At 70.0% G+C, this 54046-nt stretch carries 44 protein-coding genes, 2 tRNA genes and 2 pseudogenes (1 of these 48 cut by a window edge); 29 read left to right on the top strand and 19 right to left on the bottom strand.

Annotation, left to right across the window (positions count from 1 at the left end):
• Positions 1–330 precede the first annotated feature (330 nt).
• Positions 331–942: a histidine phosphatase family protein gene (locus ACFYZZ_RS13200; RefSeq protein WP_389174741.1), complete on the top strand. Its 612-nt coding sequence runs from the start codon at positions 331–333 to the stop codon at positions 940–942.
• 10 nt (positions 943–952) lie between these two features.
• On the opposite strand, the gene ACFYZZ_RS13195 is transcribed toward ACFYZZ_RS13200, so the two are convergent.
• From ACFYZZ_RS13195 to ACFYZZ_RS13145, 11 genes are all read right to left on the bottom strand, one after another.
• A complete protein-coding gene (locus ACFYZZ_RS13195) occupies positions 953–1588 on the bottom strand; it encodes a response regulator (RefSeq protein WP_389174738.1) in 636 nt (211 codons plus the stop codon).
• Positions 1585–2757 (bottom strand): sensor histidine kinase, encoded by a 1173-nt coding sequence (locus tag ACFYZZ_RS13190; RefSeq protein ID WP_389174735.1) that lies wholly within the window; start codon positions 2755–2757, stop codon positions 1585–1587. Before ACFYZZ_RS13190 ends, ACFYZZ_RS13195 begins: the two co-directional genes overlap by 4 nt.
• A 5-nt stretch (positions 2758–2762) precedes the next feature.
• A complete protein-coding gene (locus ACFYZZ_RS13185; protein ID WP_389174732.1) occupies positions 2763–4946 on the bottom strand; it encodes an MMPL family transporter in 2184 nt (727 codons plus the stop codon).
• Positions 4947–5125: 179 nt separating this feature from the next.
• The gene (locus ACFYZZ_RS13180) at positions 5126–5773 is read right to left on the bottom strand and encodes a superoxide dismutase (protein ID WP_389174729.1); all 648 of its coding nucleotides are present in this window, start codon (positions 5771–5773) and stop codon (positions 5126–5128) included.
• 121 nt (positions 5774–5894) lie between these two features.
• Positions 5895–7286, bottom strand: a complete 1392-nt coding sequence (locus ACFYZZ_RS13175) for an amino acid permease (protein ID WP_389174728.1) — start codon at positions 7284–7286, stop codon at positions 5895–5897.
• A gap of 121 nt (positions 7287–7407) precedes the next feature.
• Positions 7408–8298 (bottom strand): TauD/TfdA dioxygenase family protein, encoded by an 891-nt coding sequence (locus ACFYZZ_RS13170; RefSeq protein WP_389174725.1) that lies wholly within the window; start codon positions 8296–8298, stop codon positions 7408–7410.
• Positions 8299–8312: 14 nt separating this feature from the next.
• On the bottom strand, positions 8313–9647 hold the full coding sequence (locus ACFYZZ_RS13165) for an LLM class flavin-dependent oxidoreductase (protein ID WP_389174722.1): 1335 nt from the start codon (positions 9645–9647) through the stop codon (positions 8313–8315).
• Positions 9644–10378, bottom strand: coding sequence for an ABC transporter ATP-binding protein (locus tag ACFYZZ_RS13160; protein ID WP_389174720.1), 735 nt, complete (start codon positions 10376–10378; stop codon positions 9644–9646). Before ACFYZZ_RS13160 ends, ACFYZZ_RS13165 begins: the two co-directional genes overlap by 4 nt.
• Positions 10354–11202, bottom strand: a complete 849-nt coding sequence (locus tag ACFYZZ_RS13155) for an ABC transporter permease (protein ID WP_389174718.1) — start codon at positions 11200–11202, stop codon at positions 10354–10356. The genes ACFYZZ_RS13160 and ACFYZZ_RS13155 overlap by 25 nt, the downstream gene beginning before the upstream one ends.
• Positions 11199–12242 carry an ABC transporter substrate-binding protein gene (locus ACFYZZ_RS13150; protein WP_389174715.1) on the bottom strand — a complete coding sequence of 348 codons (1044 nt, stop codon included), beginning with the start codon at positions 12240–12242 and terminating at the stop codon, positions 11199–11201. Before ACFYZZ_RS13150 ends, ACFYZZ_RS13155 begins: the two co-directional genes overlap by 4 nt.
• Positions 12243–12451: 209 nt before the next feature.
• Complete coding sequence (locus ACFYZZ_RS13145) at positions 12452–13651, bottom strand: ROK family protein (protein WP_389174712.1); 1200 nt, start codon at positions 13649–13651, stop codon at positions 12452–12454.
• A 443-nt stretch (positions 13652–14094) separates the two neighbouring features.
• Between ACFYZZ_RS13145 and ACFYZZ_RS13140 the strand changes: the two genes are divergently transcribed.
• Positions 14095–14676: a biotin transporter BioY gene (locus tag ACFYZZ_RS13140; RefSeq protein WP_389174710.1), complete on the top strand. Its 582-nt coding sequence runs from the start codon at positions 14095–14097 to the stop codon at positions 14674–14676.
• Positions 14677–14782: 106 nt separating this feature from the next.
• On the opposite strand, the gene ACFYZZ_RS13135 is transcribed toward ACFYZZ_RS13140, so the two are convergent.
• Positions 14783–15499: an LPXTG cell wall anchor domain-containing protein gene (locus ACFYZZ_RS13135; RefSeq protein WP_389174708.1), complete on the bottom strand. Its 717-nt coding sequence runs from the start codon at positions 15497–15499 to the stop codon at positions 14783–14785.
• A gap of 159 nt (positions 15500–15658) precedes the next feature.
• Between ACFYZZ_RS13135 and ACFYZZ_RS13130 the strand changes: the two are divergent.
• Together ACFYZZ_RS13130 and ACFYZZ_RS13125 are read left to right on the top strand one after the other, a co-directional pair.
• Positions 15659–16420: pseudogene (locus ACFYZZ_RS13130) on the top strand (serine/threonine-protein kinase); the annotation flags it as partial.
• Positions 16421–18154: 1734 nt separating this feature from the next.
• Positions 18155–18508, top strand: coding sequence for a hypothetical protein (locus tag ACFYZZ_RS13125; protein ID WP_386572489.1), 354 nt, complete (start codon positions 18155–18157; stop codon positions 18506–18508).
• Between the two features lie 51 nt (positions 18509–18559).
• Here the strand turns inward: ACFYZZ_RS13125 and ACFYZZ_RS13120 are convergent, their stop codons facing one another.
• On the bottom strand, positions 18560–19987 hold the full coding sequence (locus ACFYZZ_RS13120) for an amino acid permease (protein WP_389174705.1): 1428 nt from the start codon (positions 19985–19987) through the stop codon (positions 18560–18562).
• A gap of 203 nt (positions 19988–20190) precedes the next feature.
• On the opposite strand from ACFYZZ_RS13120, the gene ACFYZZ_RS13115 reads away from it, so the two are divergent.
• Together ACFYZZ_RS13115 and ACFYZZ_RS13110 are read left to right on the top strand one after the other, a co-directional pair.
• Positions 20191–20676: a ribose-5-phosphate isomerase gene (locus ACFYZZ_RS13115; RefSeq protein ID WP_386571748.1), complete on the top strand. Its 486-nt coding sequence runs from the start codon at positions 20191–20193 to the stop codon at positions 20674–20676.
• Positions 20677–20866: 190 nt separating this feature from the next.
• Positions 20867–21676, top strand: coding sequence for an Fpg/Nei family DNA glycosylase (locus tag ACFYZZ_RS13110; RefSeq protein WP_389174702.1), 810 nt, complete (start codon positions 20867–20869; stop codon positions 21674–21676).
• A 13-nt stretch (positions 21677–21689) separates the two neighbouring features.
• On the opposite strand, the gene ACFYZZ_RS13105 is transcribed toward ACFYZZ_RS13110, so the two are convergent.
• On the bottom strand, positions 21690–22931 hold the full coding sequence (locus ACFYZZ_RS13105) for a GNAT family N-acetyltransferase (protein WP_389174699.1): 1242 nt from the start codon (positions 22929–22931) through the stop codon (positions 21690–21692).
• Positions 22932–23106: 175 nt separating this feature from the next.
• Here ACFYZZ_RS13105 and ACFYZZ_RS13100 point away from each other — a divergent pair, with 175 nt between their 5' ends.
• The 3 genes from ACFYZZ_RS13100 (at position 23107) to ACFYZZ_RS13090 (ending at position 26091) form a co-directional block, all read left to right on the top strand.
• Positions 23107–24282 (top strand): PP2C family protein-serine/threonine phosphatase, encoded by a 1176-nt coding sequence (locus ACFYZZ_RS13100; RefSeq protein WP_386571753.1) that lies wholly within the window; start codon positions 23107–23109, stop codon positions 24280–24282.
• A 146-nt stretch (positions 24283–24428) separates the two neighbouring features.
• Entirely contained in the window at positions 24429–25178 is a 750-nt protein-coding gene (locus tag ACFYZZ_RS13095; RefSeq protein ID WP_389174696.1) for an ABC transporter ATP-binding protein, read from the top strand.
• A 454-nt stretch (positions 25179–25632) separates the two neighbouring features.
• Positions 25633–26091, top strand: coding sequence for an HD domain-containing protein (locus ACFYZZ_RS13090; protein WP_389175743.1), 459 nt, complete (start codon positions 25633–25635; stop codon positions 26089–26091).
• Between the two features lie 67 nt (positions 26092–26158).
• Here the strand turns inward: ACFYZZ_RS13090 and ACFYZZ_RS13085 are convergent, their stop codons facing one another.
• On the bottom strand, positions 26159–27256 hold the full coding sequence (locus ACFYZZ_RS13085; protein WP_389174693.1) for an acyltransferase family protein: 1098 nt from the start codon (positions 27254–27256) through the stop codon (positions 26159–26161).
• A gap of 532 nt (positions 27257–27788) precedes the next feature.
• Here ACFYZZ_RS13085 and ACFYZZ_RS13080 point away from each other — a divergent pair.
• From ACFYZZ_RS13080 to ACFYZZ_RS13070, 3 genes and pseudogenes are all read left to right on the top strand, one after another.
• Positions 27789–27983 (top strand): hypothetical protein, encoded by a 195-nt coding sequence (locus ACFYZZ_RS13080; RefSeq protein WP_386571759.1) that lies wholly within the window; start codon positions 27789–27791, stop codon positions 27981–27983.
• Positions 27984–28016: 33 nt separating this feature from the next.
• Positions 28017–28424 (top strand): annotated as a pseudogene (locus tag ACFYZZ_RS13075) (hypothetical protein); the annotation flags it as partial.
• Between the two features lie 457 nt (positions 28425–28881).
• Complete coding sequence (locus ACFYZZ_RS13070) at positions 28882–29484, top strand: RICIN domain-containing protein (RefSeq protein ID WP_389174690.1); 603 nt, start codon at positions 28882–28884, stop codon at positions 29482–29484.
• Positions 29485–29549: 65 nt separating this feature from the next.
• Here the strand turns inward: ACFYZZ_RS13070 and ACFYZZ_RS13065 are convergent.
• Positions 29550–29620, bottom strand: a tRNA-Gly gene (locus tag ACFYZZ_RS13065).
• A gap of 163 nt (positions 29621–29783) precedes the next feature.
• Between ACFYZZ_RS13065 and ACFYZZ_RS13060 the strand changes: the two genes are divergently transcribed.
• From ACFYZZ_RS13060 to clpX, 5 genes are all read left to right on the top strand, one after another.
• Positions 29784–29860 (top strand) — tRNA-Pro (locus ACFYZZ_RS13060).
• Positions 29861–30039: 179 nt separating this feature from the next.
• Positions 30040–31431 (top strand): trigger factor, encoded by a 1392-nt coding sequence (tig, locus tag ACFYZZ_RS13055; RefSeq protein WP_389174687.1) that lies wholly within the window; start codon positions 30040–30042, stop codon positions 31429–31431.
• Between the two features lie 380 nt (positions 31432–31811).
• The gene (locus tag ACFYZZ_RS13050; protein ID WP_023550747.1) at positions 31812–32417 is read left to right on the top strand and encodes an ATP-dependent Clp protease proteolytic subunit; all 606 of its coding nucleotides are present in this window, start codon (positions 31812–31814) and stop codon (positions 32415–32417) included.
• 67 nt (positions 32418–32484) lie between these two features.
• The gene (locus ACFYZZ_RS13045) at positions 32485–33150 is read left to right on the top strand and encodes an ATP-dependent Clp protease proteolytic subunit (protein ID WP_389174684.1); all 666 of its coding nucleotides are present in this window, start codon (positions 32485–32487) and stop codon (positions 33148–33150) included.
• Between the two features lie 183 nt (positions 33151–33333).
• Positions 33334–34620: an ATP-dependent Clp protease ATP-binding subunit ClpX gene (gene clpX / locus ACFYZZ_RS13040; protein WP_094221200.1), complete on the top strand. Its 1287-nt coding sequence runs from the start codon at positions 33334–33336 to the stop codon at positions 34618–34620.
• A 73-nt stretch (positions 34621–34693) separates the two neighbouring features.
• Here clpX and ACFYZZ_RS13035 read toward each other — a convergent pair whose 3' ends face one another.
• On the bottom strand, positions 34694–35629 hold the full coding sequence (locus ACFYZZ_RS13035; RefSeq protein WP_389174681.1) for a hypothetical protein: 936 nt from the start codon (positions 35627–35629) through the stop codon (positions 34694–34696).
• A gap of 137 nt (positions 35630–35766) precedes the next feature.
• Here ACFYZZ_RS13035 and ACFYZZ_RS13030 point away from each other — a divergent pair, with 137 nt between their 5' ends.
• The 11 genes from ACFYZZ_RS13030 (at position 35767) to ACFYZZ_RS12980 (ending at position 51398) form a co-directional block, all read left to right on the top strand.
• Positions 35767–38391 (top strand): valine--tRNA ligase, encoded by a 2625-nt coding sequence (locus tag ACFYZZ_RS13030; protein ID WP_389174678.1) that lies wholly within the window; start codon positions 35767–35769, stop codon positions 38389–38391.
• A gap of 346 nt (positions 38392–38737) precedes the next feature.
• A complete protein-coding gene (locus ACFYZZ_RS13025; protein ID WP_389174675.1) occupies positions 38738–40252 on the top strand; it encodes a bifunctional folylpolyglutamate synthase/dihydrofolate synthase in 1515 nt (504 codons plus the stop codon).
• A gap of 9 nt (positions 40253–40261) precedes the next feature.
• The gene (locus ACFYZZ_RS13020) at positions 40262–40618 is read left to right on the top strand and encodes a DUF4233 domain-containing protein (protein WP_389174672.1); all 357 of its coding nucleotides are present in this window, start codon (positions 40262–40264) and stop codon (positions 40616–40618) included.
• Between the two features lie 62 nt (positions 40619–40680).
• Positions 40681–41094 (top strand): nucleoside-diphosphate kinase, encoded by a 414-nt coding sequence (gene ndk / locus ACFYZZ_RS13015; protein WP_389174669.1) that lies wholly within the window; start codon positions 40681–40683, stop codon positions 41092–41094.
• A 312-nt stretch (positions 41095–41406) separates the two neighbouring features.
• Positions 41407–42426: a rod shape-determining protein gene (locus tag ACFYZZ_RS13010; RefSeq protein WP_116151120.1), complete on the top strand. Its 1020-nt coding sequence runs from the start codon at positions 41407–41409 to the stop codon at positions 42424–42426.
• A gap of 163 nt (positions 42427–42589) precedes the next feature.
• A complete protein-coding gene (gene mreC / locus ACFYZZ_RS13005; RefSeq protein WP_386571771.1) occupies positions 42590–43531 on the top strand; it encodes a rod shape-determining protein MreC in 942 nt (313 codons plus the stop codon).
• A 13-nt stretch (positions 43532–43544) separates the two neighbouring features.
• On the top strand, positions 43545–44222 hold the full coding sequence (mreD, locus tag ACFYZZ_RS13000) for a rod shape-determining protein MreD (RefSeq protein WP_386571773.1): 678 nt from the start codon (positions 43545–43547) through the stop codon (positions 44220–44222).
• Between the two features lie 86 nt (positions 44223–44308).
• Positions 44309–46558 (top strand): penicillin-binding protein 2, encoded by a 2250-nt coding sequence (gene mrdA / locus ACFYZZ_RS12995; protein ID WP_389174665.1) that lies wholly within the window; start codon positions 44309–44311, stop codon positions 46556–46558.
• On the top strand, positions 46555–47751 hold the full coding sequence (gene rodA / locus ACFYZZ_RS12990; RefSeq protein ID WP_389174663.1) for a rod shape-determining protein RodA: 1197 nt from the start codon (positions 46555–46557) through the stop codon (positions 47749–47751). The genes mrdA and rodA overlap by 4 nt, the downstream gene beginning before the upstream one ends.
• A gap of 112 nt (positions 47752–47863) precedes the next feature.
• Positions 47864–49363, top strand: a complete 1500-nt coding sequence (locus ACFYZZ_RS12985; RefSeq protein ID WP_389174661.1) for a CHAD domain-containing protein — start codon at positions 47864–47866, stop codon at positions 49361–49363.
• Positions 49364–49436: 73 nt separating this feature from the next.
• A complete protein-coding gene (locus tag ACFYZZ_RS12980) occupies positions 49437–51398 on the top strand; it encodes a TIGR03960 family B12-binding radical SAM protein (RefSeq protein ID WP_386571779.1) in 1962 nt (653 codons plus the stop codon).
• 285 nt (positions 51399–51683) lie between these two features.
• On the opposite strand, the gene ACFYZZ_RS12975 is transcribed toward ACFYZZ_RS12980, so the two are convergent.
• Together ACFYZZ_RS12975 and ACFYZZ_RS12970 are read right to left on the bottom strand one after the other, a co-directional pair.
• Positions 51684–52142: an ArsI/CadI family heavy metal resistance metalloenzyme gene (locus ACFYZZ_RS12975; protein WP_389174658.1), complete on the bottom strand. Its 459-nt coding sequence runs from the start codon at positions 52140–52142 to the stop codon at positions 51684–51686.
• Positions 52143–52167: 25 nt separating this feature from the next.
• On the bottom strand, positions 52168–53544 hold the full coding sequence (locus ACFYZZ_RS12970; protein ID WP_389175741.1) for an FAD-dependent oxidoreductase: 1377 nt from the start codon (positions 53542–53544) through the stop codon (positions 52168–52170).
• 142 nt (positions 53545–53686) lie between these two features.
• Here ACFYZZ_RS12970 and ACFYZZ_RS12965 point away from each other — a divergent pair, with 142 nt between their 5' ends.
• Positions 53687–54046: the 5' portion of an ArsR/SmtB family transcription factor gene (locus ACFYZZ_RS12965; protein WP_381659492.1), read on the top strand. It continues 9 nt past the right edge of the window; only the first 360 of its 369 coding nucleotides appear in the window; its start codon is at positions 53687–53689; its stop codon lies beyond the right edge, outside the window.

Here is a 54046-nt window from a genome sequence, read left to right as displayed (position 1 = left end):
GACAGTGCGGGCTCTTGAGTATGAGCGTCCTCGCTTGCCGCGCCCGGACCTGTTCGGTCTGCTTCACCGAGCCGTACGCCCGGTTGGTGGGCGAGCTGGAGTTTCGGGGGTGGCTGTCGAAGGAGGTCGCCGCGCATGCGCGGGAGCGGCTGGCCCGGGACAGTGCGGGCTCTTGAGTATGAGCGTCCTCGCTTGCCGCGCCCGGACCTGTTCGGTCTGCTTCACCGAGCCGTACGCCCGGTTGGTGGGCGAGTTGGAGTTTCGGGGGTGGCTGCCGAAGGAGGTCGCCGCGCATGCGCGGGAGCGGCTGGCCCGGGATACTCCGGGCTCATGACTACGACCCTCCTCCTCGCCCGCCACGGCCAGACCGTCTGGCACGCCGAGAACCGGTACGCCGGGGTGAGCGACGTGGCCCTGACCGATACCGGGCGCGCCCAGGCCGAGGCGCTGGGGCGCTGGGCCGCCGCCCACCCCGTGGACGCGATCTGGACCTCACCCCTGTCCCGGGCGATCGCCACCGCCGAGCCGGCCTGCCGCGCCCTCGGTCTCACCCCGCACCGCGAAGTCGACCTGCGGGAATGCGACTTCGGGGTGATGGAGGGCCGTACGCTCGCCGAGTTCGAGGCCGAGAACCCACAGGCGGCGGAGGCGTTCAGGGCCGACCCGGTGGCGCATCCCTTCCCCGGCGCCGAGGATCCCCGCGCCGCCGCGGCCCGGGGCACGGCCGCCCTGCACCGGATCGCCGCCGCGCACCCCGACGAGCGGGTCCTCGTCGTCGCCCACAACACCCTGCTCCGACTGGTGCTGTGCTCGCTCCTGCACATCCCGGTGGCGGAGTACCGCCGCGTCCTGCCGAGGCTGCGCAACGCGGCGGTGAGCGAGATCCGGGTCACGGAGCACAGCGCGGCTCTGCTGTCGCTCAACATCCCCTGCGAGTCCTGAGAGTGACCGGTCACGGGCGTGGCAGCAGCCCTCGCTCCATCGCGACGACCACCGCCCGCGTGCGGTCGTTGACGTCCAGCTTGGCGAACAGGCGCAGCAGATGCGTCTTGACGGTGGCCTCGGAGATGACGAGCCGACGGCCGATCTCGGCATTGGTGAGCCCGTCGGCCACCGCGGTCAGCACATCGGTCTCGCGGGTGGTGAGCGGATCGTGGACGGGGCGCCGCATCCGGGCGACCAGCTTCTCCGCCACCCGGGGCGCGAGCACGGTCTCCCCGCGCGCGGCCGAGCGGATCGCGTCGACCAGCTGCTCGCGGGTGGTGTCCTTGAGCAGGTAGCCGATGGCGCCGGCCTCGACCCCGCGCTCGATGTCGGCGTCGGTGTCGTAGGTGGTGAGGATCAGCACGCGGGTGCGCGGGTGACGAGCGACGATCCCGGTGGTCGTCGCGACCCCGTCCAGCACCGGCATGCGCAGGTCGACCAGGGCCACGTCCGGGTCGTGGCGGGCGACCAGGTCGAGTGCGGCACGGCCGTCGCTCGCCTCGCCGACGACCTCGATGTCCGCCTCCCCGTCCAGCAGGGCGATCACCCCGGCCCGCATCACGGTGTGGTCGTCCACCACGACGATCCGGAGCCGGTCGGTCATGCCGCTCCCTCCACCGGGATCACCGCGAGGATCCTGGTTCCGTCCCCGACCGAGCTGGTCACCGTGAGCCGCCCGCCCAGTTCGGCGAGCCGCTTGCGCATCCCGTCTAGACCGAAGCCGGTGCAGGCCTCGACCACGAATCCGGTGCCGTCGTCCGTGACCTCCAGCTCCACCCCGTGGGGGCGCCGGGCCAGCACCACGCCGACCGTCGAGGCACGGGCGTGTTTGCGCACGTTGGCCAGGGACTCCTGGGTGCAGCGCAGCAGCGCGACCCGGGTCTGCTGGTCGCAGTCCAGGTCGGCCAGCTCGGCGGCCACGCTCAGCCCGGTGTCCTCGGCGAACCGGTCCACGATCCGCTGCAGGGTCTGCGCCACCGGCCCGGAGTGCGCGCCGCCGGGCGGCCGCCCCGAGCCGACCAGTTCCCTGGCCTCCGCCAGGTTCTCCCGGGCGGTCGACTCGATCGACACCAGCTGCCGGGCGGTGCGCCCGGGGTCGGTGGCGAGCCCGGCGCGGGCCGCCTCGGCCAGCACGACGATCGAGGCGAAGCCCTGCGCGAGCGTGTCGTGGATCTCCCGTGCCATCCGTTCCCGTTCCTCCGCCGCGCCCTGCCGCAGATGCGCCTCGGCCAGCTCCGCCTGGGTGCGCTCCAACTCCTCGATCAGCCGGGCGCGTTCGCTGCTCTGCTCGACCACCGCGCGGGCCCACAGCCCGATCAGGACGCCGACCGCGACCACGATCAGCGTGCCCACCACCGTCTCGCCGAAGAACTCGCCGGACCAGCCCTGCCGCACCCAGGCCCCCAGCAGCGTGGCGCCGGTGGCCAGCCCCAGGAAGGTCAGGGAGATCCTCGGGGTGCGGCCGAACATCCAGTAGTGCGGCAGCGTGACCATGAACAGGGCCGCGTAACTGGTGCGCAGATAGGCGAGTCCGGCGAGGGCGATCACCAGCACCGCGAGGTACCCGTGCGGCCGTACGACGGGATGGGCGGGGCGGCGGTCCAGCACGGCGAAGCACAGGGCCACACTGCCCAGCAGGCCGAGGGCCGCGTACCGGTCGGCGCCGTCGCTCAGGGCCGTGATGCCGACCGCCATCGCGGCGAACAGGACCCAGCACACGGCGTTCCAGCGGCGCAGCGAGGTCGCCCACAGGGCGTCGGCGGTGGTGGTCATGCCTGTCAACCTACGTCCAGCAGCGCGGGGTTCGGGCCGGGGACGGCGGTCTTCGACGGCCGCACGGGCCACCAGGTGCGCTCGCCGAGCAGCAGCAGGGCCGCCGGCAGGATCAGCACGCGCACCACGAAGGCGTCCAGCAGGACGGCCGCGGCGAGCACGAAACCGATCTGCTTCATCTCGATGATGTGCAGGAAGACGAAGCTCACGAAGACAGTCGTCATGATCACGGCCGCGCTGGTCACCACGCTCGCCGACCGCCGGATGCCCTCGACGACCGCCTGCCGGGTGGGCGTGCCGGCCAGCACCGCCTCCCGGATCCGGCTGACCACGAACACCTGGTAGTCCATCGACAGACCGAAGAGGATCACGAGGAGGAACAGCGGCACACGGGAACCGATCGACCCCGTGGAGCGGAAGCCCAGCAGCCCCTCGGCCCAGGTGTGCTGGAAGACCAGCACGAGCAGGCCGAGCGCGGCCGCCGCCGACAGCAGGTTCAGTACGACACCGAGCAGGCCGAGCACGACCGAGCGGAACGCGTACAGCGTCATCAGGAACGTCACCAGCAGCAACGCGCCGAGGACCAGGGGCAGTTTGCCGTTCTGATGGGCCGGATAGTCGGTGTAGCGGGCCACGTCGCCGCTCACGCCGTACCGTGCGCCGGTGACCTTGCCGACCGTGGCGGGCAGGTAGTCGTGGCGCAACTGCTCCAGCGAGTCGTGCGCCTGCGGGGAGTTGCCCAGGTACGGCACCCGGAGTTCCAGGGTGCTGGTCCGGTGGTCGGCGGCGGTGCGGATACGGGCGTAGTCGGTGAACAGCGGGTCGGCGGCGGCCCGGCGGGCCAGTGCCCGCAGCTCCCCGGTGACCTGGGCGGAGCGCTCGGCGGGAGCCTGTACGACGACCTGGTGGGCGACCCGCCGCTCCGGGAACTCTGCGTTGAGGCGGTCGTACACCCGCATGGCGGGGATCGCGCGGGAGTGGGTGTCCCGGCTCATCTCGGTGATCTTCAGGCCGGTCAGCGGGAGGACGAGGGCGAGCAGGGCGAGAAGCGAGCAGCACAGGGTGGCGAGCGGATGCCGGGCGGCGGGGCGCAGCAGCGCGGACCAGAACCGGCCGTCGTCCCCGCCGCGCAGGCGCCGGGCCGGCTTGCCGTGCTCCGCCCGCCGCCGAACCCTGCGCTCGGCCCGCTGGCCCAGCACGGTCAGCAGCGCCGGCAGTGCGGTCAGGGAGCTGGCCACCGCGACCAGTACGACCACGATCGTGCCGGTGGCGAGCGAGGAGAAGATCACGTCCGAGGCCAGGTACAGCGTGGCGGTGGAGGCGACGACCGCAAGACCGGAGACCACGACGGCCCGCCCGGACGTGGCGGCCGCCAGCTCCACCAGCGCCTCGGTGCCGAGCCGGCCACCGGAGCGGGCCCGCTCCTCGCGCTCCCGCTTGAGGTGGAAGAGCGTGTAGTCGACGCCGACCGCGAGGCCGATCATGAGGATGACGTTCTTGCCGACCCCGGCGTCGGGGGTGAGATGCGAGGCGGCCATCGCCAGCCCGATGGCCCCCGCGATCGACGACAGCGCGAGCAGCAGCGGTACGGCGGCCATGGTGAGCGAGCCGAACACGAGCAGCAGGGTGACGAGGGTGAGGGGCAGGCTGATCTTCTCGGAGAGGGCCAGGTCGTCGTCGCGCTGCTGGTCGACTCCCTTGCTGACGGAGGGGGATCCGGTCTCCTGCACGAGCAGCTCGGGGTGTGCCCGCTGTACGGCCCGGGTCTGCGCGACGAGGGCACCGACCTTGTGGTCGGCGTCCAGCTCCTCGCCCTTGAGGGACACCTCGACCAGGAGGACGCGTCCGTCGGACGACCGCTCCGGGGAGGCCACCTCGGCGACCTCGGGCAGCCGTCGCATGCGTGCGGTCAGCTCGCGCGCGACGGAAGCGGCGGACCCCTCGTCCAGGGCACCCGCTCGGGCGGAGATCAGGATCTGCTCGGTGGACGGGCGTTCCAGATGCCCTTCGGCGGCCATGGCCTCGGCCCGGCCGGCCTCGCCCACCCGGTAGTCGGCGGTCTTCGCGCTGTCGGTGCCGAGGGCGATGCCGACGCACAGGCACAGTGCCACGAACAACAGCCAGCCGACGAGCGCCCGCCAGGGGTGCCCGGCACTCCAGCGTGCCATGCGCACAGTCAGTGAGTTCATACCCAAAAGCCTTGCTGGGCAGGGCATTTGGCGGACACGGGTGTCCGGTGGAACTTCGGGTCAGCCGTTCGGTGGACCCTCGGGGTGGGGAAGACCCCCGCAAGTCACGTCCTCGCGGGGGTCTTCTCTCATCCGCCTGCCGACGTGAAGGTGAGAAGACGATCACGAGGCAGGACGTCTCAGGGGGTGAGCAGGAGCACGTCCGCGCGGGACTTCGCGGCCGCGTAACGCCTGGCCACGTCCTGCCAGTTCACGACCTGCCACATGGCCTCGATGAAGTCGACCTTCTGGTTCCTGTACTGGAGGTAGAAGGCGTGCTCCCAGGCGTCGAAGACGAGGATCGGCGTCGCGCCCTGGCCGACGTTGCCCTGGTGGTCGTAGACCTGCTCCACGATCAGCCGTCCGCTGAGCGGCTCGTACGCCAGCACGCCCCAGCCTGAACCCTGGGTGGTGGCCGCCGCCTTGGACAGCTGCGTCCTGAACGCCGCGAAGGACCCGAAGGACTCCTTGATCGCCTCCGCCAGCTCGCCCACCCCGTCCTGCGCCAGCGGCTCGCCGCCGCCGTCCTTCGGGCCGGTCATGTTCTGCCAGTAGATGCTGTGCAGGATGTGCCCGGAGAGGTGGAAGGCCAGGTTCTTCTCCAGACCGTTGATCGAGCCCCACGACTCCTTGTCCCGCGCCTCGGCGAGCTGCTCCAGCGTGTCGTTGGCGCCCTTCACGTAGGCGGCGTGGTGCTTGTCGTGGTGCAGCTCGATGATCTCGGGGCTGATCACGGGGGCGAGCGCGGAGTAGTCGTAGGGCAGGTCAGGCAGCGTGTAGACGGGCACGGGTCGTTCCCCTCCGAACCTCTTATTGCAAAGAGCTTGCAACTACACGCTAGCAACAAAAAGACCCCCGCGGGTGCACCGCGGGGGTCTTTCGGGAGGGGCTCGAAGAGGAGGGGCGAGGTCAGGACCTGGCCCGCACCCGCTGCCACACGTACCCCACGACCGCCAGGAACACCGTCATCCCACCGGTCGAGTACAGCTGAACCCGAGTCCCCTGCTCCCGGGCCATCAGTACGAAGATCGCCGCCATTCCCGCCAGCGCGATCCACGTCAGGAACGGGAACGCCCACATGCGGACGACCAGCTTCTCCGGTGCCTCCCGCTCCACGCGGCGCCGCAGCAGCAGCTGAGAGACGGCGATGAAGATCCAGACGACCAGGATGACCGCGCCGATCATGTTCAGCAGCCACGGGAAGACGTCGTTCGGCCGCCAGTAGCTGAGCAGCACGCACACGAAGCCGAAGACGGAGGAGGTGAGGACGGCGATGCGGGGCACCCCGCCGGAGACCTTCGCCAGGGCCTTCGGGCCCTGACCCCGCTCCACCAGCGAGTAGGCGATGCGCGAGGAGCCGTAGATGTTGGCGTTCATCGCGGAGAGCAGGGCGACCAGCACGACGACCTTCATCACCTGGCCGGCACCGGGAATGCCGAGATGGTCGAGGGCGGCGACGTACGGGCCCTTGTCCGGGTTCGCGATGTCCTTCGAGTCCCACGGGACCAGCGTGACCACGACCGCCATGGAGCCGACGTAGAACAGCGCGATGCGCCACATCGCCGTACGGACCGCGCCCGCCACGCCCTTGACCGGGTTCTCGGACTCGGCGGCCGCGATCGTGACCGTCTCCAGGCCGCCGTAGGCGAAGACGGAGGCGAGCAGACCGATGACCAGACCCTCGCCGCCGTGCGGGAAGAAGTCGGTGAGGTGGGAGGTGCCCGGGGCGCTCGTGCCGGGGAGCACGCCGGCGATGGCCAGCCCGCCCAGGACCAGGAACAGGCTGATCGCGCCGACCTTCAGCGCCGCGAACCAGAACTCGAACTCGCCGAAGTTCCTCACCGCGGCCAGGTTCGCCCCGCAGAACACCAGCATGAACAGGGCGACCCAGGCCCACTGCGGAGTGTCCGGCAGCCAGCTGGTGACGATGTTCGCGGCGGCGATGCCCTCCAGGCCGACGGCCGTGCACAGCAGCACCCAGAAGGACCAGCCCGCGGTGAAGCCCGCCCAGGGGCCCATCGCCCGCTCGGCGTGCGCGGAGAAGGAACCCGAGGACGGGTAGGCGGCGGACATCTCGCCGAGCATCCGCATCACCAGCATCACCAGGAGGCCGGAGAGCGCGAAGGCGATCACGATGGACGGTCCGGCCGCGGCGATACCCGCGCCGGAGCCGACGAACAGGCCCGCGCCGATCACACCGCCGAGGGCGATCATCGACAGGTGGCGCTGCTTGAGACCGTGGGAGAGGGAGACGCCGTCCTGCTGCTGCGGTGGCGTCTCGGTGGTGGTGCTGCTGGGCATGTGCGCGGCTCGTCCAGTCCTGAGGGTGGGCAAAAACGCCCACAGTCTGGGCGGCCCGTCCGCTCACACGGACAGGCCGCCCAGTATGCGGACGCCCACCTTACGCAGAGTGGGGCCGTGGTTACGCGGCCACGGGTGTGTAGTGCGAGGCGTCACCCTCGATCGAGTAGCTCTCCTTGCCCTCGATGCCGACCGGGATGTCACCGGCGACGGTCACCCGGTGCAGACGGCGCGGCCGGCCGTCGTAGTTGTCGATGGCGTAGTGCTGGGTGATGCGGTTGTCGAAGAGAACCAGCTGGTTCGGGGACCAGCGCCAGCGCAGGACGTTCTCCGGACGGGTGACGTACGACTGGAGGAGGTCCAGGAGCTTGCGGGACTCGCCGACCGACAGGCCGACGATCCGCTGCGCGAACCCGCCGATGAACAGGCCGCGTTCACCGGTCAGCGGGTGGACGCGGACCACCGGGTGCGCGGTGCGGTACGTGATGGACGTGAACTGGGCCCGCTGGGCGGCCTTCTCCTCGTCGATCTCCTCGGCCGGCACCGCGTAGTCGTAATCGTTGGTGTGCTCGGCCCACAGGGTGTCGGCGAGCCGGCGCAGTGGCTCGGGCAGGTCGCGGTAGGCGGCCGCCGCGTTGGCGATCAGGGTCTCGCCGCCGTACGGCGGGACGGTGATCGAGCGCAGGGTGCTGGCCTGCGGCGGGTTGAGGACGAAGGTGACGTCCGTGTGCCAGTGGTTGGCGCGGCCCCGCTCGCTGTCCACGGGCAGCACGTTCGGGGCACCCTCGACGGCGCCGACCGTCGGGTGGGCGGTGGTCAGGTCGCCGAAGTGGCGGGCGAACGCCTGCTGCCCCGCGTCGTCCAGGCCTTGGGCGTCGAAGACCAGCGCCTTGTGGACGTTCAGGGCTTCGCGGAGTTCGGCGACCTGCTCCGGGGCGAGGGGCCGGGTGATGTCGACACCGGACACCTGCGCGCCGATACGTGCCGTGACCTTCGTGATCTCGATGGACATGTTCGCTGGTCCTTTCAGACGAGGGCTGCGGTGTGCTGGTTGGCGGGGCGGGGCAGGCCGTAGCGCTCCCGCAGGGTCTGGCGGGGGCCGTAGGCGGTGCGGAGCAGGCCGCGGGTGCGCAGGATCGGTACGACGTGCTCGACGAACGCCTCCAGACCGGAGGGCAGCACGGCCGGCATGATGTTGAAGCCGTCGGCGGCGCCCTGCGTGAACCAGGTCTCGATCTGGTCGGCGACCTGCTCGGGCGTCCCGGCGAAGGTGAGGTGCCCGCGCCCGCCGCCGAGCCGCCCGATCAGCTGCCGTACGGTCAGCCGCTCGCGCCGGGCCAGCTCCACGATGAGCGTGTAGCGGCTCTTGGCGCCCTCGATGGCGGACTCGGGAGGGAGGTCCGCGGGGAGTTCTGCTTCCAACTCCAGGGTTCCGGAGGGCAGTTGCAGCAGGCTCTCCAGGCGGCCCACGCCGTGGTCGTACACGATGTGGTCCTCCAGCAGCTGCTCCGCGGCCCGCGCCTCGGCCTCCGTGGCGCCGATCACCGGGACGATGCCGGGCAGCACCTTGATGTGCTCGGGATCCCTTCCGGCCTGTGCGGTACGGGACTTGAGGTCGCCGTAGAAGGCCTGCGCGTCCTGCAGCGTCTGCTGCGCGGTGAACACCGCCTCCGCGTACCGGGCCGCGAACGCCTTGCCGTCCTCCGAGGAGCCCGCCTGCACCAGCAGCGGATAGCCCTGCGGGGAGCGTGGCACGTTGAGCGCGCCCTCGACGCTGAAGTACGTGCCCTGGTGCCGGGGCGGATGGATCTTGGCGTCGTCGCCCCAGACCCCGGCCGCCTTGTCGGCGACGATCGCATCGTCCTCCCAGCTGTCCCAGAGCTTGAGGGCCACGTCGAGGAACTCGGCGGCCCGGGCGTACCGCTCGGCGTGCGCGGGTTCCGCGGCCAGGCCGAAGTTGCGGGCGGCCTCGGCACCCGCCGTGGTGACGATGTTCCAGCCCGCCCGGCCGCCGCTGATGATGTCCAGCGAGGCGAACTTGCGGGCCAGGTTGTACGGGGAGTTGTAGGAGGTGGAGGCGGTGGCGATCAGGCCGATGTGCTCGGTGGCCGTCGCCAGGGCGGTGAGCAGGGTGAGCGGTTCCAGGGCACCGGCCGGGCGCTGGGCGACGCTGCCCCACAGGTGCGGGCCATCGGCCAGGAAGAGCGAGTCGAAGGTGCCGCGCTCGGCGATCCGGGCGAGCCGCACGTAGTGGTCCAGATCGACGTGCGCGTACGGGTCGCTCTCCGGCAGCCGCCACGATGCCTCGTGGTGGCCGGTGTTCATCAGGAACGCGTTGAGGTGGAGCCTTCTCTGTGTCACCGATGATCCTCCGTGACGCCCAGCGCGGCCAGCAGCCGCTCGCGGTATTCGCCCAGCACCGGCTCGCGGTAGGAGCGCGGGTGGGGACGGTCGATGGTCAGGTCGAGGCCGATCCGGCCCTGGTCCAGGACGAGGACGCGGTCGGCGAGCACGATCGCCTCGTCCACGTCGTGGGTGACGAGCAGCACCGAGGGCCGGTGGCGTTCCCACAGCTCGCGCAGCAGGTGGTGCATCCGGATCCGGGTGAGCGCGTCCAGCGCGCCGAACGGCTCGTCGGCCAGCAGGAGTTCGGGCTCGCGGACCAGGGAGCGGGCGAGCGCGGCCCGCTGTGCCTCGCCGCCGGACAGCTCGCCCGGCCAGGCCCGCTCCCGCCCTTCGAGGCCGACCTCCGCCAGTGCCGAGCGGCCGCGTTCGATGGCGTCCTTGCCTTCCAGGCCGAGCAGTACGTTGTCCAGCACCCGGCGCCAGGGCAGCAGCCGGGAGTCCTGGAAGACGACCGACACCCGCTCGGGCGCGGTGAGCTGCCCGCTGCCCGCGACCCCGTGGTCAAGACCCGCGACGGCCCTGAGCAGCGTGCTCTTGCCCGAGCCGCTGTGCCCCAGCAGGGCCGTGAACTGGCCGGCGGGCAGGTCGAGGTCGATGCCGTCGAGGACCGTACGTCCCTCGAACGACCGGATCAGGCCCCGCAGTTGGACTGCGGGCCGGGTCAGCTGTTCAGTGTGCGGCGCCACGACAGCACCCTCCGTTCGATCAGACGGACCACGCTGTCGGAGGCCAGGCCGAAGATGCCGTAGATCAGCAGGCCGACCAGGATGACGTCGGTCTGGCCGTAGTTCTGCGCCTGGAACATCAGGTAGCCGAGGCCGCTGGTGGCGTTGATCTGCTCCAGGACCACGAGACCCAGCCAGGAGCCGGTGACGGCGAGCCGGAGTCCCACGAAGAATCCGGGCAGCGCCCCCGGGATCACGATCTGCCGGATGAAGGCGAACCGCGACAGGCCCTGCACCTCGGCGAGTTCGACGTACCGGCTGTCGATGCCGGACAGTGCCGCGTGCGTGTTCAGGTAGAGCGGGATGTAGACGACGATCGCGATGATGGCGATCTTGAAGGTCTCGCCGATGCCCAGCCAGAGGATGAACAGCGGGATCAGACCGAGGGTCGGGATCGCCCGGTTGAGCTGCACGGTCCCGTCGATCAGCGCCTCTCCGGCCCGGCTGAGCCCGGAGGCCAGCGCGAGGGCGACCCCGGCGGTCAGGCCGATCACGAAGCCGTACCCGGCCCGCTCCAGCGAGGTCAGGATGTCGGTGGGCAGCGTGCCGTCGCTCCACAGGTGGGCGCCCGTCTTCACCACGGTCCAGGGCGCCGGGATGGCGCCCGGGTCCAGCCGTCCGGCGGCCGAGGCGGCGGCCCACAGGGCGAGCAGCAGCAGCGGGCCGGCCAGCCGGGCCGCGGGCAGGCGGCGGCCGGGGGAGAGGCGCCGGCGCCGGCGGACCTGGGGGAGTTCCCCGGCGGCCGTGGCCGGCACGGCGGTCGTCGTCGTGGTCACGGCGCTCACCTCCGGTACTCCGCCGGTACGGCCTTGGCGGCGATGGGCTCGAAGCGGTGGTCGAAGAGCGAGGAGACGTCGAACTTCTTCACGAAGCCGCCCTCCGCGAGCAGGTCGGCGGTCTCCTGCTCCCACTTGATCGCCTCGTCCCAACTGGGCGGGAACAGAGGCTTGTTGGCGAGCTTGCTGATGCCCCGGGCCTGGTCGAGGGTCAGGTTCTGCGTCTTCACGTAGAACTCCTCGTTCCACACGTCCGCGTGCTCGTGCTGCCACACCTGGCCCTTGGCCCACTCGGGGATGTAGGCGGCGATCGCCGCGGCCTTCGCCGGGTCGTTCAGCACGGACTGCGGCGCCCACAGCAGGTTGAGCAGGTCGACGACGTCGGTGGGGATGGTGTGGGCACCCTTGCCCTCGTACTGCTTGAGGTAGGCGGGTGCCTGGCTGTTGGCGAGCGGGGCGATGTCCACCTGCCCGGACTGCAGGGCGGTCAGGAACTGGTTGCTGGTCAGCGGGACCAGCTTCACCTCGTCGTACTTCAGGCCCGCCTGCTTGAGCGCCCGCAGTAGTACGACACCCTGCGCCTGCCCCTGGGAGAAGGCGAGCTTCTTGCCCTTGAAGTCCGCGACCGTGCGGATGTCGCTGCCCGGCTTGGTGGCGAAGAGGTAGTTGGGCTTGCGGGTGATGTTGATCGCGACGATCTTCGCGTCGAAACCCTGGTAGTGCGCCTGGATCGGCGGGATGCCCGCGTTGTTGGCGAGGTCCAGGGACTTGGCGCGGAACGCGTTGATGACGTCGGGACCGGCCCCGATGTTCACCCAGCTGGACACCGTGAACGGCAGCGGGGGCAGCTTCGCCAGTCTGAACTGCAGCTGCTGCGTGCCTTGGTAGGAGGCGATCTTCAGGCTGGTGCCGGACGGGACCTTGTCGGCGAGCGGCTTGGTGGCGGCGCCCCTGGTGTCGGCGGCGGCGCTGCCGTCGGCGCAGCCGCTGAGGCCGGCGACGGCGGCGGACGCGCCGAGCAGGGACGTGAGAAAGACACGACGGTGCATGGGAGGACTCCCGGGGAAAAAGAGCGAGCGGAAAGGCAGGAGGAATTCCGGGAAGGCAAGCCGGAGCAGGAAAAACTCACGCAGCGAGAAACACGCGCTTCATGCGCGGCAATGTGTCAGCAACAGAGGGTGCGACAGCTCGTGAGAGGGCTCATGACCAGGATGTTCCCGGCCATGAGCGACCCCTGTCAACATTCCGAGTTTCTGAATTAAATAGCCTCAGGTGACGCACCCAACGGGTCCCGGAACAGCGCGTCAAGCACCACAGACCCGCCCGCCACCGCCAGCACGGAATCCGGGAAACTCGTCGGCAGCACGGCCGCGGACCGGTGATTTCCGGCCGCTTCGCGCAGCGCGGCCAGGCAGTCCTCCCGGTGCATGACACCCACCTCGGTCACGACCACCGTCTCCGGATTGAGCACGTCCAGCAGCAGCCCCGCCGCCCGCCCGGTCATTCGCGCCCGCTCCACCAGCAGTCGTACCGCCACCCCGTCCCCGGCCCGGGCCGCCGCCAGCACGTGCATCGGGTTCACCCCGTCGATCACCCCGGCCTCCCGCGCCCGCCGGCACAACGTCCGCTCGCTCAGCTCCACCTGGAGGCAGCCGGTCCGCCCGCAGCCGCACGGCTCGGTGCCGCCCGGCACCGGAAGATGGGCGATCGCACCGGCCTGGGAACGCGGCCCGTAGTGCACCTCGTCGTTGGTCGCGAAGGCCGCGTCGACCACGTTGCCGACGAACAGATGCAGCACGCTGCGGCTGCCCCGCACCCGCCCGAACAGCCGCTCGCCGTTGACCAACGCCCGCGCGTGCCCGTCCACCTGGACCGGCAGCCCGGTGCGGGCGCCGAGCAGGTCCCGCACCGGCACCTCGCGCCAGCCCAGCAGCTCGTGCTCGACGACGGTGCCCGTCTCCCGGTCCACCCAGCCGCCGACCGCGACCCCGACCCCCAGCGGCCGGCGGCCCGGCACCTGCGCGAGCAGCGCCTCCAGGCCCTCGGCGGCCCGGGCCAACACCCGGACCGGATCGGTCCGTTCGTGCTTCAGCCGCCGCTCGGCCACCACCCGGCCGCGCAGGTCCAGCAGCGCGACGGTGGTGTACGGCACGGCCACGTGCACCCCGCCGACCACGAACCGGTCACGGTCGAGGTCGACCGGCACATGCGGCCGGCCGACCCCGTTCGAACGGCGGGGCGCCGCCTCCTCCCGGATCAGCCCGAGCCCGGCCAGCCGGGCACAGTGCTCGGTCACCGACGCGGGTGACAGCCCGGTCAGCCGGGCGATGGTGCTGCGCGCCACCGGCCCGTGCTCCAGCACGGACCGCAGCACGACGCTGGCACTCGTACGCCGCCGGTCGCTGTCGGCGGCACGGGGAACGGGGGAGACAAGGGTGGATGCCGCGGTACGGGGCATGGAGGACCGTCCTCGGAAACGGGGCCGACACGTCTCGGAGAGGAGCGGCACACCGTGGAGCGCCGCTACCCCGGGCGGCGACAGGTGGCCGTGCCCTGGCGTCGCAGGTCGACATAGCGACGCGACGTGAAGTACCGGGCCTGGGCAACCATGCGTTCGAAGCTAGCAAAGCGCCCGCGTGCTGCCCAGACGGCGACCGACGGGCGAGACGGCCACCAGGGCATTGGTGGAACCCTACAGACGCGGCGTCAGGTGCCCCCGTACCATGCACCACTTCACCTCAGTGACCGGTATCACGCCGTACCCGGTGTAACCCACACCCTTTGTCCGAAGCCCACCAAGGGCCGGTTCCCGCCTTTGTCGACCACTGACGGTGATCAGCGCACGACGCCCGGGATAGCGTCACGGTGTTCCCCCGTGCCCACACCACTCGCGGAGTCCCCATGAGCACCGCCACCGTCGCCGCCCGCCCCGGCGCCGTCCTCGCCGACCTCCTTCCCGCGTCCCGCGTGCGCGACGCCGCCCTCGTCCTCGGCGGCGCCGTGCTCACCGGTCTCGCGGCCCAGCTGTCGGTTCCGGTGCCCGGCTCCCCGGTGCCGGTGACCGGCCAGACCTTCGCCGCGCTGCTCGTCGGCACCGCGCTCGGCGCCCGCCGTGGCTTCCTCTCCCTCGCCCTGTACGCAGTCGCGGGCGCCGTCGGCGTGCCGTGGTTCGCGGGCGGCACCTCCGGCTCGGGCGCCGTCTCCTTCGGCTACATCCTCGGCATGCTGCTCGCCTCCGCCCTGGTGGGCGCGCTGGCCGCCCGCGGCGCCGACCGCTCCCCGCTGCGCATGGCGGGCGCGATGATCCTCGGCGAGGCCGTCATCTACGCCGTCGGCGTCCCCTACCTGGCCGTGGCCGCCGGCCTGTCCGCCTCCCAGGCGATCTCCCTCGGCCTCACCCCGTTCCTCATCGGTGACGCCCTGAAGGCCGCCCTGGCGATGGGCCTGCTGCCCACGGCCTGGAAGTTCGCCGGCAAGCGCTGACGCCGTAGTTGTGACGGAAGAGGTTCGCCGGGTCGTACCGCTCGCTCTTCGGGCCCGGCGAGCCTCTTCCGTGTCTCTGGTCGTACAGCCCCGCACTCCGTGCCGCTCAGGCCTCCTGCCGCCGGCGCTGCGACCACCACACTCCGGCCGCGCCGACCGCGATCAGTGCGGCGCCCGCGGCGCCCAGGGGCAGCACGTCACGCCCCACACCGGTCTTCGGCAGCTCGTCGCCGCCCGGTGCGACCGGCTTGTTGTCGGTGCCGAGGAGCAGCGGGGTGGCCGGGGCGTTCGGCGACGGGTTGGTCGTGCCGAAGGGCACCGGGCCCTGCTGCCAGAACGTCTTCTTCCCGTCCGTGGTCTGCACGGGCAGACAGATCTTGCCGGCCTTGCTCAAGTCGTAGGTGGCCTGCACCGCGTACGACTTGGACTGCCCCGCCGCGAGCGTGCCGACCGGGCAGCTGAAACCGCTGTTCGAACCTTCCGGCAGGTCCTTTTCCGCGATGGCCGAGCAGCCCTGAACGCCCGTGATCTTCAGCGCGTCGAATCCGACGACCAAAAGCCGGATCCCACCGCTGTCCTTGCTGCCCTCGTTCTTCACGGTGGCGGTAATCGCCGTCCTTTTCGAACTGTTGTCGACCGAGATCTTCTCCGGCAGCAGCGTGCGCAGCTTCACGCCCGCCGGTGCCTCGTCGACCGCCTTTCCCCCCTTGTCGCTGCCCGTTCCCTGGTCATCGGCGGCGGCCGTGCAGGCGAGGACCAGCACGGCCGAAAAAGATGCCATGACCAGCGATCCCGCGATACCCGCCGTACGACGAGAACTCATGTTCGCCCCCCTTGCAACCCCCTGGACTGCGCCTGAATTCGCAGTACTTGAAGAGGTACCACAAGATTTCCCCGCACTATGCTGGTACGGCTCGAAGTGTGACCGTTGTGTTTCAGCAGAGACGGTCGTTGAGGGGGGTGCGACGCATTGCCGGGAAATATGGGGGAATTGGGAGAACCGGGGGCCGGCGGGATTCCGGGGCTGCTGGTGAACGCACGCTATCGGCTGGTCGAAAGCATCGGGCAGGGGGGGATGGGGCGGGTGTGGCGGGCCGTCGACGAAATGCTCGACCGGCTGGTCGCGGTGAAGGAGATACGCGTCGACGGGCATGCCGCGGAGGACACCCACACACACCGCGAACGCACTCTGCGCGAGGCGCGGGCGACGGCCCGGATCGACCACCCCAACGTCGTGCGCGTGTACGACGTGGTGGACCAGGGCCAACGCCTGTGGATCGTCATGGAGTTGGTCACCGGCCGCTCACTGGAGCGGATCATGACGGAGGAGGGCCCGCTGAGCCCGCGCGAGACCGCGCGCATCGGACTGGGCCTGGTGGCCGCGCTCCGCCAAGTACACGCCGGCGGCGTCCTGCACCGGGACATCAAACCGGGAAACGTCCTGGTGGAGACCGGAGCGGGCCGCGTGGTCCTCACCGACTTCGGCATCGCCGCGATCCAGGACGCCAAGGCCCTCACCATGGTCGGCATGCTCGTCGGATCCCCCGACTACATGGCCCCCGAACGCGTCTCCGGCCGCCGCCAGGGCCCACCGTCCGACCTGTGGTCCCTCGGCGCGACCCTCTCCGCGGCCCTGGCGGGCAACTCCCCGTTCACCCGCGACACCACCCTCGCCACCCTGCACGCGGTCCTCTACGAAGAACCCCACCTCCCCCCGACAACAGGCCCACTGCACCCCCTCCTCACCGCCCTCCTGACCAAGGACCCGTCGAACCGCCCCGGCCTGAACGAGGTGGAGCGGGCCCTGAGGACGGTGGCGTATCCGCCGCCGACACCGACGGTTGCTCTGGGGGAGGGGCCGGTGGTTGGGGAGGGGCCGGTGGGGGCTGGTTCTGGGGGAGTTGAGGGGGCGGGGGGCGGGGGGCTCGTAGGGCCTGGGGCGGTGGGGTCTCCGGCGGCGGGCCCTGGTCCGACGGGGGCTGGGCCGGTGGGGTCGGGGTCGACGGGGGGCGGTCCGGTGGGGCCGGGGTCGACGGGGGCCGGTCCGGTGGGGCTGGGGTCGACGAGGCCTGGGTCGGGTGTGCCTGGGGTGGCGGATTCCGGGGTTGTGGGGCCGGAGTTGGCTGGGGCTGGGGCGGCGGGTGTTGAGCCGGTGGATGTTGGATCGGGAGTGGTGGGTCCTGGTTCGGCGGGGGAGGGGCCGGTGTCGACGGAGCCTGGGTCGACCGGGCCCTGGGTGGCGAGTTCCGGGGTTGTGGCGCCCGAGTCGGCTGGGCCTGCGGGGCCGGGGTCGACGGAGCCTGGGGCGAGCGGGCCCTGGGTGGCGAGTTCCGGGGCTGTGGCGCCCGAGTGGGCTGGGCCTGGGGCGGCGGATTCCGGGGCTGTGGCGCCCGAGTCGGCTGGGCCTGCGGGGCCGGGGTCGACGGAGCCTGGGGCGAGCGGGCCCGGAGTGGCGAGTTCTGGGGCTGCAGTGCCCGAGTGGGCTGGGCCTGTGGCGGCTGGTGTCGAGCCCATGGGTGCCGGATCAGCAGCCGGAGTCGAGCCGATGGCTCCTGGACCGGCGGGGACCGGGCCGAGCGGAGCCGGGATGGTGGGGCCCGACTCGGCCGGTCTCCACTCGGGGGATCCCGCGCTGCGCGGAGCCCGGCCGGTGGGAGCCGAGCCGATGGACCGGGGGGCGGGCGAGGCTCAGGCCGGGCGGGGACCTACCCCGTCCACACGGCCGTCCCAGGACGCGCTAGCCGGCCAATACGGCCCCATCGGTGTCGGCAACGGCTCCAGCCCCGTCGGCGGCGTCCCTGTTCCTGGCGGCAGTGGTTCTGTCGGTGTCGGTGGCGGTCATGCTCCTGGCGACGACTGCGGCCCGGCCCGTGTCGGCGACGGCCCGCGCCTCAGTGACCCCGGCCCCACCCCTGTCGGCCTTGTTCCCGGCGGCTCCGGCCCTGCCCCTGTAAGCGGCGGTCATGCTCCCCCCGACCATGGCACCGCCCCCGTCGGCAGCAGCCCAGGCCCTGCTGATGACCGTGCCGGACTCCTCGCGGCCTCTGATGAAGCTGTGGCCGGGGTGCCCGGGGGCGGTCCGGCGCAGCAGTCTGCCGGGGCTCGCGTGCGGGCCGGTGCGGTGACTCAGCGGCGGGTGGGGGCGCCGTTCGAGTCGGCGGCTGGGGTGCCCGAAGGCCAGGAAGGCCCGCACTTCCGTCGCACCGCGCTCCTGGCCGTTCTCGGGGTCGTGGCCGTCGGTGTCGTGATCGCCGTGTTGGTCGCCACCTCCGGCGGGGGTGGGCGGCGGGAGGGGGCACAGGGACAGGGACAGGGACAGCAGGGTGGGACCGCTACGGCTTCTTCGCCCAGGGTCTCGGACTCCGAGGCCGTTTCCCCGACCGTCGACGGGACCTCGCGGCCGCACAGTCCGCCGCCCGGCTCCAGGACGGAGGCGGGCGGGTTCGCGTGGATTCCACCGCAGGGGTGGCGGCGGGATGTGAAGACCGGGGCCGAGGTGCACTACACCTCGCCCGACGGGCGGCAGGAACTCGTCGGCAAGTCCTCGCTGGCCCGGGGCGACCTCCTGGACACCTGGAAGCGCTCGGAGAAGAACGCCCAGCAAGGACGTGACTACGTCAAGATCCGGCTGGCCGAGACCAGATTCCAGGGGTACCCGGCGGTCGTCTGGGAGTACACCTTCACCCTCAGGGGCACCCCCTGGCACGCCCGCCTCCTCGGCTTCGACGCGGACGGGAAGTCGTACCAGATCAACACCTGGTACCAGCCGGAGATCGAAGCACAGGCCCTGAAGACGTACAGCACGGTGAAGGAGACCTTCACCGTGCTGTGAGCCGGAAGCAGCCGGAAGCAGCCGGAAGCAGCCGGAATCAGACGGGCGACGTCAGCCCGTGGTGACCTTGTCGACCACCTCGGCCTCGACCGCGGGCACCTCGGTCCCGCGGCCCGCCGTCACCTTCTGCTTCACGAACGCGACCACGAGCACGACCGCCGCGACCAGCAGCGACAGCAGCACCGTCTCCCGCCCGTCATGCTCCGTGTCGAAGAGCATGTACACCAGGACGGACACGATCAGAGCGGCCGTCGCCCAGGTCAGGTACGGGTACAGCCACATCTTGACGATGAGCTTCTCCGGCGCCTCCCGCTGGATGATCTTCCGCATCCGCAGCTGCGAGGCGCAGATGACCAGCCACACGAACAGCGCGACCGCACCGGACGAGTTGACCAGGAAGAGGAAGATCGTGTCCGGGAACTTGTAGTTGAAGAAGACCGCGACGAAGCCGAAGACGACGGAGGCGATGATCGCCGCCATCGGCACGCCCCGGGACGTCGTACGGGCGAACGCCTTCGGCGCGTCACCACGCTGACCGAGCGAGAACGCCATCCGGGAGGCCGTGTACAGGCCCGAGTTGAGGCAGGACAGCACTGAGGTCAGCACGATGAATTTCATGATCTCACCGGCGTGCGCGATCCCGAGGGTGTTCAGGGCGGCGACGTACGAGCCGTCCTTCGCGATCGAGGGGTCGTTCCACGGCAGCAGCGAGACGACGACCAGGATCGAGCCCAGGTAGAAGACGCCGATACGCCAGATGATGCTGTTGGTCGACTTGGTGACCGCCTTCTGCGGGTCCTCCGACTCGCCGGCCGCCAGCGTCGCGATCTCGCTGCCCATGAAGGAGAAGACGACCAGCAGCACACCGGTGAGGATGGCGCCGGGTCCGTGCGGCAGGAAGCCGCCGTGCGAGGTCAGATTGCCGAAGCTCGCCTTGTCGGCGTGCACGCCCGGCAGGACACCGAAGATGGCCAGCAGGCCGACGACGATGAACGCGCTGATCGCCACGACCTTGATGCCGGCGAACCAGAACTCGAACTCGCCGTAGGAGCCGACCGAGACCAGGTTGGTCGCGGTCAGGACGATCATCACGATGAGCGCCCAGCCCCACTGCGGTACGGCCGGGATCCAGCCCTCGAGGATCTCCGCGCCGGCGGTGGCCTCGACGGCCAGCACGACGACCCAGAAGAACCAGTAGAGCCAGCCGATGGAGAAGCCGGCCCAGCGTCCGAGCGCACGGTCGGCGTGCGCGGAGAAGGAACCGGAGGTCGGGTTGGCGGCGGACATCTCGCCGAGCATGCGCATCACCAGCACCACGAGCGTGCCGACGAGGGCGTACGACAGGAGGATGCCCGGTCCCGCGGTAGCGATACCGGCCTTGGAGCCGACGAAGAGGCCGGCTCCGATGACGCCACCGATCGCGATCATCGTCAGATGGCGGTTTTTGAGTCCTGCTTGGAGGCCCGAACCAGGGGTCATGGACGGATTTCCTTTACGCCAGGGGGAGCAGCCCGTACGAGCGGTGTACGAGCCGGTCCAGTGAAACCGAGGCGAACGAATCCGGGAACCTCTGAATCCAGATCGTTACTTGAGGTTTCCTTGAGGTTCTATGGTTCCAGTCACATTTTCTGGCCTCGACACCCGAGGCTGCTGCCCTGAAACAGGCGTGTCACACTCGTCCCATGCGCGTGTATCTCGGCTCCGACCATGCGGGCTACGAACTCAAGAACCACCTCGTCGAATGGCTCACCGCGGCGGGGCACGAGCCCGTCGACTGCGGGCCTCACATCTATGACGCCCAGGACGACTACCCGCCCTTCTGCCTGCGTGCCGCGGAGAAGGCGGCCGCGGACCCCGAGGCTCTCGGCATCGTGATCGGCGGCTCCGGCAACGGGGAGCAGATCGCCGCCAACAAGGTGAAGGGTGTGCGGGCGGCTCTCGCGTGGAGCGAGGAGACGGCGGCGCTGGGGCGGCAGCACAACAACGCGAACGTCGTGGCCGTGGGTGCGCGGATGCACAGCACGGAGGAGGCGACCAAGTTCGTCGAGGTCTTCCTCAACACGCCGTTCTCGGGTGACGAGCGTCACCAGCGCCGCATCGACATGCTGTCGGCGTACGAGACGACGGGCGACCTGCCCCCGATCCCGCCCCACCACCCGCAGCAGTAACCCCGGGGGCCCTGCCCCCAGGCCCCCGCTTTGCCCACCCAACCACCCACCCACCCGACTCGGTGGGCTGAGATGAGACGGGTGGGCAAAGCCAGTACACCCACCCTTCTGCCGACCGAGACGGGTGGGTGGGTGGGTGGGTGGGAAAGTCGCGGTAGGAAAAGTCACGGTAGGAAAGGACACCTCAGCCGTGCCAGAAGGGCACACCATCCACCGGCTGGCCCAGGACTACGCCGAGCGCTTCAAGGGCACCGCCCCACGGGTGACCAGCCCCCAGGGCAAGTTCTCGGACGCGGCCGACCTGCTGGACGGCGCCCTCCTCACCGGCACCGAGGCCCACGGCAAGCACCTCTTCCTCCGGTTCCGCGACACCGACTGGGTCCACATCCACCTCGGCCTCTTCGGCAAGGTCGGCTTCGGGCCCACCCCCGCACCCCCGCCCACCGACACCGTCCGCCTCCGCCTCGCGAACGGCACCGCGTACGTCGACCTGCGCGGCCCGACGACCTGCGCGCTCATCACGGACGACGAGAAACGGGCGATACACGACCGCCTCGGCCCCGACCCCCTCCGCGCGGACGCCGACCCGGGCGCGGCACACCGGAGGATCTCCCGCAGCCGTACGACGATCGCCGCGCTGCTGATGGACCAGAAGATCATCGCCGGCGTGGGCAACGTCTACCGCGCCGAGGTCCTCTTCCGGCACCGGATCGACCCGTACCGCGCGGGCCGGGACATCACCCCGGCCGAGTGGGACGCCATCTGGGCCGACCTCGTCGCGCTCATGCGCGAGGGTGTGCGCAACAACCGCATCGACACGGTCCGCCCCGAGCACACCCCGGAGGCGATGGGCCGCCCGCCCCGCGTGGACGACCACGGCGGCGAGGTCTATGTCTACCGCCGGGCCACCCTGCCCTGCCACATCTGCGGCACCGAGATCCGCACCGCCGACCTCGCCGCCCGCAACCTCTTCTGGTGCCCTGCCTGTCAGCAGCCCTGAGCGGGAGCAGCCGTCAGAAGCCGTGCGGCAGCCACGGGACCACCGGTGAGGCGAACGCCACCGACGCCTCCGTCAGCGCCCCGTCCCGCAGTCCCCGTACCCGGCCGGCCGCCGCCAGCGACAGCAGGGTCACGCCGCCGAGGTAGGCCGCGCCCAACTCCCGTACGGACAGGGTGAGATCGGCCGCGTCGGTCGTACGCTCGCAGGTCGCGCCCTTGGTGTCGCCGGTCAGTCGCCAACGCCCGGCGTTCCAGGGGCAGAATTCGTCCGTCACCTCGAACACGACGTCCACCGGCGCCTGATAGGTGCGCGCCGCCAGCGCCGCACCGACGTCGACGAGACGGACGTAGCACGAGTCCCGCAGTCGCGGCACGCAGCGCCGGATGTCGGAGACCAGGTACTGCCACGCGTCGTCGACCGGCCGCCCCCGCACGGTCAGGTTCGTCATCAGGTCGATGTCGAACAGGAAGCGCCACAGCGCCGCATCGGTCGCCGGGTCCAGTGCGGCGAGGTCCTCCAGCGACACCGTGCCGTTGTGCCCGGTCGGCCCCCAGCCCAGCTTGGTGCGGAAACGGGCGTACCCGGTGACCTCTCCGTCCCGCTCGGCGACCACGCACTGCAGTGCGGACGCCCCGTCCCGCTCGCTCTCCGGGTCGAGCAGCGCCACCCGCTCCCAGCCGGGCTGCCGGGCCAGCATCCCGGGCCGGCGCGGCACCAGGGCCGCGTACACCGCCTCGCAGTCGGCGAGGACGTCGGCGGGCTGCGCGTACCGCAGCCGTATCTCCTCGGTGCCGGCGGGCAGGGCCAGTTCCACCCGGCTCGTGTCGATCTCGGCGTGCAGCTGGAAGGTGGCGGCGCCGTACCCGAAACGGCCGTAGATGGCCGGTTCGGAGGCCGTCAACACCGCCAGCGGCTCGCCCAGGGCGCGCACATCGTCCAACTGACGCCGCATCATCGAGGTCAGGACGCCGCGCCGCCGGTGCGTGGCGGCCACGCTCACCATGGTGACGCCCGCGGCGGGAACCAGGGACCCGCCCGGCACGGTCATCCGGAAGTTGAACGCCCCCGCCGTCCCCACCAGTACGTCCCCGTCCCAGGCGGCCAGGGAACGGTCGAAGTCGGTGAGCGATTTGTCCAGTTCACGCTCCTCGGGCGACGCCTGACCCGCGCCGAAGGCACGGATCAGGTTGTCCCACCACCCGTCCCACTCCTCGGGGCGCAATACCTTCAACTCGGTCGTACGGTCAGTCGCCATGAGCCATGCCTATCAGGGCATTACGGGAGGAGCCAGTGAATTTCTCCCGGGCGGCGGCGCGATGGCCCTCCGTGCCGTTCACTGTGAAGTTGAACCGCGAAGTTACGCCTCTCACGGGGGACAAGTGGGACCTCCCGTGCCAAGGGGCTGGTCCGATCGATAGGGTCCCGAACTAATGGCAGCAGGACGAGAGCGGCGCGCGAAGGCCGAGACGTTCACGGCCCGGTGGAAGATGCAGTGGCACCGGGTCCGTGTCGGCCTGCGCAGAAGCGCCGTGGACTACTTCCGCGGCGACGGCTCGGACTGGATCGCGCTCGTCGGTCTGCTGCTCACCATCCCTGTCCTCGCGGCCATGACCCTCGCCAACTCGGTGTGGTGCTCCCCGGGGACCCTCGTGCTGCCGATCGTCGCGGGCGGCCTGCTGCTGCGCCCGGCGAGCCTGCTCGGCCTGTACGCGGCGGCGGCCACCGCGCTGATCGTGGAGTCGGTGCGGCTCGGCCCGTACACCGAGGGGCCTTCGCGGGTGACCCCCGGGGTGGTCCTGGTGGTCGCGGCCTGCGGCTTCTTCGGGCTGCTCACGGCCCAGTTCCGCAGCCGGGTCGGCGTGCCCTGGCGGCGCGGCGGCACCATGCTCTTCGACCTGCGCGAGCGGATCCGGGTGCAGAGCAAGCTGCCGAAGCTGCCGCACGGCTGGCACCACGAGATGGCGCTGCGCCCGGCGGGCGGCCAGTCCTTCTCGGGCGACTTCGTCGTCGCGGCCCGTACGAACAGCGGCCGCACCCTGGAGGTCGTGCTCACGGACGTGTCCGGCAAGGGCATGGACGCGGGATCGCGTGCGCTGCTGCTGTCGGGTGCGTTCGGCGGACTGCTGGGCTCCCTCGCCCCGCACGCCTTCCTCCCGGCCGCCAACGGCTACCTGCTCCGCCAGGACTGGGACGAGGGCTTCGCCACCTCCATCCACCTGGTGCTGGACCTGGACTCCGGGGACTACGAGCTGTACTCGGCGGGGCATCCGCCGGGGCTGCAGCTGAGCGCAGGCAGCGGCCGCTGGGAGGAGAAGGCGGCCGAGGGCCCGCTGCTGGGTGTGTACGACGGCGCCCAGTTCGACCCCGTGAAGGGCTCGCTGCGCCCCGGGGACGTGTTGATGCTGTTCACGGACGGGCTGGTGGAAACCTCCGACCGCGACATCGTGGAGGGCATCGACCGCCTCACCGGAGAGGCCGACCGCTATGTCGCCGGCGGGTTCCACGGCGCCGCCTGGCACCTCATCGAGGCGGTCGCCAAGGACGTCAACGACGACCGGGCCCTGCTCCTGATCTGCCGCCAGGCAGTGCCGGCGACGGCCCGCTGAGCCACCCCCGGGGAATGCCGGGCGGGAATGCCGGCGGTGGGGTTTTCCCCCGCCCGGATCCGCCGGCCGTCCGCATGGTCCGGCCACCCTCCGTATCCGTACGGTCGAGACACGTCACCGAACGCCCACGGACCGGAGGGACCCCCATGCCAAGCGACTGGGCCGCAGAACTGCACGGAGTCACGCGCCACTACGGACGCGGAGGCGCCGCCGTGCACGCCCTGCGCGGCATCGACCTCGCCCTTCCCGCCGGCACCTTCACCGCGGTGATGGGGCCCTCCGGCTCCGGCAAGTCCACGTTCCTGCAGTGCGCGGCGGGCCTGGACCGCCCCACCGCGGGCCGGGTCGTGCTCGGCGGCACGGACATCACCGGGCTGAGCGAGAACAAGCTGACCGCACTGCGCCGCACCCGCCTGAGCTTCGTCTTCCAGGCCTTCAACCTCCTCCCCTCCCTCACGGTCGCACAGAACGTCATGCTGCCGATGCGACTGGCCGGCCGCCGCCCCGACCGCCACCGCTGTGCCGAGGTACTCGCCCAGGTCGGCCTCGCCGACAAGGCCCGCCGCCGCCCGAGCGAGCTGTCCGGCGGCCAGCAGCAGCGCGTGGCCGTCGCCCGGGCCCTGGTCGCCCGCCCCGACGTCGTCTTCGCGGACGAGCCCACCGGCGCCCTGGACACCACCACCGCCGCCGAGATCCTCGCCCTGCTCCGCGAGGCCGTGGACACCCAGGGCGCCACGATCGTCATGGTCACCCACGACCCGACGGCCGCCGCCTGGGCCGACCGAGTCCTGTTCCTGGCCGACGGCCAACTGATCGACCACCTGGACCGAGCCCCCGCCTCCCACATCGCATCCCGCATGACAACCCTCACCACCCATGCCCGCCCAGCAGCCTGACACCCCACAAGCCACCGAGCCCAACCACGCCCACAACCCCCACCCACCCCCACCAGCACTCCCGCCCCGCGGGGTCCACCCGCCCCCACCAACGGCGCTCTCGCCCCGCGGAGCCCTCTGACAACCGTCGACGAATCGCGCGGGCCCCACCCACGTCACCCACCCACATCCCGCACTCGCCGACGGCGAATCCGCCCCACAGGGGCCACCTGCACCCGACGACGAAAGCAGTACGGGTGGTGCGGGTGGGAAACACATCCCCGCCGAAGGCGAAGCCGAGGCGGTGGTTCGGCCAGCCGGCTACCTGGCCGCCCGCCGCAGCTCCCGCATCAACATCGGCCCGTACATCCCGCCCGTGGTCCACGGCGCCTTGGCCGGCGGCATCCTGCTGCTCGGGGTGACCGCGGTCACCGTCCCGGCCCGCGCGGGCGCTGCGCCGCGAGACACTGGACGAGTGACCGAGACACCACTCACCCTGGCCGAGGTCGAGAGCCTCGCCCGCACCGCCCACGCGGGGCAGACCGACAAGGCGGGACGGCCGTACGCGGAGCACCTCGCGGCCGTCGCCGACGGGGTGCGCGCCCGCGGCGGGGACGCCGAGCAGATCGCGGCGGCCTGGCTGCACGACTCCGTCGAGGACGACGCGCTGAGCGAGGAGTGGCTGACGGCGGCCGCCCTGACCGACCGCACCAAGGCCATCGTGCGCGCCGTCACCAAGCGGGCGGGGGAGGAGCCGGAGGCGTACGCGCGCCGGATCCTCGCCACCCCGGGCGCGCTGCTGGTGAAGCAGGCCGACCTGGCGCACAACGCCGACCCGCAGCGGCTCGCGGTCCTGGCCGAGCCGACCCGGAAACGACTGACCGAGAAGTACGCACGGATGCACGCACTTCTCGGTCTGGAACAGCGGGGTTAGACGCGCGCGCGAGCAGCCGGCGGACCTGGACGCGCGAGCAGCGGAGCCAGTCGCCCGAACAGCGGAGCTAGACGCCGACCTTCTGCCGCTCGCGCTCCTTCTGCTGGCGCTCGCGGGCCAGTTCGGCCGCGTCCTGCTTGAACGCCCACTCCATCTTCGGTTCCATCGCGAACCGGAAGACCCGCTGCACGGGCCGGGTGCACAGCAGCGTGACGACGGTGGCCGCGACGACGGTCACCGCGATCTCGCCGAGCGGGTGGTGCAGCCAGGAGTGGTCGAACCAGCCCCGGTAGTCGGCGAGCTTCCCCAGGAAGCCGTGCAGCAGATAGCCGTACAGGGTGCCCGCGCCGAGCGCCGTGAACCACATCTTCCGGCGCGGCACCCAGGCGAAGAAGCAGGCCGTCAGCACCAGCGAGCAGCCCAGCATCGCGAGCACCATCACCGGGCCGCACCACCACGGCGCGCCCAGCTCCTGCGCGGAGTCGCGGTGGTAGAACCACGCGGTGTTCATGCGCGGCACCGCCCACCAGCCGACCACCAGCGCGACGGCGACGATGGGCACCGAGGCGATCCGCACCGAGCGGCGGCGCACCAGCTGGAAGTGCTCGGGCTTCATGCACAGGCCGAGCACGAAGTACGGCAGGAACTGCAGGACGCGCTGGAGGTCGAGGTCGTCACCGATGCTCGGCGTCATGCTGGCCAGCATGGCGAGGCCGACGGCCATCGGCAGCGGCCAGCGCACCAGCTTCCAGATCGGTGTCGTCAGCCGCCAGACGAACAGCGCCACCAGGAACCAGGTCAGGTACCAGGGATCGAGGAGGCTGATCGGCTCGTGGGAACCTTCGTCGACGGCGTTCTTGAAGAGCGGGTACGCGGTCTCGAAGAGGACGTACGGCACGGCGACCCCGGTGATGAGCCGCTTCAGCCGGTCCGGGCGCATGTCGAAACTGCGTGAGAAGAAGCCGGAGATGATGATGAACGCCGGCATGTGGAAGGTGTACACGACGGTGTACATGGCCTCCAGGATCCGGCTGTCGCCCTTCAGCGGTTCCCAGGCGTGCCCGATCGCGACGAGCACGATCGCCAGATACTTGGCGTTGTCGAAGAACGAGTCGCGCTGTTTGCCCGGTCTGTCCGCGGGCGGCTGCCGCTTCTGCGCACTCATCGGGGTACGCGGACTGGGCACTCCGTCCGCCGGCGACTGTGCCGGGGGGAGTGGCCTGCGGGTGTGGCCGGGGGACGAGGCGGCGTCGAACATCTCAGGCACCCTAGCGTCGACTGTGGGATTTCGTAAAACCCCCGTGGTCATTCCTGGTTATCGCCTTCGGGTACCCAGTGATTTACATGTGTTGCCACCCCTGTCCACGTGATGATGGGCACAACCAAGCCCTCCGTTCAGCCTCAATGTCCCGATTCATCCCGACTAATTGGGGCATAGTGCGCCCCTGTGTCATGAATTCGAATTCCCTGCGCATGTGATGTGTGGGCACCGAAACGAAGCTGCGCAATTCCCGGTAGAGTCCGGCGCGGGTGGCCCGTCGAATTACCGTGCGGGGCGCCGCCCGCCGCGGGTGCTCGTCCAACGTTGCGTCACGAACCGCATGAGGCGGCCGGGTTGGTGGCACGATGGTTCTGGCGGGGGTGCGGAGCCGTACCCCCGGGCCGGGAGAGCGGACCGACCGAGGGTGTGATCAGTTGTGGCCATTTCACTGTCTGTGGTGCTGCTGTTGGCGATCATCCTTGTGGTGCTGATCCGAGGCGGGAACATCAAACCGGGTCCGGCCATCGTCGCCGTCCTCTTCGGCTTCTTCCTCGCCTCGACCGGCATGGCGCCGTCCATCAACCGGTTCCTGAACTCGATAGCCGAGACCATCAACCAGATCAGGTTCTGACGCCGGCCGGGGGGCACCGACGACGAGTTCCGCATCCTTCCCCCACTCCCGGCTTCGCTCGAGCGGGGGGACCCCCAACGCCGCGAGGTGGCCGCCGCCCGTCAGGTCGGCGGCGCCTTCACGGCACCCGTGGTGGACGCGGACGCCGACGCCGACGCTCCCCCACTGCCTCAAGGGCGTGGGAGGTACCCCCGTCGCCCCTGGACGGCCACGCTCTACATCCCCGGCGAGGACCTCGGCACCCACGTCCGCCGCCACGGACCCCTGCCGCCCCACCGGCTGCGCGCACTCGCCGCCGGCCTCGCCGAGGCCCTGCGCGACATCCACCGCGCCGGCGTGGTCCACCGCGACCTGAAACCGGCCGGCGTCCTCCCGGAGGGCGACCACCCCGACCGGAGCACCAGCGGCAGCGCCTACCCCGACAGCGGAGTGATCGGCACGCACGGACACGACGTCTGCACCGTCGCCGACACAAGGGTCCGCTCGGACCAGAACAGCCACTTCGCCTTCCAAGCCGTCGACGCCCGCACCGGAAAGATCCGCTGGAACAGGCCCTTCCGCGAGTGAATGCCCGCGAACGACACCTGCGGGCTGCACAGCGCGCACGGGAACGGCTACCTCGTGTGCGTCGACGTCAACAGCATGCACACCACGATCACCCGGATCGACCCCGCCCACGGCACGGCCCGCTGGACCACCAAGGTGGCCGCCACCCCCACCCTGGCCGACGGCACCCTCTGCTTCGTCCTCGAACCGGCCACACCCTCGGAGGCACCCCCTCTTCCGTCGAACGCAGGTGATATCGAGCCCCGACGGGAATCCATTCACCATGACATCCGGGCGAATTCAACGGGTGTTCATCCGAGAGGGAGTCGGGTCCCCGGAGCGAATTCATCCATTGCTCAAGGCCATTGGTGATGCGGTGATCACGCCCCGCCGCAAGGGCGGATCCGAGTGTGATGAGCCCCCTGTGAAGGAGCTGGTTGTCGCCGTGTCCAAAGGTAAGAAGACGATCATGGGTGGTTCCGTGGCGGCGACGGCTGCCGCATGTGTTCTGGCCCTCGCCACCTCGGCCGCAGGCTCCGACGGCTCGGTGCAGTTCGAGAACGACTACACCAGAGACTGCCTCGCCATTCCCGACTCGAGCCTGGCCAACGGCGTCGGCGCGATCCAGTGGACCTGCAACACCAACTATGACCAGCAGTGGATCATAGAAAATCATGACCACGGCAACACCGGGCAATTCACGCTCAAGAACCGCTGGAGTGGCAAGTGCCTCGCCATTCCCCATGGCACCACGACCAACGGTGTCCAGGCCATTCAGTGGACCTGTAACGGCGGCAGCGAGCAGCTGTGGATCCATGACAGCATCGGCCGCCTGCGGAACGTGGCGAGCGACAGATGCCTCGCGGTCCCCAACGGAAGCTGGAAGGACGGGACCGAAGTCATCCAGTGGACGTGCACGACCAACACCGACCAGCGGTGGAACGCCCTGGTGTAGGGCGACGGAACGACCGAAGGCCCAGGGCGAGGAAACCACCTCTCACCTGGGCCTTCGGCCTTCAGAGCGGGCGACGGGAATCGAACCCGCGTAGCTAGTTTGGAAGACTAGGGCTCTACCATTGAGCTACGCCCGCAACAGTGCGCCGCAGGTCGGTGACCTCGGCACTGCTGAGCATCGTAGCGGGTCGCCCGCCACGGAGGCCAACGCGTTTGGACTGCGGCGATGCCACGCGCGCGGCAGTCGGCAAAGCGGCCGACGGATCCGGCCGGGGCATGTACCCTACGTGTCGCACCAGACGGGGTGTGGCGCAGCTTGGTAGCGCGTCCGCTTTGGGAGCGGAAGGCCGTGGGTTCAAATCCCGCCACCCCGACCACCGGGTCACGGCGCAGCGGTGATCGCCTTTTGGGGCGCTGAGCGGCTGCGGTTACTATGCAAGCTGCGCGCCCGTGTGTCCCGGCCCACTCGGCCTACGAACTCCTCCGGGCGGCGAAATCCGCCGGACCAGTCTGGCTCCGGCAGAACCCAAGAAGTCAGCCACAAGGAGACCGAACCGTGAAGAGCGCCGTGGAGACCCTGAACCCGACCCGGGTTCGGCTCACTGTCGAGGTGCCCTTCGAGGAGCTCAAGGACAGCCTCGACGCGGCGTACAAGAAGATCAACCAGCAGGTCACGGTGAAGGGCTTCCGCAAGGGCAAGATCCCGGCCCGCGTCATCGACCAGCGGTTCGGCCGCGGTGCGGTGCTGGAGGAGGCCGTCAACGACGCGCTCCCGAAGTTCTACACCGAGGCGGTCAACGAGGCCGAGCTGAGCCCGCTGGGCCAGCCCGAGGTCGACATCACCGAGCTGAAGGACGGCGAGACGCTGAACTTCACCGCCGAGGTCGACATCCGCCCGACCCTGGAGATCCCGGACTACTCCGGCATCGAGGTCGAGGTCGACGCCGTCGAGGTCACCGACGAGGACATCGAGAAGTCGGTCGAGCAGCTCCGTGAGCGCTTCGCCTCCACCTCCCCGGTCGAGCGTGCCGCCGAGGACGGCGACGTCGTCACCATCGACCTGGAGGCCAAGGTCGACGGCGAGGTGCTGGAGGACGGCATCGCCAACGGTGTCTCCTACACCATCGGCTCCGGCGAGCTGCTGGACGGCATCGACGACGCCGTGAAGGGCCTGGAGGCCGGTGGCGAGGCCACCTTCACCTCCGAGCTGAAGGGCGGCTCCGCCGCGGGCAAGGAGGCCGAGGTCACCGTCAAGGTCACCCAGGTCGCCGCCCGTGAACTGCCGGAGCTGGATGACGAGTTCGCGCAGCTCGCCTCCGAGTTCGACACCCTGGACGAGCTGAAGGCCGACAGCCGCAAGCGCCTGGCCAACATGAAGCAGTTCGACCAGGCCACCCAGGCGCAGGAGCGCGTCCTGGAGAAGCTCCTCGAGCTGGTCGAGGTCCCGGTCCCCGAGAAGCTGCTCGAGGACGAGATCAACACCCGCAAGCACAACCTGGAGCACCACCAGCTCGGCCAGATGGGCCTCACCCTCGAGAAGTACCTGGAGATCCAGGGCAAGACCGTCGAGGAGTTCGAGACCGAGACCCGGGAGGCCGCGGTCAAGGGCATCAAGACCCAGTTCGTCCTCGACGAGCTGGTCAAGAAGGAGAACCTCAACGTCAACCAGGAGGAGCTCACCGAGCACCTCATGCGGCGTGCTGCCTCCTCCGGCATGTCCCCCGACCAGTTCGCCCAGGCCGTCGTCGAGGGTGGCCAGGTGCCGCTCCTGGTCGGCGAGGTCGCCCGCGGCAAGGCCCTGGCCGTCGTGGTCGAGGCCGCCACGGTGAAGGACACCAACGGCGAGGTCATCGACCTGGACGACGAGGACGAGACCGAGGCCGCCATCGAGACGGTCGAGGCCGCCGAGGGCGCCCAGGACGCGGCCGAGGAGAAGACCGAGGGCTGAGCCCCACGGCGTCTGTGACGACCTGGACGGGCCCCTGGGGATTTCCCAGGGGCCCGTTTGTCGTACCGGCCCGTACAGGCCAACCTGAAGGGGCGCGGGGCTGCATCCGTATGCCGCTCCGCCGCGGGGCGTGACCGGCCCCCGCACACCCGCAGCCCTACATCTCCCCACCACCCCCCACAAACCGCACCGGTCAAACCGGCGGAGCCCTCCGCTACGCCCCCGGCGAACACCCGCTTCTCCGGGATTCACCGAAGCGGCCTGAGCGTTAGGGTCCATGAGTACGAGGGCAAGCTGGAGTTCCCGCTAAGCCCCGGCAGGACTACGTAAGACGGCCCGGCGCCGTCGTAAGACGAGCAGGTGGATACGTGACGAATCTGATGCCCTCAGCCGCCGGCGAGCCTTCCATCGGTGGTGGCCTCGGCGACCAGGTCTACAACCGGCTGCTCGGCGAGCGGATCATCTTCCTCGGCCAGCAGGTTGACGACGACATCGCCAACAAGATCACCGCTCAGCTGCTGCTCCTTGCGGCCGACCCCAGCAAGGACATCTACCTCTACATCAACAGCCCCGGCGGCTCGGTGACGGCCGGCATGGCGATCTACGACACCATGCAGTACATCCCGAACGACGTGGTCACGATCGGCATGGGCATGGCGGCCTCGATGGGCCAGTTCCTGCTCACCGGCGGCACCGCCGGCAAGCGCTTCGCCCTGCCGCACACGGACATCATGATGCACCAGGGCTCCGCGGGCCTCGGCGGTACGGTCTCGGACATCAAGATCCAGGCCCAGTACCTGCTGCGCACCAAGAAGACCATGTCCGAGCTGACCGCTCTGCACTCCGGCCAGACCGTCGAGACGATCATCCGCGACGGCGACCGCGACCGCTGGTTCACCCCGGAAGAGGCCAAGGAGTACGGTCTCATTGACGAGATCATCACGCACGCCTCGGGTGTTCCGGGAGGCGGCGGCACCGGTGCCTGACCGGCCCGGCCACGCCAAGCACCGCCGAGACCCCAGCCCCCCGAACGCCACCAGGACGGTGAACCCCATGAGCAACTTCCCCGGCGCCGCCAGCGGCATGTACGAAGGGCCCCGCCCCGACAGCCGCTACGTCATCCCGCGCTTCGTCGAGCGCACCTCCCAGGGCATCCGCGAGTACGACCCGTACGCGAAGCTCTTCGAGGAGCGCGTGATCTTCCTGGGCGTCCAGATCGACGACGCCTCCGCCAACGACGTCATGGCGCAGCTGCTGTGCCTGGAGTCGATGGACCCCGACCGGGACATCTCGATCTACATCAACAGCCCCGGTGGTGACATGACGGCCCTCACGGCCATCTACGACACCATGCAGTTCGTGAAGCCCGACATCCAGACGGTGTGCATGGGCCAGGCGGCCTCCGCCGCGGCCATCCTGCTCGCCGCCGGTACGCCGGGCAAGCGCATGGCGCTGCCGAACTCGCGCGTGCTGATCCACCAGCCGGCCGGCTCCACCGGCCGCGGTCAGCTCTCCGACCTGGAGATCATCGCCAACGAGTTCACCCGGATGCGCGACCAGCTGGAGACCATGCTGGCCAAGCACTCCAACCGGCCGATCGAGAAGGTCCGCGAGGACATCGAGCGCGACAAGATCCTCACGGCCGAGGAAGCGCTCGAGTACGGCATCGTCGACCAGATCATCTCCACCCGGAAGATGAACAACGCCTCGGTCCGCTGACGCGGGTCGACGTCTTCGTCGACGTATTCTCTGCCCCTCTTGGCACGGTGCACGTCAAAGTGAACCCTGCCAAGGGGGGCCCGAACACAGGGCCCGGCAAGGTACCGTCGGACATAAGGCAGCACCAGGAGCCGCTGGATTCGAAAGCGTCCAGGCGTCTCCCAGGCGAAGGGGAAGCACACCGTGGCACGCATCGGTGACGGCGGCGATCTGCTCAAGTGCTCGTTCTGCGGCAAGAGCCAGAAGCAGGTCAAGAAGCTCATCGCAGGGCCCGGTGTGTACATCTGCGACGAGTGCATTGATCTCTGCAACGAGATCATCGAGGAGGAGCTCGCCGAGACGAGCGAGGTGCGCTGGGAGGAACTCCCGAAGCCCCGCGAGATCTACGAGTTCCTGGAGGGCTACGTAGTCGGCCAGGAAGCGGCCAAGAAGGCTCTCTCCGTCGCGGTGTACAACCACTACAAGCGGGTCCAGGCAGGTGAGAACGGCGGCGCCCAAGGCCGCGACGACGCCATCGAGTTGGCGAAGTCCAACATCCTTCTGCTCGGCCCCACGGGCTCCGGCAAGACCCTCCTCGCGCAGACCCTGGCCCGCATGCTCAACGTCCCGTTCGCCATCGCCGACGCGACGGCGCTGACGGAGGCGGGGTACGTCGGCGAGGACGTCGAGAACATCCTCCTGAAACTGATCCAGGCGGCCGACTACGACGTCAAGAAGGCCGAGACCGGGATTATCTACATCGACGAGATCGACAAGGTCGCGAGGAAGAGTGAAAACCCTTCCATCACCCGCGACGTCTCGGGCGAGGGCGTCCAGCAGGCCCTGCTCAAGATCCTCGAGGGCACCACGGCCTCCGTCCCGCCGCAGGGCGGCCGTAAGCACCCCCACCAGGAGTTCATCCAGATCGACACGACGAACGTCCTGTTCATCGTGGGCGGTGCCTTCGCGGGCCTGGAGAAGATCATCGAGTCCCGGGCCGGCGCGAAGGGCATCGGCTTCGGCGCGACGATCCGCTCCAAGCGCGAACTGGAGGCCAAGGACCAGTTCGAGGACGTCATGCCCGAGGACCTGGTCAAGTTCGGCATGATCCCCGAGTTCATCGGCCGCCTCCCCGTCATCACCTCGGTCCACAACCTGGACCGCGAGGCCCTCCTCCAGATCCTGGTCGAGCCGCGCAACGCGCTCGTCAAGCAGTACCAGCGCCTCTTCGAACTCGACGGGGTGGAGCTGGACTTCGAGCGCGAGGCCCTGGAGGCCATCGCCGACCAGGCCATCCTCCGCCAGACCGGCGCCCGCGGCCTGCGCGCCATCATGGAGGAGGTCCTCATGTCGGTGATGTACGAGGTCCCGTCCCGCAAGGACGTGGCCCGCGTGGTCATCACGGCGGATGTCGTCCACTCGAACGTGAACCCGACCCTGATCCCGCGGGACGCCCGTGGCCGGGGCGCGGGGGAGCAGAAGACGGCGTAGCCGCCGTCACGGACGTACACGAAGGGCCCCGGTCGGGATCGACCGGGGCCCTTCGCCGTTGTGCTGTACGCCGTCAGGACTTGACGCGCACGTCGTTGCGGAGCTTGGCGGCAAGCTCTGCGGTGTCGGCGATCGTGCCGCCGTCACCGGAGGCGAGGCTGGCGAAGCTGAACGCCGTGACCCGGGCGGTCGTGCTGTGGTCGGCCCAGATGCAGACCGGCACCTTGACCGTCTTCGCCCCGCCGGTCGAGCCCGACCCGGTGTTGTCGAACTCGGCCACCTGGCACTTCATGACGCCGTTGGAGAAGCCCGACGGGTTGACCGTCTCGGGGCTGCCGATCAGCTTGCCCTTGTCGTCCTTCTCGGACTCCGTCTTGGCCTTGGCGAAGGCGGCGTCGATGAGCCCCTCGGGGTCGTCGATCGTGCCGTACACGCCGGAGAAGGAGAGCCCCTTCGTAGTCAGCCCCTTGCCGTTCTTGTAGGCGGCGCTGACACCCTTGGGGTCCTTCACGCCCGCCTTCTCGAAGTCCTGCAGGTCGGAGTCGCTGACGCTCTCCGCGTCGCCCGAGTTCGTCGACTTCGTGTACGTCCCGTTGATCACCGACGACGGAGCCGTCAGCTTGTGCGGGCCGTCGTCCGCGACGCTGCTGCTCCCGCTCAGCACGAAGTACGCGCCCACCGCGATCGCCGCGACGACCGCCACGGCACCGATGATCAGGCCCGTCTTCTTCTTGCCGCCGCCCGCGGCCGGCGGCTGCGGGACGCCGTAGGGCTGCTGGCCGTACGGCTGCTGCTGGCCGTACGGGTTCGGCTGCTGCGGCGCACCCTGCTGCGGGTAGCCGTACCCGGGCTGCGGCGGGGCCGCAGGAGCCTGCTGGGGGTAGCCGTAGCCGGGCTGGGGTGCCTGCGGCTGCTGGCCGTAGGGGCCCGGCTGGCCGTAGGGACCAGGCTGCCCCGGCTGGCCGTAGGGCGGCTGCTGGCCGTACGGGCCCGGCTGGTTGCTGCTCATTTCTGGGTTCCCCTCCAGATGCTTATGTGTTCCTGACATCCTGGACCAGGCACAGGAGGCACATGGCACCGGGGGCCGCACCGTTACAGAACAAACGCGTTTCGGGACCACCCCGTGACACCTCTAAACTGACCCCCGTGACCGAGAACGCTCAGCAGCAGCCACCCGCGCCCGACACCGAACTGCCGACCCAGTACGCGCCGGCCGATGTAGAGGGGCCGCTGTACGAGCGCTGGGTAGAGCGGGGTTACTTCGAGGCGGACGCGAAGAGCGACAAGCCGCCGTACACGGTCGTCATCCCGCCGCCGAACGTCACCGGCAGCCTCCACCTGGGCCACGCCTTCGAGCACACCCTCATCGATGCGCTGACGCGTCGTAAGCGCATGCAGGGGTTCGAGACTCTGTGGCAGCCCGGCATGGACCACGCCGGCATCGCCACGCAGAACGTCGTCGAGCGCGAGCTGGGCAAGGAGGGCAAGTCCCGCCACGACCTCGGCCGCGAGGCGTTCGTCGAGCGTGTCTGGCAGTGGAAGGGCGAGTCCGGCGGCCAGATCAGCGGCCAGATGCGCCGTCTGGGTGACGGTGTCGCCTGGTCCCGTGAGCGCTTCACGATGGACGAGGGCCTCTCCCAGGCCGTCCAGACCATCTTCAAGCGCCTCTACGACGACGAGCTGATCTACCGCGCCGAGCGCATCATCAACTGGTGCCCCCGCTGTCTGACGGCCATCTCGGACATCGAGGTCGAGTACCAGGACGACGACGGCGAGCTGGTCTCGATGAAGTACGGCGAGGGGGACGACACCATCGTCGTCGCCACGACCCGTGCCGAGACCATGCTCGGTGACACCGCCGTCGCCGTTCACCCCGACGACGAGCGGTACAAGCACCTGATCGGCAAGCTGATCCGCCTGCCGCTCACCGACCGCTCCATCCCGGTCGTCGCCGACACGCACGTCGACCCCGAGTTCGGCACGGGCGCCGTCAAGGTCACCCCCGCGCACGACCCGAACGACTTCGAGATCGGCCAGCGCCACGACCTGCCGTCCATCACGATCATGGACGAGCACGCCGTCATCACCGCCCACGGCCCCTTCCAGGGCCTGGACCGCCTGGAGGCCCGCTCCGCCATCGTCGCCGCGCTGCGCGCCGAGGGCCGGATCGTCGCCGAGAAGCGGCCCTACGTCCACAGTGTCGGCCACTGCTCGCGCTGCAAGACCACCATCGAGCCCCGCCTGTCCATGCAGTGGTGGGTCAAGGTCGGCCCGCTGGCGAAGGCCGCCGGTGACGCCGTCCGCGACGGCAAGGTCAAGATCCATCCGCAGGAGATGGAGAAGCGGTACTTCGACTGGGTCGACAACCTCCACGACTGGTGCATCTCGCGGCAGTTGTGGTGGGGTCACCGGATCCCGGTCTGGTACGGGCCGGGCGGGGAAGTCGTGTGCGTCGGCCCCGACGACGAGGCGCCCACCGGCGAGGGCTGGCACCAGGACACCGACGTCCTCGACACCTGGTTCTCCTCCGGCCTGTGGCCCTTCTCCACGCTGGGCTGGCCCGAGCAGACCGAGTCGCTCGCGAAGTTCTACCCGAACTCCGTCCTGGTCACCGGCTACGACATCCTCTTCTTCTGGGTCGCCCGGATGATGATGTTCGGCCTGTACGCGATGGACGGCACCCCGCCGTTCCACACCATCGCCCTGCACGGCATGGTCCGCGACCAGTTCGGCAAGAAGATGTCGAAGTCCTTCGGCAACGCGGTCAACCCGCTGGACTGGATGGACAAGTACGGCAGCGATGCACTCCGGTTCACTCTGGCCCGTGGTGCGAACCCCGGCGTTGACGTCCCGATCGGCGAGGACTGGGTCCAGGGCTCCCGCAACTTCGCCAACAAGATCTGGAACGCGACGCGCTTCGCGCTGATGAACGGCGCGACGGTGGACGGCCCGCTGCCGGACGCCTCCGCCATGTCGGCGACGGACCGCTGGATCCTGTCGCGCCTCAACTCCGTCATCGCCGAAGTCGACGCGCTCTACGACGACTTCCAGTTCGCCAAGCTGTCCGACGCCCTCTTCCACTTCGCGTGGGACGAGGTCTTCGACTGGTACGTCGAGCTGTCCAAGACGACGTTCCAGGCGGGCGGCGAGGCGGCCGAGGTTTCCAAGCGGGTCCTCGGCGAGGTCCTCGACGTCACCCTCAAGCTGCTGCACCCGATCGTCCCGTTCGTGACGGAGACCCTCTGGACCACCCTCACCGGTGGCGAGTCGGTCGTCATCGCCGACTGGCCGACGGACAGTGGCTTCCGTGACGCGGCTGCCGAGCGTGAGATCGAGTCGCTCCAGTCGGTCATCACCGAGGTCCGCCGCTTCCGCGCCGACCAGGGCCTCCAGCCCGGCCAGCGTGTCCCGGCCCGCCTCACCCTCGACGGCACGGCTCTCGCCCCCCACGAGGCCGCGATCCGCCAGCTCCTGCGCCTGCAGCCGGAGGGCGAGTCCTTCACGGCCACGGCCACCCTGCCGGTCGCCGGTGCCGAGGTCGCCCTCGACCTGTCCGGCACGATCGACGTGGCCGCGGAGCGCAAGCGCCTCGCGAAGGACCTGGCCGCCGCCGAGAAGGAGAAGGCCCAGGCCACGGCCAAGCTCGGCAACGAGGCGTTCCTGGCGAAGGCGCCGGACAACGTGGTCGACAAGATCCGCGGGCGCCTTGCCAAGGCGGACGAGGACATCGCGCGGATCCAGGCCCAGCTGGAGCGGTTGCCGCAGGCGTAAGGGCTCGTACGACGTCGAAGGCCCCCGGAGCTCCGAGGTTCCGGGGGCCTTCGCGTACCCGGGGGCAGGTTCCGCTCACCCGCGCTTGCGGGGTGCCGCTGCGCCCACCCTCCCCCAAGCTCTCGACTTCGCTCGAGCAGGGGGGACCCCCATCGCCCCAAGCGGCACGACTGCCCGCAGCTACGGACGGCGCGTTTGCGGCCGACGGAGCTGCAACTGCCTAGGGGCGCGGGGAACTGCGCGACAAGCCACGACGCACCCGCACCCGAACGACGAGGCGAACCACCCCGAACCGGCCAAAAGAGCCACCGCACCCTTTGTCGGTGCGGCTCCGTAGACTGGCCCTGTGAGCGACCTCCCGCACGAAAACGACCAGCCCGACCCCCTCGACGCCTTCGAAGAACTCATCGCCGAAGAGACCGACCGCGACCCCGACCTGGCGGTGATCGAGGCCGGCAGCCGCACCCTGCGCACCCAGGGCGGCCCGCCGCAGGCCGACGTGCCCGCGCGGCCGGAGGACCCCGAGGTCGACCGGGCCCTGCGCGAGGTCGAGGCGGAGCTGGCGGGCCGCTGGGGCGAGACCAAGCTGGAGCCCTCCGTCAGCCGTATCGCCGCGCTGATGGACGTGCTGGGCGAGCCGCAGCGGTCGTACCCGTCGATCCACATCACGGGCACGAACGGCAAGACCTCCACCGCCCGCATGATCGAGGCCCTGCTCGGCGCCTTCGAGCTGCGCACCGGCCGGTACACCAGCCCGCACGTGCAGTCGGTCACCGAGCGGATCAGCCTGGACGGCGCCCCGATCTCCGCCGGGCGGTTCATCGAGACGTACCAGGACATCAAGCCGTACATCGAGATGGTGGACGGCATGCAGGAGTACCGGCTGTCGTTCTTCGAGGTGCTCACCGCCATGGCGTACGCCGCGTTCGCGGACGCCCCCGTCGACGTCGCCGTCGTCGAGGTCGGCATGGGCGGCAGCTGGGACGCGACGAACGTGATCGACGGCGATGTCGCGGTGGTCACCCCGATCGCCCTCGACCACACCGACCGGCTCGGCGCGACGCCGGGCGAGATCGCCGCTGAGAAGGGCGGCATCATCAAGCAGGACGCGACCGTGATCCTGGCGCAGCAGCCGGTGGACGCGGCGCAGGCGCTGCTGAAGAAGGCCGTCGAGGTGGATGCGACCGTGGCCCGGGAGGGGCTGGAGTTCGGCGTCGTGGCCCGGCAGGTCGCGGTCGGCGGGCAGCTGGTCACCCTGCGCGGCCTGGGCGGTGAGTACCCCGAGGTGTACCTGCCGCTGCACGGCGCCCACCAGGCGCACAACGCGGCGGTGGCGCTCGCCGCCGTGGAGGCGTTCTTCGGGGTCGGCTCGGTGCGTGCGGAGGCGCTGGACATCGACACCGTGCGCAAGGCTTTCGCGGCCGTGTCCTCGCCGGGCCGGCTGGAGGTCGTACGGCGCTCTCCCACGGTCGTGCTGGACGCGGCGCACAACCCGGCGGGCGCCGAGGTCACCGCCGAGGCCGTGCGGGAGGCGTTCGACTTCACCCGGCTGATCGGTGTGGTCGGGGCGAGCGCCGACAAGAACGTGCGGGGGCTGCTGGAGGCCTTCGAGCCGATCTTCGCCGAGGTCGTCGTCACGCAGAACTCCACGCACCGCGCCATGGACACGGACGAGCTGGCCGCGATCGCCGTCGAGGTGTTCGGCGAGGAGCGGGTCCAGGTCGAGCCGCGGCTGCCCGAGGCTCTGGAGGCCGCGATCACGCTGGCCGAGGAGGAGGGCGAGTTCGCGGGCGGCGGGGTACTGGTCACCGGTTCGGTCATCACGGTGGGCGAGGCCCGCCTGCTGCTGGGGAAGGGCTGAGGTTCCGTCGTGCGTACGCTCTGTTCATCGACGCTGATCGGTGAGTTCTTCATCGTCGGGTTCGCCGGACTCGTGGCCATGAAGGACCCGGATCTGTCCACGTCGACGGTGTGGCTGGTCAGCGGTGTCGCCATGGTCCTGTGCGTGCTGCTGTGCGGCATGGTGACCCGGCCGGGCGGTGTCGCCCTCGGCTGGGCCCTGCAGCTCGCCCTGATCGCCTCCGGTGTCTTCGTCCCGACGATGTACTTCATGGGTGCGGTCTTCGCGGCGCTGTGGTGGGCGTCGGTGCACTACGGCAGAAAGGTCGACGAGGCCAAGGCTCGTTTCGCGGCGCAGGCCGAGTCCTCTGCACCTGACGCTGCGTGACAGCGACACGGACACGCCCTGTAATCTCGTGCCACCGCACACGTCAGTCGTAAGGAGCCCCCGTGAGCCAGCGCACCCTCGTCCTGCTCAAGCCCGACGCCGTCCGTCGCGGCCTGACCGGCGAGATCATCAGCCGTATCGAGCGCAAGGCAGGCTGGCAGATCACCGCGCTGGAGCTGCGCACCCTGGACCAGGACACCCTGGAGCAGCACTACGGCGAGCACAAGGGCAAGGCCTTCTACGAGCCGCTGGTGGAGTTCATGTCCTCCGGTCCGGTCGTCGCGCTGATCGTCGAGGGCGAGCGGGTCATCGAGGGGGTGCGCGCGCTCGCCGGCCCGACCGACCCGATCGCCGCCGCGCCCGGCTCCATCCGGGGTGACTACGGCGTGATCGTCCGCGAGAACCTGATCCACGCCTCCGACTCGGAGGACTCCGCCGAGCGCGAGGTGAAGATCTTCTTCCCGGGGCACGCCTGAGCCCCATCCTGCGGATCTTCCGCTAATTTTTCTGAGGGAGTGTCAGCTCCGCTCGGAGTCCTGACCAGGGGCGGCCGTACGTTTTCGGCCGTCCTTTGGCATATGCGTTGCCGATCGGGGGAACGTGTGCCCCCGATGGGCCGTCTCCACAAGCGAGGTGGCGCGCCATCTGCTGACAATGGCGAAGACCCTCGCGCAGTGTTCGTGCAGGCGCGTTTACGATGGAAGCCTTCACGTCACAGCACCCGCCTCGCCGACCTGATATGCCCTCAAAAGCTTCGGAAGGCCAGATGAATCCGGATGGGGAACTCAATGTCGTTCATCGGCCGTGACATGGCTGTCGACCTCGGGACCGCCAACACGCTGGTGTACGTCAGGGGTCGCGGAATCGTGCTCAACGAGCCGTCCGTCGTCGCGATCAACACCAACACCGGTGGCATCCTCGCGGTCGGTGCCGAGGCGAAGAAGATGATCGGCCGCACGCCGGGCAACATCGTCGCCGTGCGTCCGCTCAAGGACGGTGTCATCGCCGACTTCGAGATCACCGAGCGGATGCTCCGCTACTTCATCCTGAAGATCCACAAGCGGCGGTATCTCGCCCGGCCCCGGGTCGTCGTCTGTGTGCCCTCGGGCATCACGGGCGTCGAGCGCCGCGCCGTCATCGAGGCGTCCTCCCAGGCGGGTGCCCGCCAGGTGCACATCATCGAGGAGCCCATGGCGGCCGCCATCGGCTCCGGCCTGCCGGTCCACGAGGCCACGGGCAACATGGTGGTGGACATCGGCGGCGGCACCACGGAGGTCGCGGTCATCTCGCTCGGTGGCATCGTCACCGCCCAGTCCATCCGTGTCGCGGGCGACGAGCTGGACAACGCGATCATCCAGTACATCAAGAAGGAGTACAGCCTCCTGCTGGGTGAGCGCACGGCCGAGCAGATCAAGATCACGATCGGTTCGGCGTACGAGCTCGACGCCGACGAGCACACCGAAGTCCGCGGCCGGGACCTGGTGTCCGGGCTGCCGAAGACCGTCGTCATCTCGGCCGCCGAGGTCCGCAAGGCGATCGAGGAGCCGGTCAACGCGATCGTGGACGCGGTCAAGACGACCCTCGACAAGTGCCCGCCGGAGCTGTCCGGCGACATCATGGACCGGGGAATCGTTCTGACCGGCGGCGGCGCGCTGCTGCGCGGCCTGGACGAGCGGCTGCGCCGGGAGACCGGCATGCCGATCCATATCGCCGAGGACCCGCTGGACAGCGTGGCGCTCGGCTCCGGCAAGTGCGTCGAGGAGTTCGAGGCGCTCCAGCAGGTCCTGGACGCCCAGCCGCGCAGATGACGCAACTCTTCGATTCCGCCGTACGAGATGATCTCCTCTCGTACGGCGGATCGTTGGCATTGAGGCATAAGCTCCCACAAATGGGCCCCTTGGGTTTGCGCTTCGCGAGTGGCGCCTTGAGGGGTCCCCGAATTCCTACTGAGGAAGGGCACGGCCGCCGCACGTGAGGGACACGAAAGAGAGCCGGCTGCTCCTGGTCCTGCTGATCGCCATCGCGTTCGCGTTGATCACGGTGGACATCCGCGGAGGCCGGAACTCGCCGGTCGACGGTGCCCGGCAGGCCGCGGCAGCGGTGTTCGGTCCGATCGAGAACGGGATGTCCTCGGCGGTCGATCCCGTCGGCGACGCCGTCTCCGCCGTCCGTGACTCCGGCAGCCGCCACGACCGGCTCGCCGCGCTGGAGAAGGAGAACGCGGCCCTCAAGGCGAAGCTAGGCAGCGACGACCGCAACCGCAGCCGCCTGGGACAGCTCGACAAGATGCTGAAGATCTCCGGCGAGGGGCAGTACGGCATCAAGGGCGCCCAGGTCATCGCCATAGGGTCGGCGCAGGGCTTCTCCTGGACCATCACCATCGACGCCGGCGCGAACGACGGCATCAAGCGGGACATGACCGTCCTCAACGGGGACGGCCTCGTCGGCCGCGTGACCACCGTCGGCCCCGACACCTCCACCGTGCTCCTCGCCAACGACCCCGACTTCACCGTCGGCACCCGCATGGAGGGCAGCGACGAACTCGGCTTCGCCTCCGGGCAGGGCGACCGCCCGCTGCGCGTCGAACTCCTCAACGGCAAGGCCGAGGTGAAGAAGGGCGACCGGCTCGTCACCTTCGGCTCCCAGGCCGACAAGCCCTTCGTGCCGGGCGTGCCGGTCGGCGTGGTCTCCCGCATCGACCCCTCCGGCGGCGGCCTCACCCGCACGCTCTACGTCACGCCGTACGTCAGCTTCACCCAGCTCGACATCGTCGGTGTGGTCGTCGAGGCCCCGAAGAAGGACCCGCGTGACGAGGTCCTGCCGACCAAGCCCAAGCCGACACCGACACCGACGGTGACCGTCACGGTCACACCGTCCGCCGACGCGAACGCCACCGACGAGCAGCAGCAGTAGGAGCTGAATCCCCATGCGTGTCAACCGGATCCTGCTCTCCAGCGCGCTGGTCGTCGTCGCCCTGGTGATCCAGGTGAGCGTCCTCGCCCGCCTGCACCTGCCCGGCGCCGTCCCGGACCTGCTGCTGCTCACCGTCCTCGGCCTGGCCATGGTGTACGGCCATGTGGGCGGCGCCCTCGTCGGCTTCGGCGCCGGCCTGCTCGCCGACCTCGCCCCACCCGCCGACCACGCGGCCGGCCGCTACGCCCTCGTGCTGTGCGTCATCGGCTACGGCGCCGGACTCATCAAGCCGGAGAACGGCCGCCTGAAGTCGGCGACCGGCCCGATGGCGGTCGTGGTCGCCGCAGCCGTCGGCTCCACTCTGCTGTACGCGGGCGTCGGCGCCCTGGTCGGCGACACCGCCGCCCGCCATGTCGGCCTGACCGGGCTGCTGTTCTCGGCCGCCCTGTACGACCTGCTGCTCGCGCCCTTCGTGGTCCCCGGGATCATGTGGCTGGCCCGCCGCTCCGACAACGACCCGCTCGCCGAGACCAGCCCCGCCGCCAAGGCCGGTGACATCTCCTCCGGCTGGCTCTCCTCCGGCACCGGCCTGCGCATCGGCAGCCAGCGCGGCGGCCTCGGCGGCCTCAAGGCCAAGGCCCGCACCCGCTCGACCCGGGTCGGTCGTATCAAGGGGGTCAAGCGGCTGTGAGCACGCGCGAGTTGCTCAGGAGCACGCACAGCTTCGTCGTATATGACACATACACGTACACGTACTGAGAGGGGGAGACAGCCGCAGTGACCAACATTCCCGAGACCGGACGGACCCCAAGGGTCCAGACCCGGCTGGTCGTGATCCAGATCCTCGTCCTCTCCCTGCTCGGCACGCTCGGCGGCCGCCTGTGGTACCTGCAGATCCGGGAGGGCGCCGAGTACCAGAAGGAGGCCTCCGGGAACCACGTCCAGCAGGTCGTCGACCCCGCCGTGCGCGGCGACATCCTGGACGCCCGGGGTGTGCCGCTCGCCGACAACGAGACCCGTCTGGTCGTCTCGGCCTCCCGCACCGACCTGCTCAAGCAGAAGGACGACGGCAAGGCCGTCCTCGCCAAGCTGGCCGGCGTCCTCGGCATGAAGCCCGAGGAGGTCGCCCAGAAGGTCCGGCTGTGCGACGCCAAGACCCCGCAGCCCTGCTGGAACGGCTCGCCGTACCAGCCGATCCCGATCACCGACGAGGCGACGCCCAAGCAGGCCCTGCAGATCCGTGAGCGCGCCGAGGACTTCCCCGGCATCACCGCCGAGCCGGAGGCCGTGCGCCGCTACGCGGGCCCCGGCAAGTCCAACAGCGCCCAGGTTCTCGGCTATCTCTCGCCGGTCACCGACGACGAGATCCAGAAGGCCAAGGACACCGACTCGCCCTACCTGCGCTCCGACATGGTCGGCCGCTCCGGCCTCGAGCGCCAGTACGACAAGGTGCTGCGCGGCAAGGCCGGCGTGACGCGGTACGAGGTGGACAACCTCGGCCGGGTCATCGGCAAGGCCAAGTCGGACGCCGCCGAGTCCGGTTCCAACCTGGTCACCAGCATCGACTCCCGGGTGCAGCGGGTCGCCGAGTACGAGCTGAACAAGGCCATGAAGAAGGCCCGTCAGCAGTTCGACAAGATCACCGGCGAGAACTACAAGGCCGACTCCGGCGCCGTCGTGGTGATGGAGGCCAAGACCGGCCGGATCGTCGCCATGGCCTCGGCCCCCACCTACGACCCGAACGTGTGGGTCGGCGGCATCTCCGCCAAGGACTACAAGGCCCTCACCGGCAAGGACAGCGACTACCCGCTGATCAACCGGGCCATACAGGGTCAGGCTGCGCCCGGTTCGACGTTCAAGGTGGTCTCGACGGCCGCCGCGGTCCAGGCCGGCTACGAGTGGGACGGCGGGTATCCGTGCACCAGCTCGTACTCGGTCGGCGGCCAGGTCTTCAAGAACTTCGAGGGCGAGAGCTTCGGCCCGATCTCGCTCGGCCGGGCGTTGGAGGTCTCCTGCGACACCGTCTTCTACGGCCTCGCGGACCGCGAGTGGAAGAAGGACGGCGGCATCAACCCCAAGAAGGGGCAGCCGAGGGACTACTTCTTCAAGACCGCCCACCAGTTCGGCCTCGGCAAGGAGACCGGCATCGACCTGCCCAACGAGGTCACCGGCCGCGTCCCCGACCGCCAGTGGAAGCTGGACTACTGGAAGGCCAACAAGGACGCCTGGTGCAAGTCCGGTAAGAAGGACGGCTCCTACGTCGAGAAGATCGCGTACGAGAACTGCCTCGAAGGCAACAAGATGCGCGAGGGTGACGAGATCAACTACTCCATCGGCCAGGGCGACACGCTCGTCACGCCGATCCAGGAGGCCGTGATCTACGGCGCCGTCGCCAACGGCGGCACCATGTACCACCCGACCATCGGCAAGGCGGTCATCAGCGCGGACGGCAAGACGATCACGCCGATCAAGCCGAGGAAGTCCGGGAAGCTGCCGGTCACCCAGGCCACCCTCAAGGGCATGGACGACGCCTTCGCGGGCGTCATCACCCGCGGTACCGCCGCCTGGAAGTTCGGCGGCTGGCCGCAGGACAAGATCGCGCTGCACGCCAAGACCGGTACGGCGGAGGTCTACGGCAAGCAGACCACTGGCTGGCTGGCCACGTACACCAAGGACTACTCGGTGATCATGACGATCGCCCAGGCCGGTACGGGTTCCGGTTCCTCCGGTGAGGCCGTGCGCAACATCTACAGCGCGCTCTACGGCGTCCAGGGCGACGGCTCCATCGACAACAAGAAGGCGCTGCTGCCCGAGCCGCAGAAGGGCCTGCCGAAGGTCCGCACGGACGGCACGATCGCCGCCCCGAAGATCACCGGGGACCCGGGCAAGGACGTCGAGGCCTCCCAGCAGGACAACCCCACCAACGACGACAACCAGCAGCCCGCCACCAGCCCCTCGCCGAGCACGGGCAACAGCAACACCCGCAGGCGGCCGCGCCGGAGGGGGAGCCGGAGGAAGCTCACATGACCGGCAACAGCTTCTCCGTCTCCGGGTACGGCCCCGAGCGGGCCGGCTGGACCAGGATCTTCGCCCGCGACTCGCTGGCCCGCCGGCTCGACTGGCCGATGCTGCTGGCAGCCCTCGTGCTGTCGCTGCTGGGCTCGTTGCTGGTGTACTCCGCGACCCGCAACCGTACCGAGATCAACCAGGGCGACCAGTACTACTTCCTGGTCCGCCATCTGATGAACCTCGGCATCGGACTCGCCCTGATGATCGGCACGATCTGGCTCGGCCACCGCGCCCTGCGCAACGCCGTGCCGGTCCTCTACGGCATGTCGCTGCTCGGGGTGCTGCTGGTCCTCACCCCGCTCGGCGCCACCATCAACGGCAGCCGCAACTGGATCGTGCTCGGCGGCGGCTTCTCGCTCCAGCCCGCCGAGTTCGTGAAGGTCTCGATCATCCTGGGCATGGCGATGATACTGGCGGCCCGGGTCGACGCCGGGGACAAGCCGTACCCCGACCACCGCACGGTCGTGCAGGCGCTGGGCCTGGCCACCGTACCGATCCTGATCGTGCTCCTCATGCCCGACCTCGGCACGGTCCTGGCCATGGTGGCCATCATCCTGGGCGTGCTGCTCGCCTCCGGCGCCTCCAACCGCTGGATCTTCGGCCTGCTCACCGCCGGTGTGCTCGGCTGTGTCGCCATCTGGCAGCTGCACGTCCTGGACGAGTACCAGATCAACCGCTTCGCGGCCTTCGCCAACCCGGAGCTGGACCCGGCGGGCGTCGGCTACAACACCAACCAGGCCCGCATCGCCATCGGCTCCGGCGGCCTCACCGGCGCCGGGCTCTTCCACGGCTCGCAGACCACCGGCCAGTTCGTGCCCGAGCAGCAGACCGACTTCGTCTTCACGGTCGCGGGGGAGGAGCTGGGCTTCCTCGGAGCCGGCCTGATAATCCTCCTCCTCGGCATCGTCCTGTGGCGCGCCTGCCGCATCGCCCGCGACTCGACCGAGCTGTACGGCACGGTCGTCGCCGCCGGCATCGTCGCCTGGTTCGCCTTCCAGGCCTTCGAGAACATCGGCATGACCCTCGGCATCATGCCGGTGACCGGTCTGCCCCTGCCGTTCGTTTCGTACGGCGGATCGTCGATGTTCGCGGTGTGGGTGGCGGTGGGACTACTGCAGTCGATCAAGGTGCAGCGGCCGATGTCCGCGTGAGGACGTCCGCCGGGCGGGCAGGGGCGTTCACCGGATGCATGACGGGAGTTTTCCCGCCATTCACCCTGGTTGGCCCCTGCCCTCCCGACCGTTCTGCCACTAGATTCAATTCATGGCGGATGCGAAACGCGAGATCGAGCGCAAGTACGAATCCGACGACAGTGGCCTGCCCGACCTGACCGGCGTCGGCGGGGTGGCGGACGTCCTCGACAAGGGCCTCGTCGAACTGGACGCCACCTACTACGACACCGCGGACGAGCGGCTGGCCGCCGCCGCCCTCACCCTGCGCCGCCGCACCGGAGGCTCGGACGCGGGCTGGCACCTGAAGTTCCCGGTCGCCCCCGGCGTCCGCGACGAGATCAGGGCACCGCTGTCCGACACCGTCCCCGACGAGATCGCCGCGCTGGTCCGCTCCCGGGTCCGCCACACCGAACTGGTCCCCCTCGTCCGGCTCCGCTCCGCCCGCGACGTACGCCACCTCGTGGACGCCGACGGCGCGCTGCTGGCCGAGGCGAGCGTGGACGCGGTGACCGCCGAGCGGCTCTCCGGCGCGGGTGGGACCGCCCAGTGGACCGAGATCGAGGTCGAACTCGCCGACGACGGCGATCCGGCCTTCCTCGACAAGGTGGAGAAACGTCTGCGCAAGGCAGGCGTACGGCCCTCGAAGGCGCCGTCGAAGCTGGCCCGGGCGCTGGAGCAGACCGGCGGCCCGCGGCCCGGCTCCGGACGGCGTGCCAAACCCGTGACCGCAGGCGACCACGTCCTCGCCTACGTGCGCGAACAGCGCGAGGCGATCCTCGGGTACGACCCGGGCGTCCGCCGGGACGTACCGGACTCCGTCCACCAGATGCGGGTGGCCACCCGCCGCATGCGCAGCACCTTCCGCACCTTCGGCACCGTCCTCGACCGCACTGTCACCGACCCGATCGCCGACGAGCTGAAGTGGCTGGCGGGCGAGCTGGGCGTGGGCCGCGACCAGGAGGTGCTGGCAGAGCGCCTGATCACCCTGCTCGACACCCTGCCGCCCGCCCTGGTGACCGGCCCCGTGCACGAACGCCTCACCACCTGGGCGACCGCCAAGCACGACAGCGCCCGCGGCCACGTCGTCGGGATCCTGGACTCCGACCGGTATCTGGCCCTGCTCGACACCCTGGACGCCCTGCTCGCCGACCCGCCGCTCGGGAAGAAGGCGGCGGGCAAGCCGGAGAAGGTGATCGCCAAGGCCGTACGCAAGGACCTCGCCAAGGTCTCCCGCCTGGTCACCGAGGCCCTGGACCAGCCACCCGGCGAACAACGCGACACCGCCATCCACGAGGCCCGCAAGAAGGCGAAGCGCACCCGGTACGCGGGGGAGGCGGCCATCGAGGCCCTGGGCGGCCCCGCCCGCTCCCTGGCCAAGTCCATGAAGTCCCTGACCAGCCTGCTCGGCGAACACCAGGACAGCGTCATGGCCCGCCAGACCCTGCGCGAGCTGTCCGCGGTGGCACACGCGGCGGGGGAGAGCGCGTTCACGTACGGGCTGCTGTACGGCAGAGAAGAGGCGGCCGCAGCGGCCGTGGAGGCGGAGCTGCCGGGCCTGTGGCGGGAGATCACAGCCGGGGCGTCCGTCTGAGCGTACGGGGGAGGCGCGCGAGCAGGTTACGCTTGATGGTCACCCCTGCCAGCTCACGAAGGTAATCCCCGCGATGTCTGTCGAGTCGGTCTTCCCACAGCTCGAAGCTCTGCTCCCGCATGTGCAGAAGCCGATCCAGTACGTGGGCGGCGAGCTGAACTCCACCGTCAAGGAGTGGGACAGCTGCGACGTCCGCTGGGCGCTCATGTACCCGGACGCGTACGAGGTCGGTCTGCCCAACCAGGGCGTCATGATCCTCTACGAGGTACTCAACGAGCGGGAGGGCGTCCTCGCCGAGCGCACCTACAGCGTGTGGCCGGACCTGGAGGCCCTGATGCGGGAGCACGGCGTCCCGCAGTTCACGGTGGACAGCCACCGCCCGGTGAAGGCCTTCGACGTGTTCGGCCTGTCCTTCTCCACGGAGCTGGGCTACACGAACATGCTCACGGCCCTGGACCTGGCCGGCATCCCCCTGGAGTCCAAGGACCGCACGATCGACGACCCGATCGTGCTGGCGGGCGGCCACGCGGCCTTCAACCCCGAGCCGATCGCGGACTTCATCGACGCGGCGATCATCGGCGACGGCGAGCAGGCCGTGCTGGACATGACGAAGATCATCCGCGAGTGGAAGGCGGAGGGCCGCCCCGGCGGCCGCGAGGAGGTCCTCTTCCGCCTGGCCAAGACGGGCGCGGTGTACATCCCGGCGTTCTACGACGTCGAGTACCTCCCCGACGGCCGCATCGGCCGCGTGGTCCCCAACAAGTCGGGCGTCCCCTGGCGCGTGTCGAAGCACACAGTCATGGACCTCGACGAGTGGCCGTACCCCAAGCAGCCGCTCGTCCCCCTGGCCGAGACGGTCCACGAGCGCATGTCGGTGGAGATCTTCCGCGGCTGCACCCGGGGCTGCCGCTTCTGCCAGGCCGGCATGATCACCCGCCCCGTCCGCGAGCGCTCGATCACGGGCATCGGCGAGATGGTCGACAAGGGCCTGAAGGCGACGGGCTTCGAGGAGGTCGGCCTGCTGTCCCTCTCCTCCGCGGACCACTCGGAGATCGGCGACATCGCCAAGGGCCTGGCCGACCGCTACGAGGAAGACAAGATCGGCCTGTCCCTGCCGTCGACGCGGGTGGACGCCTTCAACGTCGACCTGGCGAACGAACTGACGCGCAACGGCCGCCGCTCCGGCCTCACCTTCGCCCCCGAGGGCGGCTCCGAGCGCATGCGCAAGGTCATCAACAAGATGGTCTCGGAAGAGGACCTGATCCGGACGGTCGCGACGGCCTACGGCAACGGCTGGCGCCAGGTGAAGCTGTACTTCATGTGCGGCCTGCCCACGGAGACGGACGACGACGTCCTCCAGATCGCCGACATGGCCATGCACGTGATCCAGAAGGGCCGCGAGGTGTCGAAGTCCAACGACATCCGCTGCACCGTCTCGATCGGCGGCTTCGTCCCGAAGCCCCACACCCCCTTCCAGTGGGCACCCCAGCTCTCCGCCGAGGAGACGGACGCCCGCCTGGAGAAGCTCCGCGACAAGATCCGCGGCGACAAGAAGTACGGCCGCTCGATCGGCTTCCGCTACCACGACGGCAAGCCCGGCATCGTCGAGGGCCTCCTGTCCCGCGGCGACCGCCGCATCGGCGCGGTCATCCGCGCGGTGTACGACGACGGCGGCCGCTTCGACGGCTGGCGCGAGCACTTCTCCTACGACCGCTGGATGGCCTGCGCCGACAAGGCCCTCGCCCCCTTCGGCGTCGACGTCGACTGGTACACCACCCGCGAGCGCACCTACGAGGAGGTCCTCCCCTGGGACCACCTCGACTCCGGCCTGGACAAGGACTGGCTCTGGGAGGACTGGCAGGACGCCCTCGACGAGACCGAGGTCGAGGACTGCCGCTGGACGCCCTGCTTCGATTGCGGGGTGTGCCCGCAGATGGACACCCACATCCAAATCGGCCCGACCGGGAAGAAGTTGCTGCCGCTGACGGTCAAGAACGCTGGGCCGACGCCTGCTGCGAGTGGTCACGCGCACTGAGGTGAGTGAGGCACTCGATCGGGTGGTTGAAGTGCTGGCGGAGGCGAGCGAGGACGAGGTAGTCGCTGCGCTGGCGGCTGCTGGCGTTTCCGCTCGGACGCAGCCTCGTGTCCCACGGCGCACGCCGCGGACGCTGTTGCCGGAGCAGGGAGGCCACGCAGTGGGCCTCCCTGAGCTGCGTGACGTTCTGAGCCCCTTACCTGATGGGGAAGGGGCTCAGTCGTGTCTGATGGTTGCCGGGTGCCCGTGCGCCTCCCTGGTGCAGGGAAGTTGGTCATCGGTGGATCAGCAGCAGCCGCCCGCGACGGCTGGTTCCTTCGGGTCGGCCTCGGCCGGGCCGGTGCAGCAGGTGCTTCCCTGCTCTTTGGCCAGGGAGTCGGCGTCCCCCTTGACGACGTACACCTCCCAGGGTTCCTGACCGGGGCCGTGGACCCAGACCTTGTCCTGGAGGGCATAGCAGCAGGTGGTGTCGTTCTCCACGTCGGTGGCCAGGCCGGCCTCGCCGAGGCGGGTGGTGGCGGCATGGACGGCCTCGGTCGTCTCGACCTCGACGCCGAGGTGGTCCATGCGTGTCGGCTCGTCCGGGGTGCCTTCGATGAGGACGAGCTTGAGCGGGGGTTCGGCGATGGCGAAGTTGGCGTAGCCGTCGCGGAGTTTGGCGGGCTCGGTGCCGAACAGCTTGGTGTAGAAGGCGATGGACGCGTCGAGGTCGGGGACGCGGACGGCGAGCTGTACGCGGGACATGGCGAACCTCCTTGTGGGTGTGGGTTCAGCAGTCGCCGGAGGCGGCCGGGGCCCCGATGCCGATCTGCAGGGTGGCCGGGGCTGCGCAGCACCCGCCTCCCTCGCCGTTCTGGGCGGCTTCGGGGTCGTCGAAGAGGCCGGCGCCGCCGCACACGCCGGTCTCGGGGAGGGTCAGTTCGACGCGCTCGGCGGCTTCGCGGTCTCCGGCGATGGCGGCGGTGATGGAGCGGGCCTGCTCGTAGCCGGTCATCGCGAGGAACGTGGGGGCGCGGCCGTAGGACTTCATGCCGACCAGGTAGATGTCCTGCTCGGGGTGGGAGAGCTCGTTCACGCCGTGCGGGTAGACGGTGCCGCAGGAGTGGACGTTGGGGTCGATGAGCGGGGCGAGCGCGGTCGGGGCCTGGAGGCGTTCGTCGAGGCCGAGGCGGACCTCGGAGAGGAAGGAGAGGTCGGGGCGGAAGCCGGTGAGGACGATGATCTCATCGACCGGGTCGAGGCGGCGGCCGTCCTCGGCGACCAGGATCAGGCGGCCGTCGGTGTCGCGCTCGACGGCCTCGGTGCGGAAGCCGGTGGCCGCGCCGGCGTGGCCTGCCTCGACTGCGGCCTTGGCGCGCAGGCCCAGTGCGCCGCGGGCAGGAAGCTGGTCGGCCTCGCCGCCGCCGTAGGTGTTCGCGCTGATACCGCGGCGCAGGATCCACACCGCGTGCGTGCCGTCCTCCTCCTTGGCCAGGTCGGCGAGGTGGGCGAGGGCGGTGAAGGCCGAGGCGCCCGAGCCGACGACGGCGGTGCGCTTGCCCGCGTACCGGGCACGGACGGCCGGGTCGCCCAGGTCGGGGACGCGGTAGGAGATGCGGTCGGTGGCCGTCTTCTCGCCGAGGGCGGGCAGGCCGTCGGCGCCCATCGGACTGGGGACGGACCAGGTGCCGGAGGCGTCGATGACGGCGCGGGCGGCGATGCGCTCCTCGTGGCCGTCGGTGTGCCGGATGTGGACGGTGAAGGGCTGCTCGTCGCGGCCGGAGTCGACGATGCGGTCCCGGCCGGCGCGGGCGACGCCGGTGACCGTGGCGCCGTAGCGGACCTTGTCGCCGAGGGTGTCGGCGAGCGGCTGCAGGTACTTCTCGGCCCAGTCGCCGCCGGTGGGACAGGTGGCGCCGTCGGGGCGCACCCAGCCGGTCGGGGCGAGCAGCTTCTCGGCGGCGGGGTCGGTGACCTCGGCCCAAGGGGAGAACAGCCGCACGTGCGCCCAGTCCCGGACGGCGGAGCCGGCAGACGGTCCGGCTTCCAGGACCAGCGGTTCGAGGCCACGCTCGACGAGGTGGGCGGCTGCGGCGAGGCCGATGGGGCCGGCTCCGATGACCACGACGGGCAGTTGGTCGGTGGCGGGCACGCTGTTGATGGACACGGCCACGGGGTTCCCCTTTGATTCGACGTTTGTCGATGGCTTGTGCGGCCAGCATGGCACCTGATTAGGTAGACGTCAATATAGATATCTATCGAATACTTGACCCTCGCCATCCTGGTTCGACATGTGTCAACATAGACATATGTCGAATACGAAGGTGCTGCCGCTGCTGGAGCCGGAGGGCTCCGACGCTGTGGTGCCGTGCTGCCCGCCCCTCACCGAGCGCCCGCTGACCGCTGACGAGGCGGAGAAGACCGCTCGGATGTTCAAGGCGCTCGGCGATCCGGTGCGGTTGCGGCTGTTCTCGCTGGTCGCCTCGCACGAGGGTGGCGAGGCGTGCGTGTGCGACATCTCCGACGTCGGTGTCTCCCAGCCGACCGTCTCCCACCACCTGAAGAAGCTGAAGGAGGCCGGGCTGCTGACTTCCGAGCGGCGTGGCACCTGGGTGTACTACCGGGTGGAGCCGTCGGTGGTCGCCGCGATGGGGCAGATGCTCGGCACT

The organism is Streptomyces sp. NPDC001816, from assembly GCF_042892235.1.
Taxonomy (GTDB): Bacteria; Actinomycetota; Actinomycetes; order Streptomycetales; family Streptomycetaceae; genus Streptomyces.
Note: the sequence above shows the minus strand (reverse complement) of the source record. Positions and strands in the feature narration are given on the sequence as shown.

What these genes read in the sequence shown, in the direction of transcription:
- ACFYZZ_RS13150 (WP_389174715.1), bottom strand. Translation starts at nt 12,242, where the DNA reads ATGCACCGTCGTGTCTTTCTCACGTCCCTGCTCGGCGCGTCCGCCGCC.
- ACFYZZ_RS13145 (WP_389174712.1), bottom strand. Translation starts at nt 13,651, where the DNA reads ATGCCCCGTACCGCGGCATCCACCCTTGTCTCCCCCGTTCCCCGTGCC.
- ACFYZZ_RS13195 (WP_389174738.1), bottom strand. Translation starts at nt 1,588, where the DNA reads ATGACCGACCGGCTCCGGATCGTCGTGGTGGACGACCACACCGTGATG.
- rodA (WP_389174663.1), top strand. Translation starts at nt 46,555, where the DNA reads ATGACCGGCAACAGCTTCTCCGTCTCCGGGTACGGCCCCGAGCGGGCC.
- ACFYZZ_RS12980 (WP_386571779.1), top strand. Translation starts at nt 49,437, where the DNA reads ATGTCTGTCGAGTCGGTCTTCCCACAGCTCGAAGCTCTGCTCCCGCAT.
- ACFYZZ_RS13050 (WP_023550747.1), top strand. Translation starts at nt 31,812, where the DNA reads ATGCCCTCAGCCGCCGGCGAGCCTTCCATCGGTGGTGGCCTCGGCGAC.
- ACFYZZ_RS12985 (WP_389174661.1), top strand. Translation starts at nt 47,864, where the DNA reads ATGGCGGATGCGAAACGCGAGATCGAGCGCAAGTACGAATCCGACGAC.
- ACFYZZ_RS13105 (WP_389174699.1), bottom strand. Translation starts at nt 22,931, where the DNA reads ATGGCGACTGACCGTACGACCGAGTTGAAGGTATTGCGCCCCGAGGAG.
- ACFYZZ_RS13045 (WP_389174684.1), top strand. Translation starts at nt 32,485, where the DNA reads ATGAGCAACTTCCCCGGCGCCGCCAGCGGCATGTACGAAGGGCCCCGC.
- ACFYZZ_RS13010 (WP_116151120.1), top strand. Translation starts at nt 41,407, where the DNA reads ATGTCGTTCATCGGCCGTGACATGGCTGTCGACCTCGGGACCGCCAAC.
- mreD (WP_386571773.1), top strand. Translation starts at nt 43,545, where the DNA reads ATGCGTGTCAACCGGATCCTGCTCTCCAGCGCGCTGGTCGTCGTCGCC.
- ACFYZZ_RS13120 (WP_389174705.1), bottom strand. Translation starts at nt 19,987, where the DNA reads ATGACCCCTGGTTCGGGCCTCCAAGCAGGACTCAAAAACCGCCATCTG.
- ACFYZZ_RS13085 (WP_389174693.1), bottom strand. Translation starts at nt 27,256, where the DNA reads ATGAGTGCGCAGAAGCGGCAGCCGCCCGCGGACAGACCGGGCAAACAG.
- ACFYZZ_RS13035 (WP_389174681.1), bottom strand. Translation starts at nt 35,629, where the DNA reads ATGAGCAGCAACCAGCCGGGCCCGTACGGCCAGCAGCCGCCCTACGGC.
- ACFYZZ_RS13185 (WP_389174732.1), bottom strand. Translation starts at nt 4,946, where the DNA reads ATGAACTCACTGACTGTGCGCATGGCACGCTGGAGTGCCGGGCACCCC.
- ACFYZZ_RS13170 (WP_389174725.1), bottom strand. Translation starts at nt 8,298, where the DNA reads ATGTCCATCGAGATCACGAAGGTCACGGCACGTATCGGCGCGCAGGTG.
- ACFYZZ_RS12975 (WP_389174658.1), bottom strand. Translation starts at nt 52,142, where the DNA reads ATGTCCCGCGTACAGCTCGCCGTCCGCGTCCCCGACCTCGACGCGTCC.
- ACFYZZ_RS13095 (WP_389174696.1), top strand. Translation starts at nt 24,429, where the DNA reads ATGCCAAGCGACTGGGCCGCAGAACTGCACGGAGTCACGCGCCACTAC.
- ACFYZZ_RS13115 (WP_386571748.1), top strand. Translation starts at nt 20,191, where the DNA reads ATGCGCGTGTATCTCGGCTCCGACCATGCGGGCTACGAACTCAAGAAC.
- ACFYZZ_RS13190 (WP_389174735.1), bottom strand. Translation starts at nt 2,757, where the DNA reads ATGACCACCACCGCCGACGCCCTGTGGGCGACCTCGCTGCGCCGCTGG.
- ACFYZZ_RS13140 (WP_389174710.1), top strand. Translation starts at nt 14,095, where the DNA reads ATGAGCACCGCCACCGTCGCCGCCCGCCCCGGCGCCGTCCTCGCCGAC.
- ACFYZZ_RS13100 (WP_386571753.1), top strand. Translation starts at nt 23,107, where the DNA reads ATGGCAGCAGGACGAGAGCGGCGCGCGAAGGCCGAGACGTTCACGGCC.
- ACFYZZ_RS13135 (WP_389174708.1), bottom strand. Translation starts at nt 15,499, where the DNA reads ATGAGTTCTCGTCGTACGGCGGGTATCGCGGGATCGCTGGTCATGGCA.
- ACFYZZ_RS13200 (WP_389174741.1), top strand. Translation starts at nt 331, where the DNA reads ATGACTACGACCCTCCTCCTCGCCCGCCACGGCCAGACCGTCTGGCAC.
- ACFYZZ_RS13175 (WP_389174728.1), bottom strand. Translation starts at nt 7,286, where the DNA reads ATGCCCAGCAGCACCACCACCGAGACGCCACCGCAGCAGCAGGACGGC.